General features: G+C 71.9%; 48 protein-coding genes and 1 pseudogene (2 of these 49 only partly in view). 23 read left to right on the forward strand and 26 right to left on the reverse strand.

The annotated features are described in order from the left end of the window. The 4 genes from afsR to IF11_RS0110580 form a co-directional block, all read left to right on the forward strand. On the forward strand, window positions 1-409 hold the final stretch of the coding sequence (afsR, locus tag IF11_RS0110565; RefSeq protein WP_030351251.1) for an SARP-family global regulator AfsR. The gene continues 2543 nt to the left of window position 1, outside the view; the window shows 409 of its 2952 coding nt (coding positions 2544-2952); its start codon lies beyond the left edge, outside the window; it ends in the stop codon at window positions 407-409. Between the two features lie 265 nt (window positions 410-674). Then, window positions 675-827: a hypothetical protein gene (locus IF11_RS41250; RefSeq protein WP_165840619.1), complete on the forward strand. Its 153-nt coding sequence runs from the start codon at window positions 675-677 to the stop codon at window positions 825-827. A gap of 139 nt (window positions 828-966) precedes the next feature. Continuing rightward, entirely contained in the window at window positions 967-1131 is a 165-nt protein-coding gene (locus tag IF11_RS40805) for a hypothetical protein (RefSeq protein WP_157848428.1), read from the forward strand. Window positions 1132-1864: 733 nt separating this feature from the next. Next, window positions 1865-2656 (forward strand): hypothetical protein, encoded by a 792-nt coding sequence (locus tag IF11_RS0110580; protein WP_030351253.1) that lies wholly within the window; start codon window positions 1865-1867, stop codon window positions 2654-2656. A gap of 17 nt (window positions 2657-2673) precedes the next feature. Here IF11_RS0110580 and afsK read toward each other — a convergent pair whose 3' ends face one another. Next, window positions 2674-5154, reverse strand: a complete 2481-nt coding sequence (gene afsK, locus IF11_RS0110585; RefSeq protein ID WP_030351254.1) for a protein serine/threonine kinase AfsK — start codon at window positions 5152-5154, stop codon at window positions 2674-2676. Window positions 5155-5276: 122 nt separating this feature from the next. Then, entirely contained in the window at window positions 5277-6200 is a 924-nt protein-coding gene (gene kbpA, locus IF11_RS0110590; RefSeq protein ID WP_063759152.1) for an AfsK-binding protein KbpA, read from the reverse strand. A 271-nt stretch (window positions 6201-6471) separates the two neighbouring features. On the opposite strand from kbpA, the gene IF11_RS0110595 reads away from it, so the two are divergent. Further along, window positions 6472-7119, forward strand: coding sequence for a TetR family transcriptional regulator (locus IF11_RS0110595; protein WP_030351256.1), 648 nt, complete (start codon window positions 6472-6474; stop codon window positions 7117-7119). Window positions 7120-7230: 111 nt separating this feature from the next. On the opposite strand, the gene IF11_RS0110600 is transcribed toward IF11_RS0110595, so the two are convergent. Next, entirely contained in the window at window positions 7231-7806 is a 576-nt protein-coding gene (locus IF11_RS0110600) for a TetR/AcrR family transcriptional regulator (RefSeq protein WP_030351257.1), read from the reverse strand. Between the two features lie 116 nt (window positions 7807-7922). Here IF11_RS0110600 and IF11_RS0110605 point away from each other — a divergent pair, with 116 nt between their 5' ends. Together IF11_RS0110605 and IF11_RS0110610 are read left to right on the forward strand one after the other, a co-directional pair. After that, window positions 7923-8597 (forward strand): pyridoxine/pyridoxamine 5'-phosphate oxidase, encoded by a 675-nt coding sequence (locus tag IF11_RS0110605; protein ID WP_030351258.1) that lies wholly within the window; start codon window positions 7923-7925, stop codon window positions 8595-8597. Window positions 8598-8715: 118 nt separating this feature from the next. Continuing rightward, window positions 8716-9897, forward strand: a complete 1182-nt coding sequence (locus tag IF11_RS0110610) for a flavin-containing monooxygenase (RefSeq protein WP_030351259.1) — start codon at window positions 8716-8718, stop codon at window positions 9895-9897. Window positions 9898-9910: 13 nt separating this feature from the next. On the opposite strand, the gene IF11_RS0110615 is transcribed toward IF11_RS0110610, so the two are convergent. Together IF11_RS0110615 and IF11_RS0110620 are read right to left on the reverse strand one after the other, a co-directional pair. After that, window positions 9911-11266 carry an MFS transporter gene (locus IF11_RS0110615; RefSeq protein ID WP_037727433.1) on the reverse strand — a complete coding sequence of 452 codons (1356 nt, stop codon included), beginning with the start codon at window positions 11264-11266 and terminating at the stop codon, window positions 9911-9913. 78 nt (window positions 11267-11344) lie between these two features. Then, complete coding sequence (locus tag IF11_RS0110620) at window positions 11345-12688, reverse strand: MFS transporter (protein WP_425315189.1); 1344 nt, start codon at window positions 12686-12688, stop codon at window positions 11345-11347. 87 nt (window positions 12689-12775) lie between these two features. On the opposite strand from IF11_RS0110620, the gene IF11_RS0110625 reads away from it, so the two are divergent. Then, on the forward strand, window positions 12776-13768 hold the full coding sequence (locus IF11_RS0110625; RefSeq protein ID WP_030351262.1) for a GlxA family transcriptional regulator: 993 nt from the start codon (window positions 12776-12778) through the stop codon (window positions 13766-13768). A gap of 278 nt (window positions 13769-14046) precedes the next feature. On the opposite strand, the gene IF11_RS0110630 is transcribed toward IF11_RS0110625, so the two are convergent. The 3 genes from IF11_RS0110630 to IF11_RS0110640 form a co-directional block, all read right to left on the reverse strand. Then, on the reverse strand, window positions 14047-14520 hold the full coding sequence (locus tag IF11_RS0110630) for an ATP-binding protein (RefSeq protein WP_051745762.1): 474 nt from the start codon (window positions 14518-14520) through the stop codon (window positions 14047-14049). A gap of 538 nt (window positions 14521-15058) precedes the next feature. Beyond that, complete coding sequence (locus IF11_RS0110635; RefSeq protein WP_030351264.1) at window positions 15059-15571, reverse strand: EF-hand domain-containing protein; 513 nt, start codon at window positions 15569-15571, stop codon at window positions 15059-15061. A 55-nt stretch (window positions 15572-15626) separates the two neighbouring features. After that, entirely contained in the window at window positions 15627-16001 is a 375-nt protein-coding gene (locus tag IF11_RS0110640) for an STAS domain-containing protein (RefSeq protein WP_030351265.1), read from the reverse strand. A 328-nt stretch (window positions 16002-16329) separates the two neighbouring features. Here IF11_RS0110640 and IF11_RS0110645 point away from each other — a divergent pair, with 328 nt between their 5' ends. Together IF11_RS0110645 and IF11_RS0110650 are read left to right on the forward strand one after the other, a co-directional pair. Continuing rightward, window positions 16330-16911 carry an RNA polymerase sigma factor gene (locus IF11_RS0110645; RefSeq protein WP_030351266.1) on the forward strand — a complete coding sequence of 194 codons (582 nt, stop codon included), beginning with the start codon at window positions 16330-16332 and terminating at the stop codon, window positions 16909-16911. Continuing rightward, window positions 16908-18239 (forward strand): maleylpyruvate isomerase N-terminal domain-containing protein, encoded by a 1332-nt coding sequence (locus IF11_RS0110650; protein ID WP_030351267.1) that lies wholly within the window; start codon window positions 16908-16910, stop codon window positions 18237-18239. The genes IF11_RS0110645 and IF11_RS0110650 overlap by 4 nt, the downstream gene beginning before the upstream one ends. A 33-nt stretch (window positions 18240-18272) precedes the next feature. On the opposite strand, the gene purU is transcribed toward IF11_RS0110650, so the two are convergent. Both purU and IF11_RS0110660 read right to left on the reverse strand, forming a co-directional pair. Next, a complete protein-coding gene (gene purU, locus IF11_RS0110655) occupies window positions 18273-19157 on the reverse strand; it encodes a formyltetrahydrofolate deformylase (protein ID WP_030351268.1) in 885 nt (294 codons plus the stop codon). Window positions 19158-19262: 105 nt separating this feature from the next. Next, window positions 19263-19709 (reverse strand): SCO4402 family protein, encoded by a 447-nt coding sequence (locus IF11_RS0110660; RefSeq protein WP_030351269.1) that lies wholly within the window; start codon window positions 19707-19709, stop codon window positions 19263-19265. A gap of 174 nt (window positions 19710-19883) precedes the next feature. Between IF11_RS0110660 and IF11_RS0110665 the strand changes: the two genes are divergently transcribed. After that, on the forward strand, window positions 19884-21164 hold the full coding sequence (locus IF11_RS0110665; protein ID WP_030351270.1) for an ABC transporter substrate-binding protein: 1281 nt from the start codon (window positions 19884-19886) through the stop codon (window positions 21162-21164). Window positions 21165-21207: 43 nt separating this feature from the next. Here the strand turns inward: IF11_RS0110665 and IF11_RS0110670 are convergent, their stop codons facing one another. Both IF11_RS0110670 and IF11_RS0110675 read right to left on the reverse strand, forming a co-directional pair. Continuing rightward, complete coding sequence (locus tag IF11_RS0110670) at window positions 21208-22830, reverse strand: hypothetical protein (protein WP_030351271.1); 1623 nt, start codon at window positions 22828-22830, stop codon at window positions 21208-21210. Between the two features lie 294 nt (window positions 22831-23124). Continuing rightward, window positions 23125-24507, reverse strand: coding sequence for an NsdA family TPR-like regulatory protein (locus IF11_RS0110675; protein WP_030351272.1), 1383 nt, complete (start codon window positions 24505-24507; stop codon window positions 23125-23127). Window positions 24508-24815: 308 nt separating this feature from the next. On the opposite strand from IF11_RS0110675, the gene IF11_RS0110680 reads away from it, so the two are divergent. The 3 genes from IF11_RS0110680 to IF11_RS0110690 all read left to right on the forward strand — a co-directional run bounded on the left by IF11_RS0110680 (window position 24816) and on the right by IF11_RS0110690 (window position 28135). Further along, window positions 24816-25502, forward strand: coding sequence for a bifunctional DNA primase/polymerase (locus tag IF11_RS0110680; protein WP_030351273.1), 687 nt, complete (start codon window positions 24816-24818; stop codon window positions 25500-25502). Between the two features lie 108 nt (window positions 25503-25610). Next, a complete protein-coding gene (locus IF11_RS0110685; RefSeq protein ID WP_030351274.1) occupies window positions 25611-26456 on the forward strand; it encodes an ABC transporter ATP-binding protein in 846 nt (281 codons plus the stop codon). 2 nt (window positions 26457-26458) lie between these two features. Then, complete coding sequence (locus IF11_RS0110690) at window positions 26459-28135, forward strand: transporter (RefSeq protein WP_240627804.1); 1677 nt, start codon at window positions 26459-26461, stop codon at window positions 28133-28135. A 124-nt stretch (window positions 28136-28259) separates the two neighbouring features. Here the strand turns inward: IF11_RS0110690 and IF11_RS0110695 are convergent, their stop codons facing one another. Then, window positions 28260-29120, reverse strand: a complete 861-nt coding sequence (locus tag IF11_RS0110695; RefSeq protein WP_030351276.1) for an alpha/beta fold hydrolase — start codon at window positions 29118-29120, stop codon at window positions 28260-28262. 750 nt (window positions 29121-29870) lie between these two features. Beyond that, window positions 29871-30563 carry an iron-dependent transcriptional repressor DtxR gene (locus IF11_RS0110700; RefSeq protein WP_030351277.1) on the reverse strand — a complete coding sequence of 231 codons (693 nt, stop codon included), beginning with the start codon at window positions 30561-30563 and terminating at the stop codon, window positions 29871-29873. A gap of 335 nt (window positions 30564-30898) precedes the next feature. On the opposite strand from IF11_RS0110700, the gene IF11_RS0110705 reads away from it, so the two are divergent. The 3 genes from IF11_RS0110705 (at window position 30899) to IF11_RS0110720 (ending at window position 34489) form a co-directional block, all read left to right on the forward strand. After that, window positions 30899-31654 (forward strand): SIS domain-containing protein, encoded by a 756-nt coding sequence (locus IF11_RS0110705; RefSeq protein WP_030351278.1) that lies wholly within the window; start codon window positions 30899-30901, stop codon window positions 31652-31654. Between the two features lie 650 nt (window positions 31655-32304). Next, complete coding sequence (locus IF11_RS0110715) at window positions 32305-32889, forward strand: carbonic anhydrase (RefSeq protein ID WP_030351279.1); 585 nt, start codon at window positions 32305-32307, stop codon at window positions 32887-32889. A 70-nt stretch (window positions 32890-32959) separates the two neighbouring features. Next, window positions 32960-34489: a SulP family inorganic anion transporter gene (locus tag IF11_RS0110720; RefSeq protein WP_051745765.1), complete on the forward strand. Its 1530-nt coding sequence runs from the start codon at window positions 32960-32962 to the stop codon at window positions 34487-34489. A gap of 107 nt (window positions 34490-34596) precedes the next feature. Here IF11_RS0110720 and IF11_RS0110725 read toward each other — a convergent pair whose 3' ends face one another. Then, window positions 34597-36084, reverse strand: a complete 1488-nt coding sequence (locus tag IF11_RS0110725; protein WP_030351281.1) for a PAS domain-containing protein — start codon at window positions 36082-36084, stop codon at window positions 34597-34599. 512 nt (window positions 36085-36596) lie between these two features. Continuing rightward, window positions 36597-37220: a pyridoxamine 5'-phosphate oxidase gene (gene pdxH / locus IF11_RS0110730; protein ID WP_030351282.1), complete on the reverse strand. Its 624-nt coding sequence runs from the start codon at window positions 37218-37220 to the stop codon at window positions 36597-36599. 342 nt (window positions 37221-37562) lie between these two features. Between pdxH and IF11_RS0110735 the strand changes: the two genes are divergently transcribed. Further along, the gene (locus IF11_RS0110735; protein ID WP_030351283.1) at window positions 37563-38687 is read left to right on the forward strand and encodes a citrate synthase 2; all 1125 of its coding nucleotides are present in this window, start codon (window positions 37563-37565) and stop codon (window positions 38685-38687) included. Between the two features lie 61 nt (window positions 38688-38748). Here the strand turns inward: IF11_RS0110735 and IF11_RS0110740 are convergent, their stop codons facing one another. The 9 genes from IF11_RS0110740 to IF11_RS0110780 form a co-directional block, all read right to left on the reverse strand. Beyond that, window positions 38749-39384 (reverse strand): TetR/AcrR family transcriptional regulator, encoded by a 636-nt coding sequence (locus IF11_RS0110740; protein ID WP_051745789.1) that lies wholly within the window; start codon window positions 39382-39384, stop codon window positions 38749-38751. Between the two features lie 14 nt (window positions 39385-39398). Next, a complete protein-coding gene (locus IF11_RS0110745; RefSeq protein ID WP_240627802.1) occupies window positions 39399-40163 on the reverse strand; it encodes an enoyl-CoA hydratase family protein in 765 nt (254 codons plus the stop codon). Continuing rightward, window positions 40160-41770 (reverse strand): 4-coumarate--CoA ligase family protein, encoded by a 1611-nt coding sequence (locus IF11_RS0110750; RefSeq protein ID WP_037727439.1) that lies wholly within the window; start codon window positions 41768-41770, stop codon window positions 40160-40162. The genes IF11_RS0110745 and IF11_RS0110750 overlap by 4 nt, the downstream gene beginning before the upstream one ends. Window positions 41771-41876: 106 nt before the next feature. Next, window positions 41877-43016 (reverse strand): acyl-CoA dehydrogenase family protein, encoded by a 1140-nt coding sequence (locus IF11_RS0110755; RefSeq protein ID WP_030351287.1) that lies wholly within the window; start codon window positions 43014-43016, stop codon window positions 41877-41879. Further along, a complete protein-coding gene (locus IF11_RS0110760; protein WP_030351288.1) occupies window positions 43016-45004 on the reverse strand; it encodes an acetyl/propionyl/methylcrotonyl-CoA carboxylase subunit alpha in 1989 nt (662 codons plus the stop codon). Before IF11_RS0110760 ends, IF11_RS0110755 begins: the two co-directional genes overlap by 1 nt. 7 nt (window positions 45005-45011) lie before the next feature. Beyond that, complete coding sequence (locus IF11_RS0110765) at window positions 45012-46610, reverse strand: acyl-CoA carboxylase subunit beta (protein ID WP_030351289.1); 1599 nt, start codon at window positions 46608-46610, stop codon at window positions 45012-45014. After that, window positions 46607-48394, reverse strand: a complete 1788-nt coding sequence (locus tag IF11_RS0110770) for an acyclic terpene utilization AtuA family protein (RefSeq protein WP_051745767.1) — start codon at window positions 48392-48394, stop codon at window positions 46607-46609. The genes IF11_RS0110765 and IF11_RS0110770 overlap by 4 nt, the downstream gene beginning before the upstream one ends. After that, entirely contained in the window at window positions 48394-49188 is a 795-nt protein-coding gene (locus tag IF11_RS0110775; protein ID WP_030351291.1) for a TIGR03084 family metal-binding protein, read from the reverse strand. The genes IF11_RS0110770 and IF11_RS0110775 overlap by 1 nt, the downstream gene beginning before the upstream one ends. A 111-nt stretch (window positions 49189-49299) precedes the next feature. After that, window positions 49300-50355, reverse strand: coding sequence for an EamA family transporter (locus IF11_RS0110780; RefSeq protein ID WP_078490603.1), 1056 nt, complete (start codon window positions 50353-50355; stop codon window positions 49300-49302). Between the two features lie 149 nt (window positions 50356-50504). Here IF11_RS0110780 and IF11_RS0110785 point away from each other — a divergent pair, with 149 nt between their 5' ends. Both IF11_RS0110785 and IF11_RS36530 read left to right on the forward strand, forming a co-directional pair. Next, window positions 50505-51362: a LysR family transcriptional regulator gene (locus IF11_RS0110785; protein ID WP_030351293.1), complete on the forward strand. Its 858-nt coding sequence runs from the start codon at window positions 50505-50507 to the stop codon at window positions 51360-51362. 222 nt (window positions 51363-51584) lie between these two features. Next, entirely contained in the window at window positions 51585-52538 is a 954-nt protein-coding gene (locus tag IF11_RS36530) for an alpha/beta fold hydrolase (protein ID WP_240627727.1), read from the forward strand. Window positions 52539-52633: 95 nt separating this feature from the next. On the opposite strand, the gene IF11_RS0110795 is transcribed toward IF11_RS36530, so the two are convergent. Beyond that, complete coding sequence (locus tag IF11_RS0110795; protein ID WP_078490604.1) at window positions 52634-55606, reverse strand: FAD-binding and (Fe-S)-binding domain-containing protein; 2973 nt, start codon at window positions 55604-55606, stop codon at window positions 52634-52636. A gap of 150 nt (window positions 55607-55756) precedes the next feature. Between IF11_RS0110795 and IF11_RS43160 the strand changes: the two are divergent. The 3 genes and pseudogenes from IF11_RS43160 to serC all read left to right on the forward strand — a co-directional run. Beyond that, window positions 55757-55843 (forward strand): annotated as a pseudogene (locus IF11_RS43160) (DUF742 domain-containing protein); the annotation flags it as partial. Beyond that, window positions 55827-56507 carry a GTP-binding protein gene (locus tag IF11_RS0110800; RefSeq protein ID WP_030351296.1) on the forward strand — a complete coding sequence of 227 codons (681 nt, stop codon included), beginning with the start codon at window positions 55827-55829 and terminating at the stop codon, window positions 56505-56507. The pseudogene IF11_RS43160 and the gene IF11_RS0110800, both read left to right, overlap by 17 nt. A 159-nt stretch (window positions 56508-56666) precedes the next feature. After that, window positions 56667-57671: the 5' portion of a phosphoserine transaminase gene (gene serC / locus IF11_RS0110805; protein WP_030351297.1), read on the forward strand. The gene runs 114 nt beyond the window's last position; only the first 1005 of its 1119 coding nucleotides appear in the window; its start codon is at window positions 56667-56669; its stop codon lies beyond the right edge, outside the window.

The following is a 57671-nucleotide window of genomic DNA, read 5'->3' on the forward strand; positions in this document are numbered from 1 at the left end:
CCTGCGCGGCGCGAACGGCCGCTACGCGCTGGGGCTCGCGCTCACCCAGGCCGGGCAGCTCGGCGACGCCGCCCAGCGGCTCCACGAGGCGCTGGGCGTCTTCCGGGACAGCAGGCAGCGGCTGTGGGAGGGCATGACGCTCTGCCGGCTGGCCGAGACCGATCTGGAGGGGCACAAGCCGGCACAGGCCGCGTCCAACGCCGAGATGGCACTGACGGTCCTGCGCGGTATCGGCGGGGAGTGGCGGCGCGGCAACGTGCTCACGGTCCTGGGCCGGGCGCTGCACGGCATCGGGCAGACCGGCCGCGCCCAGGTCTGCTGGCGCGAGGCGCTGTCCCTCTACGAGGACCTCGGTTCGCCCGAGGCGGCGGACGTACGCGCGCTGCTGTCACCGGCCGCCGCGGCGTGATCCCGGGCCTGATTCCCGGCGCGACCCCCGACGTGATCCCCGGCGTGATCCCCGGCCCCAGTGGGACGTTCATCGTTCGTTTATCGCCACCCGCCACTCTGGTTCACGTCGGGTCGTCGTATCGGGGGGCAGACGGAACGACACGGACCGGCGCACCACGGTGAACGGTCCCCGAGGTGTCCGTCCGACGGTTTCCGGGGGAGCTGTCGGACGGACATCTCCCAGCCCATAAGGCACATGTTGGAAAACAGGGGAGATATCGATCATGGGTGACAAGCAGAAGGACGAGACGGTACTCAAGCCGAAGGACATCCACGCGACGTCCACCGGCGGCGAGAACACCGTCAAGGACATCCATGCCACAGGCGGCGAGGCCACCACTCAGGGCGACATCCACGCCACTGGTGAACCTGCCTGAATCAGACCTCTTCGACGGGGGTGACGACCGCGGCGGCGCGGAGGGGGGGCCGTCGCGGTCGTGGCATGTCCGGATATCACCACTGCGAGCGCGGCCGACGCGCCTACGCTTCAAGAATCCCTGCCGTAAAGGATTTGAGATGACACTCGTCAAGCGCATTCTGGTCACCACGGCTCTGGCAGCCGCGGCGGCCGCGGGTTCGGCGGCGCCGGCCCTCGCGGCCGGCGGCCACATAACGGCCGCCCCTCAGGACCATGGCGACACTCCCGTCGTCGTCACCCCTCAGGACGTGCACGCGACCTGAGGCGGACCACGCACGAAGAGGCGGGGCGGGGGGCGGGGGCCCCCCCCCCCCCCCCCCCCCCCCCCCCCCCCCCCTGCCGTCCAGCTCGACCTGCGTGTCGCCGAAGTCGACGACCGAGCCCGACGCGTCCTCGAACGTCACGTCGACCTCGTACGTGTCCGTCAGACCGGGTGCGGCCGAGACCTGCACGGTCGCGTAGGTGACGGCCTTCCGCTTGCCCTTCGCCCTGCTGACGCAGGTGACGATCCGCGCCTCGGCGCCGGCCGTCGCCGTGGGCGTCGGGTCGTCGTACGAGCTGCCGGACGAGCCGTAGTCGTCGTCGGAGTCGTAGTCCGAGTTCGAGTGCGAGCCCGAGTACGAACCGTTGCTCTTCTTCGAGTTGGAGCAGCCGCCACCCCCGCCGCTGCCGCCGCTCGACCCCCTGCTCTTGCCGCTCTTGCCGCCCGTGGAGGACGAGAACCCCGTCAGGGCCAGCACCACCACGACCAGTACCGCCGCGATTTTCAGACGTCGACGCATCACGCTTGAGTCACTCCCCCGTTGTACTCATTCACCCGATGGCCCACGGGTTGACCTGCCCATGAACCTGTCAATCGCGCGCGACACCCTAGCAGTTGGGCCGTCGGCGCCCCCGTCGGCGTGGCGGGCACCGGACGGTCGCGTGGCGAGGGCCGGATACGCGGCGTAGCGTCGCCAGCGGAGCACGATCACGCACCGCGAAGGAGGGCCGGCGATGGTCCGCAACATCCTCGGCTCGCTGCTCGCTCTCATCGGAGCGGCCGCCGCCGTCCTCAGCCCCTTCCGTCCCTGGTACGACGGCCGGGAGGGGAGCGACTACCCCGTCACCGACCTGTTCAACGGGATCTCCGGCAACGGCTCGGCCGTCGTCGTCTCGGTCGCGCTGCCCTTCCTCTTCGCCGCCGTGGTCATGCTGTTCGGCGTGGTGCTGCGCTCGCGGGCGCTCGTGGGGCTGGCCGGTCTCGCCGTGCTCGGCTTCACGGTCCTGTGGATGGTGCGCCAGGGCCAGTCGGCGGACGGTCTCGGCGTCAGCGCCAACGGCACGGGCCTGGGCACCGGCATCGCGTACGCCGCCGGCGGCGGGATCGTCCTGCTGTTGGCCGCGCTGGTGATGAGCGGCCGCCGGCACCGCGCCCGGCGGCGGAGCCCGGAGCCGCAGTACGACTACGAGGCCCCGTACCAGCAGCAGCACCCGCCGCCGTATCAGCCCCCGTACGAGCAGCAGTACCAGCCGCAGTACGGGCCGCCGCAATACGAGTCACAGCAGTACGAGCAGCCCCAGTACCAGCCGCCGTACGAGCCGCGGCACCGCCACGACCCGTACGGATACCAGCCGTACGCATACGAGCCCCAGCCGCCGCCGTCCTCACCCCCGGAGGAGTGGTCCCGGCACGACGGCGACACCCAGTCGCTCCCCCGGGTCACCGACGAGCCGTGGAGCCCGAGCTCCACCCCGCCGCAGGGACCGCCGCCCGAAGAACCGCCCGCCGCGCCCCGGCCGCGCTGACCACCGACGGACGGGCGCTATCTCGACCCGCGCCCCGTCGCCGTCCCCTTCACCGCGTCCAGCGCGTACACACACCGGTCCTTGCTGCACGCGTACACCACGCCCCGCCGCGCCACGGGCGAGCCCGTGATCTCACCGCCGGTCGCCAGCTTCCAGCGCAGCTGGCCGCCGCTCGCGTCCAGGGTGTAGAGGACATGGTCGGCCGAGCCGAAGTGCAGCCGGCCGTCGGCGACGACCGGCGCGCCGATGACCTCGCCGCCCGCCGCGAAGCGCCACTTGGGCGTGCCCGTCACCGCGTCCAGCGTGTAGAGCGCGCTGCCGCTGCCGACATGGATATTGCCGTCCGCCACCAGCACCGGTTCGATCGACTGCCGGGACTCCGTCGCGATGCGCCAGCGGTCCTTGCCGGTGGTGGCGTCCAGCGCGTACACCGTGCCCAGATAGTCCGCGAGGTAGACACCGCCGCCGGTCACGGCCGGGCCCGGCGCGAAGGCCGGCGGGGAGAGGAAGACCGCGGGCGCCTCGAAGTGCCAGCGCACATGGCCGCCGGCCAGATCGATGGAGAGCACGCGCGTACCGGCCGAGACATACAACTGGCCGTCTGCGGCGGGCCGTACCCGCACCGGCACGCCCCCGCAGGAGGCGGCGTCCCCGATGGGGTACGACCACAGCTCGGCGCCCGTGCGCGCGTCCAGCGCCAGCAGCCGGGCGTCCTTCCACACGTAGACCGTGCCGTCATGGATCGCGGGCCCGGCCTCCGGGGTCTCGAAGTCCGTCTGGGCCCCGGCGGTCTCCCACAGCTTGTCGCCGTTCGACGCCTCCCACGCCTGGACGCCGCCGCCGCGCGTGCCGGTGACGACCGTGCCCCGGTCGACCTTCAGGGAGTACACCCAGGCGTCCGTCTGTAGCCGCCAGCGCTCTGTGCCGTCCGCACCGTCGAGCGCGTACAGCGTCGGCCCGTCCGAGGCGTGGATCCGGCCGCCTGCGACGGCCATCGCCCAGGCCACGTCCCTGGTCTTGAACTGACGGCGTCCGCTGGCCACATCGAGCGCGTGCACCTCGAAGGAGGTGACGTAGAGCAGATCGCCGTCGACGACCGGCGTGCCCCAGACGTCGTTGGACATCCGGAACCGCCAGGGCCGCCAGTGGCCGGGCGCGCCGTCGGGGGGCTGGGCCGGCGAGGGTACCGGCGGAGCGGCCGGGCCGGGCGCCGGGCCGGTGGGCGCCTCCGCGCCGTTCAGCCCGGCGGGCGGGCGGATCCAGCCGGTGGCGGGCCCCGCGTCGGCGGCGCCGACGCGCGTGTCCGCGACCCTCGGGCCGGGGCCGATCGGCACCGGCGATCCCGGCAGCCTGAGCGGGCCGTCCGGGGGCGCGGAGCGGGGCGCGTGCGGCAGAGCGGGCGGTGACATCGCGGCCGACGCCTCGGACCGGCCGGCGTGCTGGTTCTCGTTCCCGCCGGCGCCCTGCCGCGCCCCGCCCGGCCGCCACGCGGCGTCCCAGTCGGGGGCCGCCTGCGCGGGCACCGGCGGCTCGTGCGCGGGCCGCGGCGGTACGGCAGCGGCCACGGCGGGTCCGGCGTGCCGTACGGCGGGCGCGGGCCCCCGGCCACCGGCCCGGCGGCGCTCGATCATCGCGGTGGCGAGATCAGGCAGCCACGCCGACGCCGTACCGCTGTCGTCACTGCCCGAGGCGAAGAGATGCGGGGCCAGCTGGGCCTGGAGGTCGGCGGGCGAGGGCCGCTGCGAGGCGTCCATCTTCATGCACGCCTCGATGAGCGGTCTCAGCTCCTCCGGCAGCCCCTCCAGGTCCGGGCCCTCGCGCAGCAGCATGAAGACCGTCTCGACGGGGTTGCCGCCATGGAAGGGCGCGTGTCCGGTGGCGGCGAAGACGAGGGTCGAGCCGAGCGAGAAGATATCGCTGGCGCCCGTCACACTGCGCGAGTCGCGGGCCTGCTCGGGCGACATGTAGGCGGGCGTGCCCACGGCGACATTGGTCATGGTCAGCCGGGTGTTGGAGACCCCGGAGGCGATACCGAAGTCGATGACCCGCGGCCCGTCCTCCACCACCAGCACATTCGACGGCTTCATGTCGCGATGGACGAGGTTGGCCCCATGGATCGACTGGAGCGCCTCTGCGATCCCCGCCGCCAGCCAGCGCACCGCCTGGGCCGGCATCGGACCGCACTCATTCACTATTTCTTCCAGCGAGGGGGCCGGCACGTACGCCGTCGCCAGCCAGGGCACGGCGGCCCGGGGATCGGCGTCCACGACGGCAGCGGTGTAGAACCCGCTGACGGCGCGGGCGGCCTCCACCTCTCTCGTGAAGCGGACCCGGAACAACTGGTCCTCGGCAAGCTCGGTACGTACCGTCTTGATCGCCACCCGGCGGCCGGACGCCGAGCGCGCGAGATAGACCAGCCCCATGCCGCCGGCTCCGAGCCGACCGAGCACCTCGAAAGGGCCGATGCGCCTCGGGTCGTGCTGCGTCAGCTGCTCCACTTGCGTGCCACCTCCCCGTACGGGCCACAAAGGTACGGCCCCGTGCCCCCTGATTCTTCCTGTCGGAGGCGGCGGTTGCGAACCCGGGGGCGGATCGGGGTGTCTCATCCCGATCCGGACACTCATGTGCTCTCCTGCTCGGCTTCCCGCTCCGGCGCGGGCTCCGCCGCCGCTGCCGCCCCCTCCGCGGCCCCCGATTCCGCCCCGGATTCCGCCCCTGTCGCCGATTCCTCCCCTGCCGCCGGCCCCGGCGCGCGCTCCGGCTCACGCTTCGGCTCGGCCAGGACGGCGAAGTACGCGCCCTGGTTGTCCAGCAGCCCCGCCATCCGTCCGTAGTCGATATCGAACGGCGGTGCGGTGACCCGGCCGCCGAGCCGGACGACCGTCTCCGCCGTCTCGTCGCAGTCGTCGACCGAGAAGTAGCTGAGGAAATGGCCGGGCAGCTCCGCCGGGAACGCGTCCGTGATGACGCTGCGCCCGCCGATCGCGCTGCCCGGGCCCGGCTCGGAACCGGCCGGGGACCACAGCCGGAAGTCGACGTCGTCACCCGGGAGGTCCCTGCCCCGGAAGCCGAAGACCGTCTCGTAGAAGGGGTCGACGCGCTCCTTGTCCCTCGTATAGACCTCTGTCCAGCAGAAGGATCCCGGCAGGCCCGTCTTCTCGAAGCCCAGGTCCTCGCCCGCCTGCCAGAGCCCGAAGACCGCGCCGGCCGGATCCGCGGCCAGCGCCATCACACCGAACCGTCCGACGGCCAGCGGCTCCCGCACCATCTGGCCGCCCGCCTCCCTGATCCGCACGCTGAGCGCGTCGGCGTCCGGGGTGGCGAAATAGATGGTCCATACGGTCGGCATCCGGCCGTCCCGCTTGGCGACGAGGCCCGCGACGCGCTTCCCGCCGCTGAACGCCACGGTGTAGTGCCCGTCCTCCATGCCCCTGGCCCGGCCGAAGGTCCAGCCGAACAGCTCTCCGTAGAAACGCTTGCCCGCTTCCAGATCGGGAAGTGACACATCCACCCAGCACGGCGTGCCTTCCGCGAATGCGTCCATGTCCCGGACTCCTTCCGTAGGGATAAATAGAACAATTGCTGAATTATCCCAGCGTGAACCCGCCGCCACCCCGAGTTATCCACCGAAGTTGTCCACAGGCTGTTGATAACACTATTCAAGCCCGCACCTGCGCCGTCCGCCTCCCGGATCTCCCCGCGAGCCGCTCCCGAATCACCCCGCGAGCCATGAGCCGACCCCTGTGCGCGATGGCCGGTTCCCCATTTGCACTCGGCCAAATCGCGCTCGGATCACCCCTCGGTAAGCTGACTGCATGACAGGACAAGTGCGCACCGTCGACGGCCGCGTGGCTGGTCGACGCGGGCAGGCGACGCGGCAGAAGCTGCTCGACTGCCTCGGCGAGATGCTCAGCTCCTCGCCGTACCGGGACGTCAAAGTCATCGACGTCGCCCGCAAGGCGGGCACGTCACCCGCGACCTTCTACCAGTATTTTCCGGACGTCGAGGGCGCTGTCCTTGAGATCGCCGAGGAAATGGCCAAGGAGGGCGCCGGGTTGACCGCGCTGGTCTCCGGCCGCTCCTGGGCCGGCAAGGCCGGCTGGCAGACGTCCGAGGAACTCGTCGACGGCTTCCTCGACTTCTGGCGCAAACACGACGCCATCCTCCGGGTGGTCGATCTGGGCGCGGCGGAGGGCGACAAGCGGTTCAACAAGATCCGTCTGAAGATCCTGAACTCCGTGACCGGTTCCCTCACGGAGTCCGTGAAGGAGCTTCAGTCCAAGGGCAGGATCGACAAGGACATCAGCCCGGCGGCGCTGGCCGGCTCGCTGGTCGTGCTGCTCGCCTCGGTGGCCTCGCATCAGAAGGGCTTCCAGAGCTGGGGCGTGAAGCAGGCCGAACTGCGGCCTACGCTGGCCCAGTTGGTCCATCTGGGCGTCACCGGCAAGAAGCCCACGAAGTAACCCGCTCCATCTGAAGCAACCCCGCCGAAGCGGGCCGGCGCATGGGCCGGCGGCCACGGTACGTACGTACCGCGCGCCCCTCCTGTACCGCGCGCCCCTCCCCCCGTTCTGTCACGCCGGCGGCAGCAGCCGTTCCACCAGCGCTCCGATCAGCGCACCCGCCTCCTCCGCCGGGAACACCCCCGGAAGCGTCAGCTGCTCCACCACCAGCCAGTTGGTGGCCAGATAGATCATCTTGACCGCATCGGCGTCGCCGGGCAGACCGGCGTCCAGATGGTGCCGGACATTGGCCTCGACATCCGTGCGCACACGCTCGGTCAGCACCGCGCGCAGCGCGGGCCGGCGGGTGGCCTCCAGCCGCAGTTCGAGCAGGGCGAGATAGCCCGTACGGAACGCGGCGACGCGCCCCACCACCTCACGGACCAGCTCCACGACCCGCTCACGGGTGGCCGGTCCCGCCGCCATGGCCGCCATCGTCGCGTCGTCCGGACGCATCCGCTCGTAGATCCGGCCGCCGGCCTGGGTGAGCAGATCATCGCGACTGGCGAAGTAGTTGGACGCGGTGCCGTTGGGTACGCGCGCCTCGGTGTCCACGGCCCGGAAGGTCAGCCCGCGCGCGCCTTCACGGGCGAGCACCTCGATGGCCGCGTCCACGAGCGCCGCGCGCCGCGCCAGGTTCTGCCGCATGAAGCGTCGCCACCCTCTCTGTCGAACCACTCCGACTCTCGAACCACTCCGACTCTCGAACCACTCCGGGTCGAACCACTCCAAGTGTAGTGATACGGACGAGGTTGAATGGCCGCATGGACGACGACGACCGGCGGCAAGAGACCTTCCGCGCCCTGCTGCGCGCCCAGCCCGTCTGGGACACCGAACTGCCCGCGTTCGATCCGGCGGACGCCCCCGACGAGCCGCTGCCGCTGTTCCACCGCTGGTTCGCCGAGGCGGTGGCCGCCGGCCAGCCGGAGCCGCACACGATGACGCTCGCGACCGCCGACGAGCAGGGCAGGCCCGACGTACGGACCCTGATGCTGCATGACGCGGACGCGCGGGGCTGGCACTTCGCCTCGCACGCGACCAGCCGCAAGGGCCGTCAACTCGCCGCGCGCCCCGAGGCCGCGCTCGGCTTCTACTGGGCGGCGCAGGGACGCGCCGTACGCCTGCGGGGTGAGGTCCGTACGGCCGGCGCCGAGGAGAGCGGCGCGGATCTGCGGGTCCGTTCCACGGGAGCGCTGGCCTCCGCGCTGGTCGGGCGGCAGAGCGAAGTCCTCCGGTCGGCCGAGGAGTTGGCGGAGGCGAGCGCGGCGGCGTGGGAGCGCGCGCGGCGGGAGCCGGACACCGAGGCGCCGTCCTGGACCGCGTACACGCTCGTACCTGACGAGGTGGAGTTCTTCCAGGGCGACGCGGGCAGACAGCATGTGCGGCTGCGCTACCGGCGCGAAGGGAGCCTGTGGGTACAGGAGTTGCTCTGGCCGTGAGAGCCGTCGGCCTCCGTCGCCTCGGCGGCCGACGAATCGACGGATGTGATCGATTCGCAACCCATTTCCTATCTTGACCGAGACCCAACAAGTGAGGTTCCGGTTACGCTCAGCTCTCATGCCCGACGATTCCGACCCCGCCAACACCCTTCCCGTGTACGTCATCGGCGCCGGCCCCGGTGGGCTCGCCGTCGCCGCCGCGCTGCGGGAACAGGGCGTACGGGCCGTCGTACTGGAGAAGTCCGATGCGGTCGGGGCCTCCTGGCGCCGCCACTACGAGCGGCTGCGGCTGCACACCACCCGCCGGATGTCGGCCCTGCCGGGTCTGCGGATCCCGCGTTCCTCCGGGCGCTGGGTGCCGCGCGCGCAGCTGGTGCGCTATCTGGAGAAGTACGCGGAGCACCACGGCCTGGACATCGTCACCCGCGTCGAGGTCACCCGGGTCGAGCGCTCCCCCGACGGGACCGGCTGGCTGCTGCGGGCGACCGGCGGCCGGGAGCTGACCGGCCGGGCCGTCGTCGTGGCCACCGGCTACAACCACACGCCGAGGCTGCCGTCCTGGCCGGGCCTCGCGTCGTACGGCGGCGAGCTGCTGCACGCGGGCGAGTACCGTAACGCCGGGCCGTACGCGGGCAAGGACGTCCTGGTCGTCGGCGCGGGCAACACGGGCGCGGAGATCGCCGTGGACCTCGTCGAGGGCGGCGCGGCGCGGGTGCGCCTCGCGGTCCGTACCGTCCCGCACATCGTGCGCCGCTCCACGCTGGGCTGGCCGGCGCAGGCGAACGCCGTGCTGGTCCGCCGGCTGCCGGTCCGTCTGGTCGACCGGGCGGCCGGGGCGCTGGCCCGTTTATCGGTGCCCGACCTGTCGGCGAAGGGCCTGCCGCGCCCGGAGACGGGCCTCTACTCACGGGTCCGCGAGGGCGCGATCCCGGTGCAGGACGTGGGTCTGATCAAGGCGGTACGCGAGGGCCGGGTCGAACCGGTGGCGGCGGTCGAGTCCTTCGAGGCGGACAAGGTCGTGCTGGCGGACGGCTCCCGGATCACCCCCGAGGTCGTCATCGCGGCGACCGGCTACCGCCGGGCCCTGGAAGACCTGCTGGGACATCTGGACGTACTGGACGAGCGGGGGCGGCCGGTGACCCACGGCGGCCGTACCCCGGAGCAGGCCCGGGGCCTCTACTTCACGGGCTTCACCAACCCGATCAGCGGCAATCTCCGCGAGATGGCGATCGACGCGCGCAAGATAGCGAAGGCCCTGTCGCGCCGGTCCCGCCAGGGCCTGTCGCGTCGGTCCCGCTAGGGCCTGCCTCACGCTAAACCGCCACCGCCATCGGCCGACGCCTGATCACCAGCGCCATCAGCGCCGCTACCGCGCACAGCGCCCCCGACGCGTACCAGACCACGTCGTACGAGCCGAAGACATCCCGCGCCAGACCGCCCGCGAAGGCGACCGCCGCCGCGCCGACCTGGTGGGAGGCGAGGACCCAGCCGAAGACGATCGCGCTGTCCTCCCCGTAGTGCTCGCGGCACAGGGCGATCGTCGGCGGGACGGTGGCGACCCAGTCCAGGCCGTAGAAGACGATGAAGAAGAGCATCGGCGGATGGACGGAAGGCGCCAGCAGCATGGGCAGGAAGAGCAGCGAGACCCCGCGCAGCGCGTAGTAGACCGCCAGCAGCCTGCGCGCCTCGAAGCGGTCGGTGAACCAGCCGGAGGCTATCGTGCCGACGACATCGAAGACACCGATCACCGCGAGCAGCGAGGCGGCGGCCGTGATCGGCATGCCATGGTCATGCGCGGCCGGTACGAAGTGGGTCTTGACCAGGCCGTTCGTCGAGGCGCCACAGATCGCGAAGGTCCCGGCGAGCAGCCAGAACGGTCCGGTACGCGCCGCCGACAGCAGCACCGAGACCGCGCGCCGCGCGGCGCCCGTCACCGGCGCGGGCTTGGGTACGAACGTCTCCGCGCCATACGCGGGCAGGCCCACATCCGCCGGATGGTCCCGCAGCAGCAGCCAGACGAACGGGACCACCGCGAGCGCGGCCAGCGCGACCGTGACGGCGGCCGGGCGCCAGCCGTGGTGCTCCACCAGCCAGGAGAGCAGCGGCAGGAAGACCAGTTGCCCCGAGGCGCCCGCCGCGGTGAGGATGCCGGTGACCAGACCGCGTCGCGCCACGAACCAGCGGTTGGTCACCGTCGCGGCGAAGGCCAGCGCCATCGAACCGCTGCCGAGACCGACCAGCACGCCCCAGTACAGGACCAGTTGCCAGGCCGCGGTCATCCATACGGTCAGTACGGAACCGACCGAGATGATGGTGAGCGCGACGGCGACGACCCGGCGGATGCCGAAGCGGTCCATCAGCGCCGCGGCGAACGGCGCGGTCAGTCCGTACAGCGCGAGATTGACCGAGACGGCGAAGCCGATCGTGCCGCGCGACCAGTCGAACTCCGTGTGCAGCGGCTCGATCAGCAGACCGGGCAGCGAGGCGAACGCCGCCGCGCCGATGATCGTCACGAAGGTGACGACGGCGACGAACCACGCCCGGTGAATGCGCCCCGGCGCGCGGGGCGCGGGCGGCACGGGGGGCGTGGGCGGCGCAGGGGGCTCGTGTGGCGCGGAGGGGTCGGGCTGCGCGGAGAGGTCGGTTGTCTGGGGCACGTCAGACAGCATCAAGGGGCGTCACGCTACTGACGAGTGGCCCGACGGCCAGCATTCGCCAGGATCGGGCCACCGCCCCGTACCGCCCGCTCACCCCACGCGCTTCAGGCCCCGGATCGCCGGTACGGCCAGCAGCATGGCGCACACCCCCACATTGATCACCGCCCCGGCCACCAGCACTTCCCTTACGCCCACCGACTCCGCGACCGGCCCGGCCAGCGCCCGCCCCACCGCCAGCATGATCAGCGAGCCCGCCACGTCGTACGCGTGCAGCCGGTTGAGCGCCTCGGCGGGGATCTGCGTCTGGACCGTCGTCGACCACATGACCAGCCAGAACGCCAGCGACACACCCCCGGTGAAGAAGCCCGCGGCCAGCAGCGGCACCGGCACGTCGTACGCCAGGACCAGTACGTTCGCGATCACCCCGAACAGCGCGAGCGTGCCCGCGAACAGCGGTCTGACCGGCCGCAGGCGCATCGCCAGCAGCCCGCCCACCACGTTGCCCGCACCGGCGACCGTCATCATCAGACCGAACATCGCCGAGGAGTGCCGCTCGGTGACGACGACCGCCTCCAGCGGTGTGATCGGGCCGAGCACCGTGATGCCGTACACCGACCAGACGGCGATGACCCCCCACAGCCAGGACCGGGCCCGGAACTCGCGCCATCCGCCCATCAGTTCGGCCAGCATCGACTCACCGGTCACCACCGGCGCGACCGACTCCATCCGGATCAGGAAGAGACAGAGCCCGCTGATCCCGAAGGTGGCGGCGTTGACCCCGAAGATCAGTCCGGGCCCGCCGAAGCCGGCCAGCGCGCCCGCGATCGCGGGGCCCGCCATCGCGGTCAGCGCCTCCGCGACCCGCAGCACCGCGTTGCCCCGCTGCACATCGGGCGCGAGCCGCGGAAGCATGCTCGCCACCCCCGGCTGGAAGATCGCGGCGCCCAGGCCGTTGAGCGCGCTGAGCGCGTACACGAGCCAGAGCGCGGGCGCGCCGACGGCGAAGGCGACGGCCAGCACCGCCGTGCCCACCATCCGTATGCCGTCCGCCAGCACCATCATCCGGCGCGGGGTGAACCGGTCGGCCAGCACTCCGCCGACGAGCACGAACCCCGCGAAGCACAGCATCCAGGCGCCGAGCGCGAAGCTGACGGACGACGCGCCGTACCCGGCGTCCAGCAGACCGGCGGCGAGGGCGACCGGCACCATGCCGTCCCCGAAGCGCGCGACGGTACGGGCGAGGAAGAAGAGCCGGAAGTTACGGTTCCAGAGGGTACGGGCGGCCCCTTCCGGAGCCGCCTCGGCCGGGGCTGTCCCGTCCAGGGCTTCGTACGGGGCTTCGTACGGGGCTTCGTACGGGGCTTCGTACGGGGGTGCGGTCGGTTCGGGGCCCGGTTCGGGAATGCGCGGAGCCGCCGTGCGCTTTTCTGTCACAGACGCGACTGATATCAAGTAATGGTCTGGACCACCAGAGCCCATCCGGGGAACGGACCGCGAAGACCGAGGAGAGGAGAGCACGCCATGCCGGACCATCGCCCGCACCGGGTCGTCGTCCTCGCCCTCGACGGGCTGATCCCCTTCGAACTGGGCATCCCGCAGCGGATCTTCGGCCGCGCCCGCGACTCCTCGCGCGCGCCGCTGTACGAGATCGTGACCTGCTCGGTCCGGGAACCGGGGCCGGTACGGACCGACGCCGACTTCTCGATCCTCGTCGAGAACGGCCCCGAGACGCTCGCCACCGCCGACACCGTGGTCGTCCCGGCGTCCCACGAACTCGGTCCGGTCTTCGACGAGGGCAGGCTCACCGACGAGCTCCGCGCCGCCTTCGACCTGCTGCGGCCGGGCACCCGCATGGTCTCGATCTGCACCGGCAGTTACGTGCTGGCCGCCGCCGGATTCCTGGACGACCGCCCCGCCACCACCCACTGGTCCTCCGCCGCCCACTTCCAGCGGATGTTCCCGCGGGTCAAGGTGGACGCGGATGTCCTGTTCATCGACGACGGCGACGTACTGACCTCCGCCGGGGTCGCCGCCGGGATCGATCTGTGCCTGCATATCGTCCGGCGCGACCACGGCACGGCGGTCGCCAACGAGGTCGCCCGGCGTACGGTCGTCCCCCCGTACCGGGACGGCGGCCAGGCGCAGTACATCCGGCGCCCGGTCCCCGAACCGCAGCTGGCGACCACCGCGACCGCCCGTGACTGGGCCCTCGCGCGCCTCCACGAGCCGATCCAGCTGCGTGACATGGCGGAGCAGGAGTCGATGTCCGTACGGACGTTCACCCGCCGCTTCCGCGAGGAGGCCGGGATCAGCCCCGGGCAGTGGCTGGTGCTGCAACGGATCGAACGGGCCAGACAGCTGCTGGAGTCGACGGATCTGTCGGTCGATCAGGTGGCGCGGGACGCGGGGTTCGGCACGGCGCAGTCGATGCGCCAGCATCTCCAGTCGGCGCTGGGCGTCCCGCCGACGGTCTACCGGCGCACGTTCCGCGCGGGATCCGGACCGGGCCGGTAGCAGGTGTCCACGCGGCGGCCGGCTGAGGGGCGCTCAGGAGCCGGATGGCGGGCGCGCACGCGCCGCGGCGCCGTCCGCCATCCGGCTCACCCCGGCGTACGGGCCCCGAGAACCGGCGCCGGGCCACGAACCGCACTCGCCGAGGACGCGACCCGCGCCCCTGGACCCCGGCCGGACAGGATCTCGGCGCGCCCTCGGCGTCCCCTCGCGGCGGATGGCTCATCCCGGCGTGATCACGCCGGGGTGCCCCGTCAACGGCGATTCGGGGGATCGACGCGTCACGCGGGCCGCGGTACAGCGCAGGGGGGCTCATACGTGGCAGGGGCATATGCTTCCGCCGCCACCCCCGGCGCGCTTCTGTCGACCTCGCACCAGATGCGCTTGCCCGCGCCCTCCGGCTGCCAGCCCCACCGGTCGGCGAGGCCGTCGACCAGTTCCAGACCGCGGCCGTTGGTGTCCTCGCCGTCCGCGTGGCGCGGGCGCGGCGGGCAGGCGCTCGTATCGGCGACCTCCACCCGTACCGTGCCGGCCTCGGCCGCGCCCGAGCCGAAGAGCATCCGCAGCACGGCCGGACAGCCGGTGTGCACCACGGCGTTGGTGACCAGCTCCGAGATGAGCAGGATCAGCGTCTCGGCGACCGGCTCATCGTCCTTTATTCCGGAACCGGCCAGCCTGGAACGGGCCCATCTGCGGGCCCGCCCCACCTCCGCGGGATCCGGCCCGACCTCCAACTGAACCTGAAGCACCTGCACCGCTCACACCATCCGAACCGGCGGACACATCGCCTCGCGCCTCGACAAGGGCCTCAACAGAGTCACAAGAGTCTCAAGAGTCACGGAACGTGATTTCCTTGCGAGACAGCATGGTTGACGTACAGTCACCGCAACAAGCGCTTCGGGCATATTCCAGCGCGAAGGAGTACGCGTGGTGCATACTGTGCGACGCCCGCCGCGGGAAGTCGAACACGGGCGCACACGGCGCCTCACTACCGCGCGAGCGGCGCACATTCGCGATCCCGGAGCCGCCGTACCGGCAGCACCGCGACCGTCGCGCCTCACAACGTCTCGCACCCCACGGAGCGTACCGGAGGCCGTACACGACTCCGGCCTGTGACGGCCCGCCACCAGGACACAACCCGGTATCGGCCCCGGGCACCGCGCTCCGGCCACGGACGGTGACGCAACAGAGCGCTGAGGCCAGAGCTTTCCCCTTCCAGCGGAAGGGAGTTGCCACAGCCGGACGGGACGGACTTACCGGCCCGGGGCCGGCGCACCGGCCCCGGGACGCACATCAGGGCTCCGGTGTCACGTAGTACGCCGCGAAGCCGGACAGGATCTCACCTTCATGGATCCTGCCGTCGTGGTCCACGTCCAGCTCCGCCGCCACCCGCGCCGCCGCCTCCGGCTCGACCCCGAGCACCCGCAGCGCGCGCTCGGCCGACGCGGGGGTCACACCGCCGCCGTCCTCGTCGGCGACGGCGATCGCGGCACGCAGGAACGGGCGGGCGATCTCCGCGAACCGCTCCGGGTTGTCCCGCAGCCGCTTCACCGCGCCGGTGACGAACTCCTGCCTGCTGACCCGCTGGTCGCCGTCCACATCCGCGATCCCGGCCATGCCCTGCCAGAACGCCTCGGCCCCGCTGTAGAGCGCCTGTCCCTTGTCGGAGCGTGCCGTCGTACCGAACTCCGCGAGCAGCGCCGCCGCCGCTCCGCTGAAGTCGTCGCGGTCGATGTACCCGCTGCCGTCCTGGTCGAAGGCTGCGAACCGGGAGGCGATCTTGGCCTCGTACTCTGCGCTGTCCATGCCCGGAGCGTACGACGGCCGGGGGCCGCGATGTGTCCCGTTGCGCGGAGAGTGGCTATGCCGAAAGCGGCTGGACGGCGTCATCGACGGCCGCGGGCACGTCCGGGTAGACCTCGAAGAGACGGCGTACGCCCAGGGCCGCCAGAACCCTGTTGACGTGCGAACCCGCCTCGGCGCCACGGGCCGGGAGGATGACGTGGAGCCTGCCCCGGCAGGAGTGGAGCAGCCTGCGCGAGGCGATCAGTACGCCGACCCCGCTGGAGTCGCAGAAGAACACCTGAGAGAGATCGAGCACCAGCGCGTGGCGCCCGGCGGCGACCGCGTCATGGACCCGCTGACGGACCTCCGGCGAGGTCATGAGATCCAGCTCGCCGGTGATGTGCAGCACGGTCCACGGGCCCTGCTCGGACTCCTCCATCGTGAGCGTCACGCGCCTGGACCTTTCCTCGGGTTCCTGGGCTGATCCGGAAGAGGCTGATCCGGAAGTTGTCCTTCCTCATCCCCGCCACTGCCCCGCCGCGCCCCCGCGAAACGTGGTGAAACCTCACGCCGCCGCCCGCGGCGGGCCCGCAGGAGCGCCTCGGGGGCGCACTTGGGCAAAGGGGAGTGCGTTGTCGGTGGCGCCGACTACATTCGAAGGAACGGTGGCCAATGGTGGCCGTCGGCGCGCTTCGACATGATGGTGGACAGGGGCACGGGACCGGACAGAGGCACAGGCAGGCGCACAGAGGAGCAGGGCGAACAGGGCTGGGGGTCGCATGGCGAAGGACACACCGCCCCGCTGGGACCGCAGGATGCACCAGCGGCTGTCGCGGGGCGAGGCGGCGGCTCTCGGTGAGCTGTACGACCGGTACGCGTCGCTGGTGCACGGCCTGGCCCACCGGGTGCTGGACGACGACGACGCGGCGGACCGCGTCACCCGTGAGGTCTTCGGTCATGTCTGGGAGAAGCCGGACACGTACGACCCCAAACAGGGCTCCATACGTTCCTGGGTGGCGAAAGTCACACAGCGGCTGGCCGTGCAGCGGCTCCGGCGTACGGAAGCGGAGGCGTACGAGGCGCGCGGCGAGGGTTCGGCGGAGGAGCTGGAGCAGAAGATAAGCCGGGTCTCGGTGGCCGCGCGGGCGGACTACATAGTCAGGTCGATGCCGACGCCCCTGTGGGACGCGCTGGAGCTGGCGTACTTCCAGCGCAGGGACTACCGCCAGACCGCGGCGGACCTCGGTGTCACGGAGGACGAGGCGCGGCGCCGGCTGCGGCTCGGGCTGCAACTGCTCTCCACGGCCAACGCCCAAGCAGGGAGCGGCTCGTCACCGCCGGACAACGGACGTTCCTTGTGACCGGCCCTCTGGACGGCGGCGCCCATGACGGCCGCGATCCGGACGAGCGGGCGGCGTTCCTCCGTATCCCGGCCCCGAGGACGGCGCCGGACGACATGACGGAAGAGGAGAGACCGCCGACACCGGAGCAGCGGCAGGCGCCGCGGGCGCCGGAGCCGCGGGCGCCGGAGCCGCGGGCGCCGGAGCCGCGGCAGGCGCCAGAGGCCCGTGAGGCGGCGCCCGTCGCCGAGCCGCTGTCGCACAAGGTGCTCATGTCGCTGCTCGGAGCCTGGGCGCTGAGCGCCTGCTCCGCCGAGGAGACCGCGCTCGTCGAGGCGCATCTCACCGAGTGCGCCCCCTGCGCGGACGAGGCGCTCCGGCTGCGCGACGCCGTAGGACTGCTGCACGCCGACGGGAACCTGGACCTCGACCCGCTGCTGCGCTCCCGCGTGCTGGAGAACGCTCTCGGCCGCCGCCCCGCCCGTGTCCCGGTGCCCGGCTGGGCCGCCCCGTACGACGCCGAGACCGCGCGGCTCGACGCGCTCCTGCGGGACATCGGCGACGCCGAGTGGCACGCGCCCGTACGGCTCAAGTGGTACGAGGACGAGGGAGCCGTCTCCCGCCGGACAACCGTCGCCGGGGTGATCGGCCATCTGATGACCGTCGACGGCCTCGTCGCGACCTCCCTCGGGCTCGACGACCCGATCGGCTCCGACGCCTCCGCCCACCCGACCGAGCGTACGGAGAACTTCTGGCGGGCCGCGAAGCCCCCGCCGACCCGCACCGTCCACGAGCCCTGGCGCGAGCAGAGCCACACCCTCATCAGGACGGTGTCCTTCGCGGGCCGCGGGGTCGCCGAACTCTCCGTGTCGTACGGGTTCTTCGCCCTGCCCCTGCGCGACGCGCTGCTCGACCGCGCCTTCGAGTGCTGGGTGCACGGCGCGGACATCGCGGAGGCGGTGGACTACCCGTACAAGCCGCCCACCAGCGGCCATCTGCACGAGATGATCGATCTGGCGACGCGGCTGCTGCCCGCCGCCCTCGCCATCCGCCGCCGGAGCGGTCTCGCGACACCGGCCCGGGAGCTGGTGACGGCGGGCTCGCCCGGCAGGTCGCTGCATCTGGAGATCGAGGGCGCGGGCGGCGGCGACTGGTTCATCGCGCTGGACTCGCCGGCGGCGGTCGGCTCCCGCGAGCGGGCCGTGGCGCACGTCGCGCTGGACGGCGTCGAGTTCTGCCAGCTGGTGGCCGGACGGGTGTCGCCGGAGGACGCGGCGGCGGGCCAGGACGGTGACCGTGAGGCGATCAGGGACGTGCTGTTCGCGGCGGCCACGATGAGCCGTCTCTGAGCCGTCTCCGAAAACCGCTCCGGCCGGGACCGGTCAGCCGAAGACGACGGTGCGGTGCCCATTGAGCAGGATCCGGTGCTCCGCGTGCCACTTCACCGCGCGCGCCAGCGCCTGGCACTCCACGTCCCGGCCGATCGCGACCAGTTGAGCGGGCGTCACCTGATGGCCGACCCGCTCGACCTCCTGCTCGATGATCGGGCCCTCGTCGAGATCGGCCGTCACATAGTGCGCCGTCGCGCCGATCAGCTTCACGCCCCGCGCGTGCGCCTGGTGGTACGGCTTGGCGCCCTTGAAGCTCGGCAGGAAGGAGTGGTGGATATTGATGATCCGGCCGTTCAGCTGCTTGCACAGATCGTCCGAGATGACCTGCATATAGCGGGCGAGCACCACCAGCTCCACCCGCTCCGCGCGGACCAGCTCCAGCAGTTCGGCCTCGGCCGCCGCCTTGGTGTCCCTGGTCACCGGGATGTGGTGGAACGGGATGTCGTACGAGGCGGCCAGATCGGCGAAGTCCGTATGGTTCGAGACGACCGCGACGATGTCCACCGGCAGGGCGCCGATGCCGGCCCGGAAGAGCAGATCGTTCAGGCAGTGGCCGAACTTGCTGACCATGAGGATGATCCGCATCCGCTCGTCCGCGCGGTGGATCGCCCACTCCATCCGGAACGAGTCACCGATGGCGGCGAAGCTCGCCCGCAGCTTCTCCACGGTCACCGGGGCGTCCGCCGAGAAGTGCACCCGCATGAAGAAGAGACCCGTGTCGTGGTCCCCGAACTGCTGACTGTCCTCGATGTTGCAGCCGGTCATGAAGAGATAGCTCGACACGGCGTGCACGATGCCCTGCTTGTCCGGGCAGGACAGCGTGAGCACGTACTGATCGGACGGCGGGGCGGCGGGTGGCGGCGTGGCGGTGGTCATGACCCCAGAGGATCCCACATCTGTCCCGCGCGCCCCGGAATCGGCCAGTACGTGGACATTGCGCCGAGTGACGCCGAGTGACGCCCTGGGTGCACCGTGGTGCCGTCAGGCGGACCGCGTCATGATCCGCAGCACGTCCAGCGAGGTCGGCACCACATCCGGGTCGTCCCCGTCGCTCGTCGCCAGCCGTACGTGCGCCTCGCGGGCGGCCCGTACCGCTTCCGGCCAGCCATGGTGCTCCAGATAGGCGGAGACGGGCGCGTCCGCCCCAACCTGGTGCATGATGCGCAGCACCCGGAGCACGGCGAGATCGACGAGGGCGGCCTCGCCCGAGTCGCGGAAGATCGTGCCGACGTATTTCTCGGCGGACCAGTTGTCCAGCCAGGTGTCCTCGACGAGACGGTAGACGGCGTCGGTGACGTCGCCGTACCCCTCCAGGCCGGCCAGCCAGTACTCCTGGTGGAAGACGGGATCGGAAAGCATGTGCAGCGCCGAGCGCACATTGCTGCGCCAGCGCCACCACGGCATGTCATTGAGCGGCATGCCGCCCATGGTGGGGGAGCGACGGGCACGACGGGAAGAGTTCTCGGAACCTTGCTGCACAGTCCACGACTTTACGTTCCGCGCGGGGGCGTACGGCCGGGCCCCCGCAATTCACCTCCAGGTCACCGAACGTTGGTCTCCGCTCACTCAGGCGTTACTCGGAGGGCGGAAGTGTGCATGAGTATGACCGGTTGGCGACGCTCCTCCTCCCCCCGCCCCTTCCAGTCCGGCGCGGTCCGCGCCCTCTGTATGACGGCGGCCGGGGCCTCGCTTCTGTCACTTCTGACCGGCTGCGGCGTTCTCCCTGGCGGCTCGGGGGGCTCCAGGGAGCCCGTCACGGTCATGACCTGGGCGCCGGTCGGTACCAATGCCACGAATCTGCCCGGGATGCCCGCCATGGCGAAGGCGTACGCCCGCTGGGTCAACGCGTCCGGCGGCATCGACGGCCACGAGCTGCGGGTCCTGACCTGCAACGAGCGCAACGACACCGCGGGCGCCGCCGAGTGCGCGCGCCGGGCGGTGCAGGAGAAGGCCGTCGCGGTCGTCGGCTCGTACAGCCAGCACGGCCGCGAGTTCATGGCACCGCTGGAGGCCGCGTCGATCCCGTACCTCGGCGGATATGGCGTCACGGAGGAGGAGTTCACGAGCTTCCTCTCGTACCCCGTCAACGGCGGCCAGGCCGCGCTCCTCGCGGGCAACGGCCTTCAGCTGGCCCGTAATTGCGACAAGACCGCGCTGGTACGGCCCGACACGATCACCGGCGACGACCTGCCCGAGCTCCTCAACTCCGGCCTGACCAAGGGCAAACGCGGCCCGGCCACCGATATCCGCGCGGCGGAGGACGCCACCGACTACACCGGCGCGTCCGGCCGCGCCCGCGAGAGTGCCCAGGACGGCGGCTGCGTCACCGCGGTGCTCGGCGACCGCACGGAGACGTTCTTCGACTCCTACCGCCGCCTCCCCGAGGACGGCCGCGACATCCGCGTCTCCTCGGTCCTCGGCAGCGTCGGCCAGCCGCTCATCAACCGCACGGGCGGCAAGAACGGCCCCTTCGAGGGCGCGTACCTCACCGGCTGGTACCCGGTGGCGAGCGACCCGGCGTGGAAGCCGATGCGCGACGTGATCGACACATACGCCTTCGGCGACAACGACATCGACCCGGCCGACCCGGGCGCCCAGACCACCTGGATCGCGTACACCGCCCTCAAGGCGGTCATCGAGTCCGTCGACAGCGACACCATCACCCCGGGCAGAATCGCGGACACCCTGGACCGCGGCGTACGGGTCGACACGGGCGGCCTGACCCCACCCCTGCGCTGGCGCTACGAGGACATGCTGGGCACACCGGGCTTCCCGCGGATCGTGAACGGGAACGTGACGTTCCAAGTGGTGCGCGACGGAAGGCTGGTGGCGGACAAGAAGGGCTTCGTCAACGTGGCCGAAACCCTGAGCGGCGCGCACTAGTACTGCAACGGTGCTGTTGCAGTACTAGGTCCTGTCTTCAGGGCTACAGCTGGGTGGGGGCCCGTTCCGTCAGGCCGTATTTCGTGGCGATGCTGTTCCACAGGCCCGACGCCTTGTGCTTCGCCGCCGTGGCCTCGCCGCTCGCCTGGTTTCCCTTGGCCGCTTGGGAGGTTGTGCGCGCATGGCCGTCCTTGCAGCCCTTCTTGCCCTTCGTCTGCTTGGCCCACTGCGCGTAGTGGTCGTCCGCCGAGGCCGAGGCCTGCCAGGCGTCGGTGAGGGAGGACGTCAGTTCGGTGTGGTTGGGGAGTTTGTCGAGCGTCAGCGCTTCCAGCTGGGTCACCAGGCCCCGTCGCTGCTCGGCCGCCCCGTGGAGGTCGGTGGCCGCCTGGTCGAGGTTGTCGCAGGACTTGATGTCCTCGACCGCGCTGATGACCGTCGAGCGGCTGCTGTTGCTGTCCGCGAGGAGCTTGTCGAGCGCCTCGGCCTGTTGCTTCACCGGGTCCGGGGCGGCCTGGATGGAGGGTTCGGTGCTGGGTGAGCTCTCCGACGCCACCGTCTTGCTGTCGTCCTGAGGCGAGTCGCCGCCGCCGCTCATCAGGGCGCCCGCGCCCAGGCCGAGGACGGCGCAGCCGACGACGACAGCCGCGATCAACGGCGCGCGGGACGACTTGCGGCGCGCCGAGCCGCGCCCGCCGCCCGTCGGGCCCTGCTGCGCCGGCGGCTGCTGGTACGCGGCGGGCTGCTGGCCGTACGCCCCGCGCTGCTGCTGGGGCTGCTGTGGCGGCTGCGGCCCCCGGCCCGCGTCGAACTGGGGCATCTGCTGCGTCGACTCCGCGCCCTGTCCCCCGCCCGGCCCGTCGGTACGGAAGAGGTTGTCGAACTCCGCGGGCGGCTGGCGGTCGCCGGGGGCGCCGGGCCGGATGCCGTACGGGGCTCCGGGGGGCGCGGCCGGGACGTTCTGCGCGGGGACGGGCGCGATGTACTGCGTGGCGTCCGCGTCCGGGCCCTGCGGGGGCGGCGCGGTGGACGGCAGGTACTGCGTGGCCTCCGCGGCGCTCTCCGGCGGCAGCATGCCGGGGCCAGGCGGGATCGGTGCGATGAACTGCGTGGCGTCCGAGTCCCCCATCGCGGGCACCGGCGGCAGATACTGCGTCGCGTCCGCGCTGCCGGGCGCGGGCGCCTCCGCCGGCAGCGGCAGAGGCTGCGACAGCGACTGCGCCTGCACCGGAGGCAGGGGCTGTGGCAGGGGCTGTGGCTGCGACGGGGGCTGCGCCTGCGGAAGCCGCTGCCCCTGCGGATACTGCTGGTACGGCGCGTACGGCTGCCCCTCGGCCGGCTGCCCGTGGACCGGTTGCCCCTGCGCCGGCGGCAGCGGAGCGCCGTACGACTGGCCGCCCTGCTGCGGCTCGTACGACTGCCCGTAGGTCTGCCCGTACGACGGCGGGGCCGACGGCGCGCCGCCCCCGTACCCGGGCTGGTCCTGGCGGCCGTCCTGCGGGCCCCAGGGCTGTCCCCACGGCTGCCCGCCGGTCGGCACGGCCCGGTCCTGGTCCGCGGCCGTGCCGGGAATCCAGGGCCCGCTGCCGTCGCTGGGCAGCACCACGCCTTCGTGCGCGGGGCGAGCGGCGGGGTGCTGCGGCTCATCCCCTTGTCCGCTGTGCGTCACCGGGACTCCTACGTGTGGAACGTGTGGACCTACCGAATCGTCGGTTCACGCTACCGGGTGAATCGCGGCCACTGCCACGCGCGTCGGCCCTGTAACAACTCGTCCCCTCCAGACGCTGATAACGGGTCCGAATTCACCCACCCCGCCCCGGACTTGATCATCCCCACGGCGCCCACACCGTGCCATCACCGCGCCATCACGCACAGGGCTCCGCCAGGTCCTGTCCGGTCGGCCCTCGTGGACCACGAAGACCGACCGGGCAGGACCTGGGAGCTAGGGCCTGTCCGGGCGCCTTCACGCCGCCTGGATCTCCAGCCTCGCCCCGAACTCCCGCACCGCGGGCTCGTTGGCGTACGGCTCCAGCCGCTGCTGGAGATCGTCGAGATACTCCGCGCCCCGGCTGGAGCGCAGCGTACCCAGCAGTTCCACCGCGCGCGTGCCCGTCCGGCACGCCTCCTCGACCTCCCGCTGCTGGACCTGGGACGTGGCCAGCAGGACGAGCCCGATCGCCCGCCGCCTGGCCCGGGACTCGGGATGGCCCGCCAGTGAGTCCTCGGCATGCCGGGCCGCCGCCTCCGGCCGGCCCAGATCGCGGTAGCAGTGCGCCAACTCGTCGGCGAGATAGGCGTGATCGAAATGCCTGATCCAGTCCGGATCGTCGCCCGAGGCGTCGCCCGACTGCTCCAGCGCGGTGACCGCCCGGCCGACGGCCGCCTCGCAGGTACGGGCGTCGCCCAGCAGCGCGTGCCCCCGGGCCTCGGCCGCGTGGAACATGGCCTGCGCCCTCGGCGCCACCTGCCCGCGCGCCCCTTCCTGAGCCGCCCGCGCCAACTGCGCGATCTCACGCGGATTCCCGAGCTGCGCCGCCAGATGACTCATGGACGCGGCCAGCACATAGCCGCCGTAACCGCGGTCCCCGGACGCCTGGGCCAGCCGCAGCGCCTGGATGTAGTAGCGCTGGGCGAGCCCCGGCTGACCGGTGTCGATCGCCATATAGCCGGCCAGCTCGGTCAGTCGGGAGACCGCCGCGAAGAGCCGCCGGCCGACCGACTCCCGGTACGAACCGGAGAGCAGGCCCGACACCACGCTGTTCAGATAGTGGACGACGACGGGACGGACATGGCCGCTGCCGAAGCGGTGGTCGAGATCGATGAGGGCCGCGGTCATGGCCCGTACCGCCTCGACATCCGAATCCCCCACCCGCGCACCGGTGTTGCGTGCGACGGCCGGGTCCGCGCCCGTGATCAGCCAGTCCCTGCTGGGCTCGACGAGCGCCGAGGACGCGACCGCCGAGCCGGAGAGGAAGTCACGGCGGCCCACATCGCTGCGCCACAGCTCACAGGCCTGTTCGATCGCGCCCATGACGGTGGGCGAGAACTGCAGGCCGACGCCCGAGGCCAGATTCTTGCCGTTCGCCATCCCGATCTCGTCGATCGTGACCGTACGGCCCAGCTTCCGGCCCAGCGCCTCGGCGATGACGCCCGGGGCCCGGCCACGCGGCTGCTGTCCGCGTAACCAGCGCGCCACCGAGGTCTTGTCGTAGCGCAAGTCCAACCCGCGCTCCGCGCCCACCATGTTGACGCGTCGGGCGAGCCCGGCGTTGGAACACCCCGCCTCCTGGATGAGCGCCTGGAGCCGTTCGTTCGGCTGGCGTGCGACGAGTGGTCTGGCTGCCAATGGATACCCCCTGTGGCCGCAGTGATCAGCTCACTGAACACTGCCCGTCACATATGCAAAGAATGCACATGTTCGGTGATAACGGAATAATTCGAGGATTTTCAGAAAGCTTCGGTAAACACGGCAGGGCTTCCCTGCGTGCCGCCCGCGTTGCCCATATGTTGTCGGACCCCCGAGGGTGGCTACCCCCTTACCGCCCCACCCCTTCCCGCGCGCCCCCACCCATGCATCCATGCGCCCCATTTGCAGGGCGGATGTTCCCCGGCGTGGCAACGGGCACCCCGTAACCCGTGGTGGCGGCGGTAGTTGTGCTGTTCGTGGAAGAGACCATCGGAGTGACGGACACGGCGCACATCCCTCAACAGCGGGGCGACCAGTTGCTGGACAGCGCGGTGCGGTACGCGGAAGAGCGGCACTGGGACGTGTTCCCCGGTACCTGGCTGGAGGCGGCGGACGGCCGGGAGACATGCTCGTGCGAGCGGACCGACTGCCCGGTGCCCGGGGCGCACGCGACCGGTCCCGACTGGGCGGCCCGGGCGACGGGCAGCGCGGTCGCGGCGCGCAGACTCTGGTCGAAACAGCCCAGGGCGTCGGTCCTGCTGCCGACGGGACGCACCTTCGACGCGCTCGACGTACCGGAATCGGCCGGCTTCCTGGCGCTGGCCCGGATGGAGCGGATGGAGCTGACGCTCGGGCCGGTGACCCGTACCCCGGACCGGCGGATGCTGTTCTTCGTCCTGCCCGGCGCGGCGCTCAAGGTGGACGACCTCGTACGCGGGCTGGGCTGGACGCCCGAGGCGATCGACCTGGTCACGCGGGGCGAGGGGGAGTACGTGGCGGCCCCGCCGACGCGGATCGGCGGCAGTGGCGCGGTGCAGTGGGCGCGCCGGCCCACGCACGCCAACCGCTGGCTGCCGGACGTCGAAGATCTGATGAGCCCCCTGGCGTACGCGTGCGGGCGGGAGGCCGCCGAGGAGCGGGCCCGCCGCGCCTAGGGCCTGTCCGGGCCCGTACGTGCTTAGACCTTGTCCAGGCCCCGTACATAAGGTGGTCCCCGTAGCTGTACGGGGACATCTGTACGAGACGTCGAAAGGCGGTGCGCGATGCCGGACCAGGCACGGGACCAGGCACGGGATCAGACACCGGCCGAGCGGGGCGAGGGGGCCGACGGGGCGCGGCCGATACCGCCCGCCGTTCAGGTCGAAGGGCTGTGGAAGCGCTTCGGCGAACACATCGCCGTCGCGGGCATCGACCTCGAACTGCCCGCCGGCCAGTTCATCGGCCTGGTCGGACCGAACGGCGCGGGCAAGACCACGACCCTGTCCATGGTCACCGGCCTCCTCCGGCCCGACCAGGGGCGGGTACGGGTCGCCGGGCACGACGTCTGGCGCGACCCCGTCGAGGTCAAGGCGCGGATCGGCGTCCTGCCGGAGGGGCTGCGGCTCTTCGAGCGGCTCTCCGGGCGGGAACTCCTCGGCTACACGGGGCGGCTGCGGGGGCTGCCGGGCGCCGAGGTCGACAAGCGGGCCACCCAGCTTCTCGACGTACTGGACCTGGCGGGCGCACAGCACAAACTCGTTGTCGACTACTCGACAGGTATGCGAAAGAAAATCGGCCTCGCGGCAGCGCTGCTCCACAACCCCCAGGTCCTCTTCCTGGACGAGCCGTTCGAGGGCGTCGACCCGGTCTCCGCGCAGACGATCCGCGGCGTCCTGGAGCGCTATACGGACTCGGGCGCGACCGTCGTCTTCTCCAGCCATGTCATGGAGCTGGTCGAGTCGCTGTGCGACTGGGTCGCCGTGATGGTGGCGGGCCGTATCCGCGCGCAGGGCACCCTCGAAGAGGTACGGGGTGACGCGCCTTCCCTCCAGAACGCCTTCCTGGAGCTGGTGGGCGCACAGGGACGCGGCGCCGGGGAGTCGCTGGACTGGCTGGGCGGCGCGCGATGAACATGGCCGAGAACAACCCCGCGCCGATAGCGTCCGACCGGCTTGCGTCCGACCCGCTCACGTCCGTCTCGTCGGCGTCCGTCTCGCCCGCGTCGGTCTCGCTCACGCCCGTCTTCGTACGGCTGAAGCTCTCCCTCCTGCGCAACGGGCTGCGGCAGTCGTCGGGCCGGGCGGTCGCGTACATCGCGTCGGCGGTCATCGCGCTGCTCCTCGCGGCTGCGCAGTTCCTCGGTCTGTTCCTGCTGCGCGGAAGCGACCACGCGGGCACGCTGGTCGTGCTGCTGACCGCCCTGCTGGCGCTGGGCTGGGCCGTGATGCCGCTCTTCTTCCCCGGCGGCGACGAGACGCTCGACCCGACCCGGCTGGTGATGCTGCCGCTGCGCCCGCGACCGCTGGTCGGGGCGCTGCTCGCGGCCTCGCTGGTGGGGATCGGCCCGCTGTTCACGCTCTGTCTGGCGGTCGGCTCGTCGGCGGCGACGGCACACGGCGCGGCGGCCGTCGCCGTCTCGGTCCTGGCCGTACCGCTGGTCCTGCTCGTGTGCGTGGCGCTGGCCCGCGCCGTCGCGACGGCCAATATCCGGCTGCTGACCTCCCGCAAGGGCCGTGATCTGGCCGTCCTGAGCGGTCTGGTGATCGCGGTGGGCATCCAGGTCGTCAACTTCGGCGTCCGGCGGCTGGGGGAGGCGGGCGGGCTCGCCGCGCTCGACCCGGCGGCACGGGTCGTACGGTGGCTCCCGCCGGCGTCCGCGATGGGCGCGGTGGAGTCGGTCAGCGAGGGCGCGTACGGGCGGGCCGTGGCCCAGCTGCTGCTGACGGTGGCCGCGCTGGCGGCCCTGCTGTACGCGTGGCAGCGGTCGCTGGTGAAGCTGATGACCGCCCCGGACGGCTCGACGCTCGCGACGGCCGAACCGGCCCGCAAGGAGTCGGTGTGGCAGCCGGGGCGGCTGCTGCCCGAGGGGCGTACGGGCACGGTGATGCTGCGCAGTCTGCGGTACGTGTGGCGCGACCCGAAGACCAAGGCGGCCTGGGTGACCTCGCTGGCCATCGGTCTGATCGTGCCGCTGTTCAACGCGCTCCAGGGCACGGGCACGATCTACTTCGCGTGCTTCGCGGCCGGCATGCTCGGCATCCAGATGTACAACCAGTTCGGCCAGGACACGTCGGCCTTCTGGATGGTGGCGCTGACGATCTCCTCGACGCGGGACGCCTATCTCGAACTGCGCGCGCGTGCGCTGGCGCTGCTGGTGATCACCCTGCCCTACTCGGCGCTGGTGACCGTGGCCACGGCGGCGCTGCTGGGCGACTGGCAGGCCCTGCCCGAGGCGCTCGGGCTGTCCTTCGCGCTGCTCGGCGCGATGCTGGCGACGGGCGCGGTCGCCTCGGCGCGCTTCCCGTACTCGATACCGCAGGACAGCGGATACAAGAACGTCGCCCCCGGCCAGGCCGGTCTCGCCTGGATCTCGATCTTCGGCGGCATGCTCGGCGGGGCGCTGCTGTGCGCGCCGGTGCTCGCGCTGACGATCTGGATCCATGTCTCCGGCGCGGACGAATGGGCGTGGCTGCTGCTCCCGGCCGGTGCGGCGTACGGGGCCCTGGCGGCGGCGGGCGGCCTCCGTGTGGCGGCCCCGCGGACGGCGGAGCGCCTGCCGGAGATCCTCATGGCGGTCAGCAAGGGCTGACGCGCCTGAGGGCCGGCCCGGCCGGCCTTCGTGATCGTCGCGTCGGGGCGTCCCGTCGCGTCGAAGCATCGCGCTCAAAGCATCCCGTCGCGTCGAAGCGCCGCGCTCAAAGCATCCCGACGCGTCAAGGCGTCAGCACACCGTCCAGGAACGGTTCGATCGCCGCCCGCCAGGCTTCCGGCTGGTCGTAATGGGCGAGATGGCCCGCGTCCACCTCCGCGTACTGGCCGCGCGGCAGCACCCGCACCATTTCCTGCGCCTCCGCGCGGCCCAGCTCCCCGTCCAGACCGCGGATCACCAGGGTGGGGCACTGGACCTGCGCCAGCTCCTCCCAGTGCGCGTCATGGACCCAGGTCGCCCGGGACGTCAGCATCTGGCGGCGCGAGAAGACCGGGCGCCAGCCGTCCGCGCTCTCCGCCATCACCTCGGCGAAGAACTCGCCCCGCGCCGGCGTGGGACGCTCCACCCAGGGGTCGTCCTCGCCGAACCACTTCCGTACGTCGGCGAGCGTCGCGAACGGGACGGGCCAGGCGCGGAACCAGTCCGCCCACTCCCGCTGGGACGCCGCCCCCAGCGCCGAGGCCCGCATGTCACAGATGACCAGGGCCCGGACCAGATCGGGGCGCTTGGCGGCCAGTTGCCACGCGGTGAGCGCGCCCATCGAGTGGCCGATGAGCGTGACGGGCGCCAGCCCGAGCTGTTCGATCGCGGCCTCGGCATCGGCCACGTACGCCTCGCGCGTGAACGGCCCCTCGGGCGGCTTGTCGCTGCGGCCGTGGCCGCGCTGGTCGAGCGCGATCGCGCGGTGCCGCTCCGAGAGCCAGCGCGCCGTGGCGGCCCAGTGCGAGGCGCGGCCCATGAGGCCGTGCAGCAATAAGACGCCGGAGGCCCTCTGCGTCTCCTCGCGTCGCTTGGGCGGGTCGGCAAACTCCCAGGCAGCGAGACGTACACCGTCCGCTCCGGTCACATCGATGCGCTGCACCATGCGTCCCGGCACCCCCTTCGGTCCTGAGTGGTCGAGTCGGATTCCGCTCTGGCCCCGTTCCGATGCGTCCAGCCGCGCCAGACTATCGAACTCCCATTCGAAAATACGATTCCCCCGCGCAACACCGCTCGTTCGAGTGACCGCGCTCCAGGATTGCCGGACGCGGCCCGGGGGAGATCTCCTCCGGGAGGCGGGCCGCTCGGGGATGACGGTCCGAGGGGAATGACCCTGGGAGCTCGGGGCTCCGGGTCAGCGCAGGGGAGGACAGGCTCCGGTGCCGAAAGGCGCCGGAGCCGCCCCTTCCGGACAGGCCGCCCGGCCCGCACAGATGGCTCGTTTCACACAGGCGTCGTCGCGACGACCGCGACGGCCTCCCCCGCAGGGCATACGCGCCGTACCGCAGACGCCACACACAGTGCACACCCCCGCACAGGCGCATCACCCTGCCCCCTCCCCGGCCTCGGACCGACCCGGGGGCGCACCCCCCGGCCGGCCCTTCAGGTCATATGCCTCTGCCACAGACTGGCACGCGAACGCCCAGCCGTCGCCCCCTCCGGCCGGAAAGCGCATACCCTCCGGCCACGGAGCGCCCCCCTGAGTCACTCCCCTGTCCGGAAGTCTCAGCACACCCCGTACACACGCCCATGCGCACACCCGCACGCGCACCCGCGCGCCGTCCGGACCCCCTCGCCAAAGCCCCGCCCGCCCCCATGGGCGGACGGCGCTCCTTCGACGACGGGACCCGGCGCCTCAGCGCTTCGCGACGAAGACGTGCGACGCCACCTCGGACTGAAGCTCCGCCGCCTCGCCACTGCTCCCGACCAATACCCCACCGGGAGACTCCGTCACACTCACCACGGACCCGGGCTGCACGCCCGCGCGCCGCAGCGTGTACATCAGCTGGGCATCGGTCTGGATGGGCTCACCGATCCGCCGCACCACGACCGTCTTGCCCTCGGCGCCCGGATCCAGCTCCGCGAGGCTCACCATCCCCACATCCAGGAACGGGTCCGCCTCGGCCTTCTCGCCCAGCTCCTCCAGGCCCGGGATCGGGTTGCCGTACGGCGACTCCGTCGGATGGCGCAGCAGTTCGAGCACGCGCCGCTCCACCGCCTCGCTCATCACATGCTCCCAGCGGCACGCCTCCGCGTGCACCTGCTCCCACTCCAGGCCGATCACATCGACCAGGAGACACTCGGCGAGCCTGTGCTTGCGCATGACGCGCGTCGCCAGTCGGCGCCCTTCTTCCGTCAGCTCCAGATGCCGGTCACCCGCGACCTGCACCAGTCCGTCTCGCTCCATACGGGCCACGGTCTGGCTGACCGTCGGCCCGCTCTGGTCGAGCCGCTCCGCGATCCGGGCGCGCATCGGGACCACACCTTCCTCTTCCAGCTCAAGGATGGTGCGGAGGTACATCTCCGTCGTGTCGATCAGTCCGGACATACATGCCCCTCGATAAATCGTGCGCTGGCCCTGACTCAATTCTGACCCATACCACCGACAACCGTGCCGTGCCGTGGAGAGCGAAAGGGGCGGGACCCGGATGCGGCGGGACGGGCATGTCGGGTCGCCGTATTGACAGAGCAATGGTCCAGACCTCAACGTGATCCGCGGCACAGACATTCCCCGTGCCCGCCCCGCCCCTGGTTCCAGCCCTGATCGAACCTGGTTTCCGCGCTGATCGCCCCTTGATCCAACCGCTGGAACCACCCGCTGGACCACCCGCTGAACCACCCCATGTTCCGCCCTTGAACCCCCACCCTGGAAGGGCCTCCTCGATGAGCGAGAGCAAGCTGGCCGGTCAGTTCTTCGATGCGGCGATCGGTCTGCTCCAGCGGGTACGCGACGAGGAGTCCGCCCACGTCGCCGCCGCCGGAACCGCCGTCGCCGACACCGTCGCCGCCGGGGGCCGGCTCTTCGCCTTCGGCGCCGGGCACTCCTCGCTCGCCGCGCAGGACGTCGTCTACCGGGCCGGCGGCTTCGCCGTGATGAACCTGCTCACCGTGCCCGGCGTGGTCGGCGTCGATGTCATGCCGGCCACCCTCGGCTCCGCGCTGGAACGGGTCGACGGGCTGGCGGGCGCCGTGCTCGACTCCAGCCCCGCCCGCGCCGGGGACCTGCTGGTGATCATCTCCCTCTCCGGACGCAACGCCCTGCCCGTCGAGATGGCGATGAACGCGCGGGCGCTGGGGCTGAAGGTCATCGGCGTGACGTCCGTGGCGTACGCGACGGAGACCACGTCGCGGCATCTCACCGGGACCTATCTCAAGGACCACTGCGACATCGTGCTGGACAGCAAGATCGCGGTCGGTGACGCGGAACTGACGGCCGACGGCATCGAGGCCCCCTTCGCACCGGCCTCCACCGTCGTCACCAGCGCCCTGATGCAGGCGATGATGGCCGCGGCCGCGGAAGAGCTGGTCGAACGCGGAATCGAACCGCCGCTCCTGCGTTCGGGGAATGTCGACGGCGGGACCGAGTGGAATGGCCGCGTCATGACCGAGTACGGCGACCGCATCTTCTACCGGCACTAGAACGCGTCTGCGAATGACGGCGGACTGCGGCGGCTGCGGTAAAGCGACGCGGCCCGAAGAAAAAATGCGACGCACGTAACAACGGAAACCGAGAGTGACATCCGGGGCCTGCGGGACACGTTCCCGCAGGCCCCGGCCCGTTCCCGCCCCCCAGGAACCGCCACTTTGCGTCACCGAAGGAACACTTGGCGAAATTTTGATCTTTCACAAGGAAGTAATGTTCAGGCAAAGTAGGGGACGCTGCGGTGCGGCATCATCGGAGCTGACGGCGCGTCGGCACGTACCGCCGCGCCCGCACGGCACCACGGAAAGACCGAAAGACGGAAAGGGCGAGCTGTGAGAATCCGACTGGACCGCGAGTCCACCGTCAGACGCGGGACGACCGCTTCCTGACCCGGCCGCCCGGACCACCGCACGGCGCAGCCGCCACGCCGGCCTCCCTCAACTGCCGCGATCCGGCAGGGCGCGACGCCCGCACGGCTCCCCGTCAGGCCCGGGACACCCACTGACGCTCGGCCCTTTCCCTCAGGCCTTAACCCTCACGTTCAACCCTCATGCTCAACTCCCAGTTCGCGCACATCCGTTTCACCCCCCACTGACCCGACCACACCGCGCCCCGGCAAGCCCGGAGGTGCAGGAGGCAGGCCATCATGAAATCCCTCATCGACAACGCCCGTTCCTTCTCCGTGCAGGTGGCGGAACGCCCCGACGAGTTCCGAGATCTCGCGGCGGGGCAGACGCCGCAAGCGCTCTTCATCACCTGCTCGGACTCCCGTGTCATCCCCTCCCTCATCACCGGCGCCCGCCCCGGCGAGCTGTTCGAGCTGCGTACGGCGGGCAACATCGTCCCCCGGTACGACGCGGACCGGCCCAGCGGCGAGACCGCCACCATCGAGTACGCGCTGCGCGTGCTCGACGTCCGTGACCTCGTCGTCTGCGGTCACTCGCACTGCGGCGCCGTGGGCGCCATGGTCCGCGGCGAGGACCTGTCGGCCGTTCCCGCCGTGCGCGGCTGGCTCGGCCTCGGCGCCTCCGAGCTGCCGTCGGGGCACGGCCTCGCCCACGCCGTACAGCACCACGCGGCGGCCCAGCTCGACACCCTCCGCGGCTACCCCGCCGTACGGGAACGCCTCGCGGAGGGCCGTCTCTCCTTGCACGCCTGGTACTACGAAGTGGACACGGGCGCGATCAGCGTCCACCGGCCCGAGCTGGGCGGGGAGTTCAGACCGCTGTGACGGCGGCCTCGGTTTCGACCTCTCCCCACCTCCTGTCCGTTCGCGGACCGCACAGCTAGGACAACCCGTCATGCTCTCCCTCCCACTTCTGAAGGACCAGCGTGTCCTTCGACGCGAGATACTCGCGTCCCTCGTCGTCTTCCTCGTCGCCCTGCCCCTCTGTGTGGGGGTGGCGGTCGCCTCCGGCGTCCCCGCCGAACTCGGCCTGGTCACCGGCATCGTCGGCGGACTCGTCGTGGGCTTCCTGCCCGGCAGCTCGCTTCAGGTGAGCGGCCCCGCGGCCGGTCTCACGGTCCTCGTATACGAAGCCGTCAAGGAGTTCGGCGTCGGCACACTCGGCGCCATCGTCCTGGTGGCCGGATTGCTGCAACTGGCCCTCGGCGCCTTCGGGTTCGGCCGCTGGTTCCGGGCCATCTCGGTCGCCGTCGTCCAGGGGATGCTGGCCGGCATCGGCCTCGTCCTCGTCCTGGGCCAGGTGTACGCCATGGCCGACACCGCGCAGCCGTCCGGCGGCCTCGGCAAGATCGCCGGGCTGCCCGGACTGGCCGTCGGCATCATCACCGACGGTACGGCGCTGACCGCGTTCCTCATCGGGGCGGGGACCATCGCCGTACTGGTGCTCTGGCCCCGCCTCCCGGCCGGGGCCCGGATGATCCCGGGCCCGCTGGCCGCCGTGGCGCTGGCCACCGGCGCGGCCTTCCTGCTGGATCTGCCCGTCGCCAAGGTCGAGGTACAGGGTCTGCTGGAGTCCATACATCCGCCCGGGCTCGGCGAGTTCGGGCAGCTGGCCAGCGTGGCCGCCATCGGCACCGTGCTCGCGTTCACCCTGATCGCCTCGGCGGAGAGCCTGTTCAGCGCCGCGGCGGTGGACCGTATGCATGACGGTCCGCGCACGGACTACAACAAGGAACTCATGGCGCAGGGCGTGGGGAACACGGTCTGCGGGGCGCTCGGCGCGCTGCCGATGACGGCGGTCATCGTACGCAGCGCCGCCAATGTCCAGGCGGGCGCGCGGACTTCACTCTCCCGGATCCTGCACGGCCTGTGGCTGCTGCTGTTCGCCGCGCTGCTGCCGGCGGCGATCGGCATCATCCCGCTGGCGGCGCTGGCCGGCGTCCTGGTGCACGCGGGCTGCAAGCTCGTACCGGTCAGGGAACTGCGCCCGCTGTGGCGGGAGCACCGCGGCGAAGCGGTGATCCTCGCCATCACGGCGCTTGCGGTCCTGGTCACGAACCTCTTCGAGGGGGTGGTGCTCGGGCTGCTGCTCGCGGTGGTCAAGACCGCGTGGGAGATCTCCCACCTCCATGTCGATGTCCATGAACTCACCGGCGGCCGGATGGTGGTGTCGGTCACCGGCAACGCGACGTTCCTGCGGCTGCCGCGCATCATGGAGCAGTTGGAGGCGCTGCCGAAGGACCGTCCCATCGAGCTGGATCTTTCCGGTCTGCGCCATGTCGACCACGCGTGCCGCATCGCCCTGGAGAACTGGGCGCTGCGGCACAACGACGCGGAGACGGAACCGGTCAGGATGCTTCCCCCGGAAGCGGCGACCCTCCGGGAAGGCGGCCCGGCGTCGGGCCCCAGGGCGGGCGCGTCCTGACGGTGCGTCAGTGATGGGCGGCGCGTGGCGGCGGATGTACGACGCCGCGCGCCGTCCGTGCTGCCCGAGCCGTCCGTGGCGTCCGGCACCTGCCTTCCGCGCCGCCGTCAGTCGGACAGGACCGCGGAGAGATCCAGGGCCGCCGCCACGCGGATCGTCACATCCTCCGCGTACACCGCGTCCGGCCGTTCGAAGGCGGCCCGGCTTGCTCCCCGCAGGAACGTCACCACGCCCAGCGACCGGCCCCGGCTGCGCAGCACCGTACACAGGGCGTGCACCGAGTCCGGCGGCCACTGCCGCGAGGTCGCCCAGGCCGACGGGACGGCGACGGGCGCCTGCGGGGAACCGCCGGAGGCGGCGGAAGCGGCAGCGGCGGCAGAAGCGCCAGGGGCGCTCGCGCGGACCGAGCCGTTACGGTCCATCGCCTGAAGCGCCGGATGCCCGGTCATGTACCGCACCGGTATCCCACCCGTCTCCACAGGCATGCCCGGCCCCGACCCGCCACCGGACGGTGTCTCCGCCACCCGCACCAGCCGTACGGGAGCCGCCGACCCCTCCGGCCGCTCCCCCGCCACCAGATCGATCAGCGCGTGATCCGCGAAACCCGCCAGCGCGAAGTCCAGATAGACCGTCGCCGCCTCCATCGGGTCCTCGCACTCCGCCGCCGCGCGACCCGCCCGGTACAGCTGGCTGGACCGGAACCGCAGCCGGTCCGCCTCCTGCGCCGCCAGCTTCGACTCCGTCACATCCTGGAACATCCATCCCACGCCCAGCGGCACCGGCTCCTCCGCCAGCGGAGACGCCAGCCGCAGGAATCCGCTCCGCCAGCAGCGCCGCCGCTCCCCGTCCGCCGCGGAGACCGACACCCACAGCTCGGCGGGCGACTTCGGCGCCCCTTCCGCGAGGACATGGTGGAGCGCGGCCTCCAGCTCCTCGACGCCCTGCACGACCAGCTCGCCCAGCGGCCGGCCGAGCACCGAGCCGCGCCCGGAACCGAACGCGCGCGCCGCGTATCCATTGACGACGGTCGGCCGCAGATCGACATCGACGAGCACGACGCCCCAGGACGCGTCGTCGAAGAGCGCCTCGCTGAGCGCGATGGACCGCTCCAGATCGATCTGCTCATGGACCTCGCTGAAGGCGCTGTACACCCCGGCGGGCTTGCCGTCCGCCCCGCGCATCCCGGACGACTGGGTCCGAATCAGGACCCTGCCGCCGTCCTTGCGCAGCAGCGCAAACTCGTCCACCTGCCGCCCCGGCGTCTCCATCACGGCCATCAGCCGCGCCTGCACCTCGTCCGCGTCGGCGGTCCGCGCGGCCCATCCGGCGAAACCCCGCCGTCCGACGGCCTCCTCGGCGGACCAGCCGAGTATCCGCTCGGCCTCGCGGTTCCAGTGAGTGATCACGCCGTTCGCGTCGAAGGCGCACAGGGCCGCGTCCATACCGTCGAGCAACGCCGCGAGCAGATCGGACCCGCCCCCGTCCCGCTCCACCCCGCCCCCACCACCCGCCCCGGCACCGCTCTCCGACTCGGGATCGGGCTCCGGCTCGTCCGGCCCGCGCGGATCGGTGGTCTCACTCCGAGAAGCACTCATCCTGGCACCCCCTGCAGGGCGTCTCCGCCTGTGCTGACGCACGTCCGATCATTCAACTCGAACGTGACTCAGCACACACAAGGTTCCCCGAAATCGTCGCCTACGACAATTCTCTGCCACACACGAGCGGGCCGCACTAGGTAAAAGTCTAGGAACTGTGCGCACCCGGCGTGCATGGGCACGGTGACGCACGGGAACGGGCTCTGCGCGCCGTGTGCACCGGCCTCCGGGGGCCACGTCAGTATCTTCGAAATTCGCTTGAGAGTCGCCGGGACCCCTCCTAAGGTGTGACGCACACTGAAAGGAGGTGATTCGGAAGTGATTTCTTTCCGGACTCGTGAGGTGGCTGCGGGCTGACGGCCCGTTGTCGCACTCAGTGCGGAGCCGGTAACCGCCGGCCCAATCCAAAGCAGTCACCGCCCCGCGGGCTCGCCGGTACGTCCGGCCGGCTTCTCTTCGGAGGAACCCGAGCCCGCGGGGTACTGCTTTTCCCGCGGGCTTTCCCGTGGGATCTACGGGCAGAGCCGCTCCACCCGCCAGCCGGCGCCGTCGCGTACGTAGCGCAGCCGGTCGTGGAGCCTGTTCTCGTGGCCCTGCCAGAATTCGACGGTCTCCGGGGTGACGCGGTAGCCGCCCCACTGCGGGGGCACCGGTACGTGCTCGCCCTCCGGGTAGCGGGAGGCCAGTTCGTCGTAGCGGTGGAGCAGTTCCTCGCGGGAGGCGATGGGGCTGGACTGGTCGCTGGCCCAGGCGCCCAGCTGGGAGCCGTGGGGGCGGGTGCGGAAGTACGCGGCTGTCTCGTCGCGGCCGGTGCGCGCGGCGGTGCCCGTGATGGTGATCTGGCGGGCCAGGGGGTGCCAGGGGAAGAGCAGCGAGACGAAGGGGTTCGACTCGATCTCGTCGCTCTTGCGGGACGTGTAGTTCGTGAAGAAGACGAAGCCCCGGTCGTCGTATCCCTTCAGCAGCACCGTGCGCGAGGAGGGCCGGCCGTCGGGGGTGGCCGTCGCGACGACTATCGCGTTCGGCTCGTGGAGGTCGCCGGCCGCGGCCTCCTTGAACCAGCGGGCGAACTGGTCCATCGGGGCGGGTGCGAGGTCCTTCTCCAGGAGCGGCGTGGTGCGGTACTGCTCGCGCATGGCGGCGGGGTCCGTGGGATCGGCGGGATCTGCGGCGTCGGCGGGGTCGACGGAATCCGGGGTCTCGTAAGGCACGCGGCCATCCTGCCGCAGGCGCAGTTTCCCCGGCACCGGATGCCGCTAATCCCCCGGGGAGGAAGTCTGGCAGTGTGCCGGTTATCACGCTTCCCCGCATCGGAGGAACCCGCCAAAATCTTGGGGCGGGCCACTGTGGCCTTCGTACACCAGGGGCTATCGTTCCTGCCTCCCGGACGTTCCCGCCTCCCGGACGGCTGCCGCAGGGGGCATCCACCGGGGTGACCGGCCCGCAGAAGTCCGCCCCCACCTCAGAGGAGCCGCCTGATGTCCGCTTCCGACAACTCCTTGGACACCTCGTTCGTCCCCGGACTCGAAGGAGTCGTCGCGTTCGAGACGGAGATCGCCGAACCGGACAAGGAGGGCGGCTCGCTCCGCTACCGGGGCGTCGATATCGAGGACCTCGTCGGCCAGGTGTCCTTCGGCAATGTGTGGGGGCTGCTGGTCGACGGGGCGTTCGCGCCCGGTCTGCCGCCCGCCGAGCCGTTCCCGATCCCGGTCCACTCCGGGGACATCCGGGTCGACGTCCAGTCCGCGCTGGCGATGCTCGCGCCCGTGTGGGGCCTGAAACCGCTCCTCGACATCGATGAGCGGAGGGCCCGTGACGATCTGGCGCGTGCCGCGGTGATGGCGCTCTCGTACGTCGCCCAGTCGGCCCGCGGCCAGGGGCTGCCGATGGTGCCGCAGCGGGAGATCGACAAGGCGGAGTCCGTCGTCGAGCGCTTCATGATCCGCTGGCGCGGTGAGCCCGACCCGCGCCATGTGCGGGCCGTGGACGCCTACTGGACGTCGGCCGCCGAGCACGGAATGAACGCCTCCACGTTCACCGCCCGGGTCATCGCGTCCACCGGCGCCGATGTGGCGGCGGCCCTGTCGGGTGCGGTCGGCGCGATGTCGGGGCCGCTGCACGGCGGCGCGCCCTCGCGGGTCCTCGGCATGATCGAGGAGATCGAGCGCACGGGCGACGCGACGGCGTACGTCAAGCAGGCCCTGGACAAGGGCGAGCGGCTGATGGGCTTCGGGCACCGGGTCTACCGGGCCGAGGACCCGCGGGCTCGGGTGCTGCGGCGTACGGCGCGCGAGCTGGCCGCGCCGCGGTTCGAGGTGGCCGAGGCGCTGGAGAAGGCCGCGCTGGACGAGCTCCACGCACGCAGGCCCGACCGGGTGCTCGCGACGAACGTGGAGTTCTGGGCGGCGATCGTGCTGGACTTCGCGGAGGTCCCGGCGCACATGTTCACGTCGATGTTCACCTGTGCCCGTACGGCCGGCTGGTCGGCGCACATCCTGGAGCAGAAGCGCACGGGCCGGCTGGTGCGGCCTTCGGCACGCTATGTGGGGCCGGGGACGCGGAGCCCGCGCGAGATCGAGGGGTACGACGCGATCGCGCGCTGAGCGCCGGCCAAAGCGCCTGCCCCGTCGGGATACGAGACGTACGACGGGGCAGTCAGGTCCCTCATCCCAGCACGCCGTCCAGGATCCGCGCCCACTCCGCCACCACCCGCTCCCGCCGCCGCGCGTCGTCCGTCAGCAGCGTCGCCAGACCCAGGCCGCGCGCCATGTCCAGCAGCCCCTGCACGGTCTCGCGTACACCGGGCACGGACTCGTCGGCGCCCAGCAGTTCGACCGCGATCCGGTGGGACTCACGGCCGACCCGGGCCTCCAGTTCGGTGACGCGGGGCCGCAGTTGGTCCTCGTCGGAGGCCGCGACCCAGAGGTGCAGCGCCGCGCGGAACAGCGGGCCCGTATAGAGCGCGACGATGCCCTCGACCGCCGCGCGGCGGTGCGCGGGCCCGGCCGGGACCAGGGCGCGCAGCGCGGAGGACCGTTCCTCCGCCACGTACTCGACGGCCGCCGTGAACAGGTCCTCGCGGGTGGGGAAGTGGTGCTGCGCCGCCCCGCGCGAGACGCCCGCGCGCTCGGCGACGACGGCGACGGTGGAGCCCGCCCAGCCGTACTCGGCGAGGCAGGCCACGGCGGCCTCCAGCAGTCTGCGCCGGGTGGCGCGGCTGCGGTCCTGTTGGGGCGCGGTCCTGGCAGGCTTGGGCGCGGCCCCGGCGGGTTTGGGCGCGGTCCTGGCGGATTTGGACAGGGCCCGGACCGGCCCTATCGCACCCACGAGGCGTCCCGCCGTTCGAGAAACGCCGTGATGCCCTCCCGCGCCTCCGCCGTCACGAAGAGCGAGGCGGAGCGCTGGACGAGGTCCTCGGCGTACCGCTCGAATGCGTCCAGTACGCCGACCGTGAGCAGCTTCTTGGATTCGGCGAGCCCCTGCGGCGAGGCCCTGCGCAGTCCGTCGAGTACGGGCGCGAGCGCGGCGTCCACATCGTCGGCGGCCTCGGTGATCACCCCGGCGGTGGCGGCGCGCTCGGCGTCGAAGCGTTCGCCGGTGAGGTAGTAGCGGGCCGCCGCGCGCGGTTCGACGCGGGGCAGGAGCGGCAGCGAGATCACGGCCGGGGCGACTCCGATCCGTACCTCCGTGAAGGCGAAGTCGGACGTACGGTCGGCGACGGCGATGTCGCACGCGCCGAGCAGCCCGATGCCGCCGGCCCGGACATGGCCGGTGACACGCGCGACGACCGGCTTGGGCAGTTCGACGATCTGCCGCATCAGGGCGATGAAGGTGTACGGGTTGGCCGGTGCCTTCAGGTCGGCGCCCGCGCTGAAGGTGGTGCCGGTGTGCGTGAGCAGCACGGCCCGTACGGCGGGGTCCTTGGCGCAGGCCGTCAGGGCGTCGCCGAGCGCGTCGACGAGCCGCGCCGACAGGGCGTTGCGGTTCGCCGGTGAGTCCAGGGTCAGGGTGGTGATGCCCCGTTCGTGCGCCGTGGTGACCAGCGCGGGCCCGGACGCCGGTGGCTGCGTCTGCGTCACGTGTTGTTCCTCTCGCGGTCCCGCGCTTCGCGGTCTCTCACTTCGCGGTCCCTCAGTTCACGTCTGAGGATCTTTCCGGAGGCGGCGCGGGGTACGCCTCCGACGAATTCGACCCGGCGGACCTTCTTGTACGGGGCGACGTGTTCGGCGACGAACGCCATGACGTCCTCCTCCGTGAGCACGTCCGCACCCGACTGGCGAACAATGTATGCCTTGGGCACCTCATTGCCGTCCTCGTCCTGGACACCGATCACCGCCGCGTCGGCGATGCGCTCATGGGTGAGCAGCAGCGCCTCCAGATCGGCGGGGGCGACCTGGAAACCCTTGTACTTGATCAGTTCCTTGACCCGGTCGACGACGAAGAGCCAGCCGTCGGCGTCCACCCGGCCGACATCACCGGTGTGCACCCAGCCCGCGTCGTCGATCAGTTCGGCGGTGGCGTCGGGCCGGCCGAGATATCCCTTCATGACCTGCGGGCCGCGCATGAGGATCTCACCCTCGGCGCCCGGGTCGAGGTCCTTCTCCGGGTCGTCCAGGGCGACGACGCGCATCTCCGTACTGGGCAGAAGCTTGCCGACGGCGCCCGGCGGCGGATTCTCGGCGGTCAGCGGCACGACATGCGTGCCGGGTGACAGCTCCGTCATGCCGTACGCCTGGCGTACGTGCGGGAGCCCCAGCCGGGCCGAACAGGCGGCGGCGAGCCGGGCGTCCAGCGGGGCGGCCGCGCTCAGGATGTAGTCGAGCGAGGACAGGTCGTACCGCGCGACGGCCGGGTGCTTGGCCAGCGCGAGGACGATGGGCGGGGCGACGTACAGGCCGTTGATGCGGTGCTTCTCGATGGCCGCGAGGAACTGGTCGGGATCGAAGCGGGGCAGCACGACGACCGTCGCGCCGTGCCGCAGCGGCGCGTTCATCAGGGCGGTCAGCCCATAGATGTGAAAAAACGGCAGAACGGCGAGGATACGGTCGCCCGGTCCCATGGGCATGACCGGTTCGAGCTGCGCGAGATTGGTGGCGATCGAGCGGTGCGTCAGCATGACGCCCTTGGGTACGCCGGTGGTGCCGGAGGAGTACGGCAGGGCCGCGATGTCCTCGGCCGGGTCGATGGCGATCTCGGGTTCGGGGGCCGTCGACCGCGCCAGGTCCAGGATCGAGCGGTGTCCCTCCGCCCGGTCGCAGACGAAGATCTCCTCTATGCCGCCGACGAGTTCGGCCGATCGGCGGGCCGCGTCGAGCAGCGGCGAGACGGTGACGATCCATCGGGCGGAGCAGTCGCGCAGCTGGGTGGCGAGCTCCTCGGGCGTGGCGAGGGGATGGACGGTGGTGACGGAGGCGCCGGCGCGCGTGGCGGCGTAGAAGACGGCGGGGTACGCCACGGTGTTCGGGCTGTGCAGGGCGAGGACGTCCCCCTTGCATACCCCGGCGTCGGTGAGCGCGGCGGCGATCCGGCGGTGGTAGGCGTCGAGTTCGGTGTACGTCATGCTCGTGCCGGTCACGCCGTCGACGAGGGCGACGGTGTCGCCGTACTCGGCTGCGTGACCGAGCACGGCCTCGTGGATGGGCAGTTCGACGGCCGGGACATCCGCGTACTCGCTGTGGAACACCATGACGGCCCCTTCGACGCGGTGGACGTGTGGACGTAGGTGACGCGTGGACGTACGGGCTGGACGCGTGGACGTACGGGACGTTCTGGGAGAGACAGAATCCCCTGTTTCAGTAGGACTTGGGGAGACCCAGGGACTGATGGGATACGTAGTTCAGGATCATTTCCCGGCTGACGGGCGCGATCCGGGCCACCCGGGCGGCGGTGATGAGGGACGCCAGACCGTACTCACGGGTGAGCCCGTTGCCCCCGAGGGTGTGTACGGCCTGGTCGACGGCCCTGACACAGGCTTCCGCGGCGGCGTACTTGGCCATGTTGGCGGCCTCGCCCGCGCCGGTGTCGTCGCCCGCGTCGTAGAGGTGGGCGGCCTTCCGCATCATGAGGCGGGCGAGTTCGAGTTCGATATGGGCCTGGGCGAGCGGGTGGGCGATGGCCTGGTGGGCGCCGATGGGCTCCTGCCACACCTGGCGGGTCTTCGCGTACTCGACGGCCCGGTCCAGCGCGTAGCGGCCCATGCCGAGCGCGAAGGCGGCGGTCATCACGCGCTCGGGGTTGAGCCCGGCGAAGAGCTGGAGCAGTCCGGCGTCCTCGTCGCCGACGAGCGCGCCGGCGGGTAGCCGTACGTCGTCGAGGACCAGCTCGAACTGCTTCTCCACGGCCTGGAGTTCCATCTCGATCAGGGAGTGGTGGAAGCCTTCGGTGTCGCGCGGGACGATGAACAGGCACGGCTTGAGCCTGCCGGTCCGCGCGTCCTCGGTACGGCCGACGACGAGGGTCGCGTCGGCGATGTCGACGCCGGAGATGAAGACCTTGCGGCCGTTCAGCACCCAGTCGTCGCCGTCCCTGCGCGCCGTGGTCGTGATCCGGTGGGAGTTGGAGCCTGCGTCGGATTCGGTGATGCCGAAGGCCATGGTGAGGGTGCCGTCGGCGAGACCGGGCAGCCACTGGCGCTTCTGCTCGTCCGTGCCGAAGCGGGAGATGACGGTGCCGCAGATCGCGGGCGAGACGATCATCAGCAGCAGCGGGCAGCCGGCCCCTCCCAACTCCTCAAGTACGAGGGAGAGTTCGGCGATCCCGCCGCCTCCGCCGCCGTACTCCTCGGGGAGGTTCACACCGAGATAGCCGAGCTTGCCGGCTTCGCGCCAGAGGGTCTCGCGGTCGTATCCGCGTCCGTGGCGGCGGCCGAGGGCGGCGACGGCGGCGCGGAGTGCGGTGTGCTCTTCGCTCTCGATGATGCTGCTGTTGCTCATCATGACGATTCCTCCTGTGCGTCCTGTGCGTCCGGGTCTGTGACGACGGCGAGCAGGGCGCCGACCTCGACCTGGCGGCCGGGGACGGCGTGGAGTGCGGTGAGCGTGCCGGAGGCGGGAGCGGTGACGCGGTGCTCCATCTTCATGGCCTCCAGCCAGATGAGCGGCTGCCCGGCGGTGACCCGGGCGCCTTCGGCCAGCCCGGGGGCGAGCCGTACGACGGTTCCTGGCATCGGAGCGAGCAGCGATCCGGGCGGGGTGCGGTGACCGGTCTCGCGGAAGCGCGGCCGGGCGATCAGCCGGTGCGCTCCGGTGGCGCTGTCCACGTGGATCTCGTCGCCGTACGTACGGACCTCGAAGTTCCGTACGACACCGCCGATTTCGAGGCTGACGCGATGAGGTGCGGCGGCGATGACCCGCACCTCGTCGCCGTCGTCGGCCTCGTCGCCCTCGTCGGCGTCCACGACGAAGCCGTCCCGGGCGGCCCGGTAGCGCACCTCGTGATCGCCGTACGTCTTGCGCTGCGCCGGCGCACCCACATTGCGCCAGCCTCCGAGGCGAGCGGGGAGCGTATCGCCGGTGGTACGTGCCGCCGCGTCGGCGAGCGCGGCGGCGACGGCCGCGTGCCGCTCGCCGGGGACGGGGGTGGTGAGCGCGTCCAGGTGCCGTTCGTAGAACCCGGTGTCGAACCGCCCGTCGATGACGTCGGGGTGGCCGAGGGAGCGTACGAGCAGCTCCCGGTTGGTGCCGGGGCCGTGCACGCGGGCGCGCCGGAGCGCGTGCCGGAGCGCGCGCAGCGCCTCGGCGCGGGTGGGGGCCCAGACGATGACCTTCGCGAGCAGGGAGTCGTAGTGCACCCCGATGGTGTCGCCGTCGCGGTAACCGGTGTCGACGCGCAGGCGTGGCGCGGCGGCGGCCACCGGAACAAGCTCACGCCCCGGCACCTCCAGCGCGTGCAGCCGCCCCGTCTGCGGCGCCCACCCCGCCGCCGGATCCTCCGCGTAGAGCCGTGCCTCCACCGCGTGCCCCCGGGCGGCCGGCGGCTCGGCCGGAAGTGCAGCGCCCTCCGCGACGGCGAGTTGCAGGGCCACCAGATCGAGCCCGAACACCTCTTCCGTCACCGGGTGTTCGACCTGGAGGCGGGTGTTCATCTCCAGGAAGTACGGCCGTCCCTGGGGCGAGATCAGAAACTCGACCGTGCCCGCGCCCCGGTAGCCGACCGCGCGGGCCGCGGCCACGGCCGCCTCGCGCAGTACGGCACGCAGCGCGTCCGGGAGGCCGGGCGCCGGGGACTCCTCGATCACCTTCTGGTGTCTGCGCTGGAGGGAGCAGTCCCGGGTGCCCAGCGCCCACACCGTGCCGTGCGCGTCCGCCAGGATCTGCACCTCCACATGTCTCCCGCGCTCCACATACGGCTCGGCGAACACTTCCCCGTCCCCGAACGCGGACGTCGCCTCCGCCGACGCGGCCGTCAACTCCTCTTCCAAATAAGCGAGTTCGCGCACGATCCGCATCCCGCGGCCACCGCCGCCCGCCGCCGCCTTCAGCAGCAGCGGCAGGTCGGCCTCGGCAGCGGTGGCCGGATCCACCGGCGCGAGCAGTGGTACGCGCGCCGCCGCCATCAGCTCCTTCGCCCGGGTCTTGGACGCCATCGCCTCGATCGCGCCCGGCGGCGGCCCGACCCAGACAAGGCCCGCGTCCAGCACCGCCCGCGCGAACTCCGCGTTCTCGGAGAGGAAGCCGTACCCCGGGTGCACCGCGTCGGCGCCCGCCGCGAGCGCCGCCTTCACGATCAGGTCGCCGCGCAGATAAGTGTCGGCGGGCGCGGCCCCCGGCAGCCGTACGGCCGCGTCCGCCTCCCGTACGTGCAGCGCGCCCGCGTCGGCGTCCGAGTGGACCGCGACGGTGGCGATCCCCCGTGCGCGGCAGGTCCGGAACACCCGGCAGGCGATCTCACCCCGGTTGGCGACGAGCAAGGACTCGATCATCTGGACCTCACATCCGGAAGACGCCGAAGCCGCCCCGCACGCCCTCGACCGGGGCGGTGTGGACGGCGGACAGGCACAGGCCGAGGACGGTACGGGTGTCGCGCGGGTCGATGACCCCGTCGTCGTACAGCCGCCCGGACAGGAACACCGGCAGCGACTCCGACTCGATCTGCCGCTCCACCATCGCGCGCAGCGCGGCGTCCCCGTCCTCGTCGTACGGCTGCCCCTTCGCCGCCGCCGAGGCCCGCGCCACGATCGACAGGACCCCGGCGAGCTGCTGCGGGCCCATCACCGCGGACTTGGCGCTCGGCCAGGCGAAGAGGAAGCGCGGATCGTACGCGCGGCCGCACATGCCGTAGTGCCCGGCGCCGTACGAGGCGCCCATCAGCACGGACAGATGCGGGACGCGGGAGTTCGAGACCGCGTTGATCATCATCGCGCCGTGCTTGATGATGCCGCCCTGTTCGTACTCCCTGCCGACCATGTAGCCGGTGGTGTTGTGCAGGAAGACGAGGGGGATGTCGCGCTGATTGGCGAGCTGGATGAACTGCGCGGCCTTCTGCGACTCGGCGGAGAACAGCACGCCCTGCGCGTTGGCCAGCACCCCCACCGGGTAGCGGTGCAGCCGCGCCCAGCCGGTCACCAGGCTCGGCCCGTACAGCGGTTTGAACTCGTCGAAGTCCGAGCCGTCCACGATCCGGGCGATGACCTCGCGCGGGTCGAAGGGGATCTTCAGATCGCCGGGGACGATGCCGAGCAGTTCGTCCTCGTCGTACTTCGGCGGCTCGGCCGGGCCGGGATCGGGGTGCGCCTTGCGCCAGTTGAGCCGGGCGACGATCCGCCGCGCGCGCCGGATCGCGTCCTGTTCGTCCAGCGCGTAGTGGTCCGCGAGCCCGGACGTACGGGCGTGCATCTCGGCGCCGCCGAGCGACTCGTCGTCGCTCTCCTCGCCGGTGGCCATCTTCACCAGGGGCGGTCCGCCGAGGAAGACCTTCGACCGTTCCTTGATCATGACGGTGTGGTCGGACATCCCGGGTACGTACGCCCCGCCCGCCGTGGAGTTGCCGAAGACGACCGCGACGGTGGGGATACCGGCGGCGGAGAGCCGGGTGAGGTCGCGGAAGAGCGCGCCGCCGGGGATGAAGATCTCCTTCTGGGAGGGCAGATCGGCGCCGCCCGACTCGACCAGGCTGATGACGGGCAGCCGGTTGGCGAAGGCGATCTCGTTGGCGCGCAGGGCCTTCTTCAGCGTCCAGGGGTTGGAGGCGCCGCCGCGTACGGTCGGGTCATTGGCGGTGATCAGACACTCGACGCCCTCGACCACGCCGATGCCGGTGACCATCGACGCGCCGACGGGGTAGTCGCTGCCCCAGGCGGCGAGCGGGGACAGTTCGAGGAACGGGGTGTCGGGGTCGAGCAGCAGCTCGATCCGCTCGCGGGCGAGCAGCTTGCCGCGCGCGCGGTGGCGGGCGACATACTTCTCGCCGCCGCCTGCCAGGGCTTTGGCGTGTTCGGCGGCCAGTTCGTCGAGTTTGCCGAGCATGGCGGCGCGGTGGGCGCCGTAGTCGGGGGACGCGGTGTCGAGGGCCGAGGGGAGCACGGTCACAGCAGGACCTCCGGAATATCGGCGTGCCGGGCGCGGAGCCACTCACCGAGCGCCTTCGCCTGGGGATCGAACCGGGCCTGCGCGGCGACGCCTTCGCCCAGCAGCCCCTCGACGGTGAAATTGACGGCGCGCAGCCGGGGCAGGAGATGGCGGATCACGGTCAACTCCCGGCTTTCCGGGATCAGTTCGCGGAACCTGTCGGTCGTCAGCTCATGGGCGAGCCAGCGCCAGCCGTCCTCGCTCCTCGCCCAGACACCGACGTTGGCGTCGCCGCCCTTGTCGCCGCTGCGGGCGCCCACGACGAGCCCGAGGGGCACGCGACGGGTGGGCAGGCCGGCGGGCAGCGGTTCGGGCGGCGGGGGCGCCGGGACGGGCTCAAGTGCCGCGGTACGTAAGGGAGTCGGCACCGCCACGCGCCGCCCGTCGGGGAGCACGGCCGTGTGGGCGACCTCGGACGCGTCGACGTACGCCGCCTCGAAGACCCCGTACGGCACGCCCTTGCCCGGCGGGGCGGTCACATGGAACCCGGGGTAACTGCCGAGCGCCAGCTCGACCGCCGCCCCGCTGACCGCCCGGCCCACCACGTCCGGGTCGCTGTCGCGCACGACGAGGCGCAGCAGGGCGCTGGCGGTCTCCTCGGTGTCCGCGTCAGGACGGTCCGTACGGGCCAGCTCCCAGCGGACCTCGGCGGGACGCCGTCCGGCGAGCGCGTCCTCCACCTGGCCGCGCACCAGCCGGGCCTTGGCGTCGATGTCGAGGCCGGTGAGGACGAAGACGATCTCGTTGCGCAGGCCGCCGAGCCGGTTGAGGCCGACCTTGAGGGCCGGGGGCGGCGGCTCGCCCCGTACGCCGGAGATCCTGACGCGGTCGGGCCCGACCTGGTCCAGCCGTACGGTGTCGAGGCGCGCGGTGACATCGGGTCCGGCGTACCGGGCGCCGCCGGTCTCGTACAGCAGCTGCGCGGTGACCGTACCGATGTCGACCACACCGCCCGTGCCGTCGTGCTTGGTGATGACGGCCGAGCCGTCGGCGTGGATCTCGGCGAGCGGGAAGCCGGGGCGGCGTATGTCGTGCCGGGTGAAGAAGGAGTAGTTCCCGCCGGTCGCCTGCGTACCGCACTCCAGCACATGGCCGGCGACGACGGCGCCCGCGAGCGCGTCGAGATCACCGGGCCGGTCGGGGTCGTTGGGGCTGTCGGGGCGGTCGGGGCCGGTGAGGTCCCAGCCGAAGTGCGCGGCGGCGGGCCCGGTCACCAGCGCCGCGTCCGTCACGCGTCCGGTGACCACGACATCGGCTCCGGCGCGCAGGCAGGCGGCGATCCCGGCGCCGCCGAGGTAGGCGTTGGCCGTGAGGACGCCGTCGCCCCAGCCGCCGCGGCCGAGGAGATCGTCCCCCTCGACATGGGCGACCCGTACCGGCACGCCCACCCGCTCGGCCAGCGCGCGTACGGCGGCGGCGAGTCCGGCCGGGTTCAGTCCGCCCGCGTTGGTGACGATCCTGACGCCCCGCTCATGGGCGAGTCCGAGACCCTCCTCCAGTTGCCGCAGGAACGTCTTCGCATAGCCCGCGTCCGGGTTCTTCAGCCGGTCCCGGCCGAGAATGAGCATGGTCAGCTCGGCAAGATAGTCGCCGGTGAGGACATCGAGCGGACCGCCCGTGAGCATCTCGCGCAGCGCGTCGAAGCGGTCACCGTAGAAGCCGGAGGCGTTCCCGATCCGCAGCACTCCGGGCGACGACCCGGCGGGGGAGGGGGGCGGGGAACCGGCCGGGGAACCGGGCGCCATCAAGCCCCCTTGGGCGCGCGGCCGGGGCCCGCCGGTCCGGCGAAGGCCTGCGCGATGTCCAGCCACGCGTCGGCGTCGGGGCCCTCGGCCCGTACGGCGAGATCCGCGCGGTGCGCCCGCTGGGTCGCCAGCAGACAGAAGTCGAGCGCGGGCCCGGTCACCCGCTGCGCGGCGCCCTCGGGGCCGTACGTCCATAACTCCCCGCCGGGAGCGGCCAGCTCGACGCGGAACGGCTCTGCGGGCGGCTGCTTGCCCCGTACGAGATAGGCGTAGTCACGGGCCCGTACGCCGATCCACGCCACATGCCGCAGCCGCGCGGTCGGCTCGCGGCGTACGCCGAGCGCGTCCGCGATGTCCTGGCCGTGCGCCCAGGTCTCCATCAGCCGTGCGGTCGCCATGGAGGCGGCGCTCATCGGCGGCCCGTACCAGGGGAAGCGTGCGCCGGGCGGCGCCCCGCGCAGGGCCAGGTGCAGCCGCGCGCGGCCGTCGCGCCAGCGCGCGAGCAGTTCGGCGGGCGGGAGCGCGGCGCCGGCCGCAGCCCCCTCGTCGACGAAGGTGTCGGGGGCGGCGCGGGCCTTGTCGGATTCGGCGGCGAAGGCCCCCGGGTCGGTCACGGCGAGCAGCGCGGCGGAGTCGGTCCAGGTGAGATGAGCGATCTGGTGGGCGAGGGACCAGCCGGGTGACGGGGTCGCGAGAAGCCATCTTCCGGGCTCCAGCGGGGCGACCAGCCGGTCGAGTTCCTCGCTCTCGCTGTGCAGATCGCTGAGCAGTTCGCTGTGCGGATCGTCGAGCATTGCGGCAGAGCCGGAGTCGGACACGGATGCGCTCCCCTCGGGACACGGCGGTGTGCGTGCCCCGGAGCATGGCAGCGCCCGGAGAAACAATCAAGCGTGCTTGCTTTGCTGTTACAGGGTCTCTTCCGTGGCCGGCTCGCGGGTTGGTTTCCGGCTCGGCTTCGGGTTCGGCTTCGGGTTCGGCTTCGGGTTCCCGCGGCCGATCTGGGTACGTATCGCGCCCATGCTCGCCACGATGACCAGCGCGATCGCCAGCGCGTCGGTCGCGGAGAGCGCCTGGTGCAGGACGAGGAATCCGGCGGTCGCCGCGATGGCCGGTTCCAGACTCATCAGCACGGCGAAGGTGGGGGCGGGCAGCCGCCGCAGGGCGAGCAGTTCGAGGGTGTACGGGAGGACGGAGGACATCACCGCGACCGCGAGAGCGAGCCCGAGCGTGGACGGCACCAGCAGTTTCGAGCCGGACTCCACGATGCCCAGCGGGAGGGCGAGCAGCGCGCCGATCGCCATCGCCAGCGCCAGCCCGTCGGCCTGCGGGAAGCGCCGCCCGGTGCGGGCGCTGAAGACTATGTACGCGGCCCACATGGCACCCGCCCCGAGCGCATACGCCGTGCCCACAGGGTCGAGCCGGTCGAAGCCGCCGCCGCTGAGCAGCAGCACACCGCCGAGCGCCAGCCCCGCCCACAGGAGGTTGACCAGCCGCCGCGAGACAATCACGGAGAGCGCGAGCGGCCCGATGACCTCCAGGGTGACGGCCGCGCCCAGCGGGATACGGTCGGCCGCCTGGTAGAAGAGGCAGTTCATGGCGGCCAGGACGGCACCGAAGGCGATCACCGTGCCCCAGTCGGCGCGCGAGTGGCCGCGCAGGGCGGGCCGGCAGACCGCGAGCAGCACGATCGCGGCGAGCGCGAGCCGCAGCGAGACGACGCCGAGGGCACCGGTCCTGGGCATCAGCAGGACGGCGATGGCGGCACCGAACTGTACGGAGAGCCCGCCGGCCACGACCAGCGCGACGGGCCCGAGGGCAGCCCGCTTGGCGCCGGCGGATTGGCCGGGCCCGGTGGAGTCGCCGGGATGTGCGGCCTGGACGGACCCGGTGGCCTCCGGGAGCGAGACAACGGCGGCCGCATCGACGGCATCGACAGCGGCAGCGGTACGCGGCTCTTCCACCGGATTCCTCTCTCAGTTCACTTCAGTGCACGCGCGGTCCAACATACTGCACTTGCACGCTGCCTTTCAGGGCGTTTTCCAGGGCCACGCTACGGCCCCGGCATCCACCCCGTGAAATACCGATTGGGCTGCCGTTATGCTCCGGACGCATGAGCATTGAGCTGCGCCATCTCCGCTGCTTCCTCGCCATCGCCGAGGAGTCCAGTGTGACCAGGGCGGCGGCCCGGCTGCATCTCACCCAGCCCGCCGTCTCCCGCACCCTCGCCGCTCTGGAGAAACACCTCGGCATACGGCTCGCGGAGCGCTCCACCCACCATCTCGCCCTCACCGCCGAGGGGCGCGCCTTCCGCGACCGGGCCGCCTCGGCCGTCGCCGCGTTCGACGACGCCCTGGACTCCGAGCGGCTTCGCCGCCGGCCGCTCCGGCTCGGTCACCCGTGGTCGGCCTTCGGCCCGTACACCACGCCGCTGCTGCGCCGCTGGGAGCGGGAGCGTCCTGAGACCCCGCTCGAACTGCTGCGGATCGACGACCGTACGGCCGGACTGGCCAGGGGCGAGGTCGACGCGGCGCTGCTGCGCGGCCCGGTGGAGACACCCGGGCTGGTCATGGAGTTCCTCTTCACCGAGGCCCGGATCGCGGCGGTCCCGGCCGATGGACCGCTGGCCGCGCGTACGTCGCTGACGCTCGCCGATCTGGTGACGGAACCGCTGATCGTCAACCGGGTCTCGGGCACGACGAGTCCCGCGCTGTGGCCGCCGGGGGCGGGTCCGGCGACCACCGTCACGGTCACCAACACCGACGACTGGCTGACGACCATCGCCGCGGCGCGGGGCATCGGCGTCACGGGCACCTCGACGGCCGCCGTTCACCCCCACCCCGGGGTCGCCTACCGGCCCCTGCCCGATGCCCCGCCGCTCCAGGTCTTCCTGGTCCGGCGCGAAGGCGCCGGGCATCCGGCGATCCCCCATCTCGCGGCGCTGGCCCGCGAACTGGCGTCGGGAGCCTGACCGCCCGGCGTCGGGAGCCTGCCTGATCCGGCCCCGTTCACCCGCATGCCCGCCACCGCGCGCCCCCTCGACAGGGGGTGAACACACTGAAGTCGACTCGCCCTCACCGTCTCAGCAGAGGAGAGAGACATGGCCATGCCATCCACTCCCGGGCGGCGGATACGTTCGCGTCCCGGCCCGAGGAAAGGTTCACGTTCCGGCCCTCGGATACGTTCGCACCACGTGTGCGCCCTCGCCGCGATGTTCACCGCGACGGCGCTCGCCAACGCCATCCCCGCCGCCGACGCCGCCGCTGCCGCCCACCACTTCGCGAGCCGCGGCGTCACCGCCGCCAAACCGACGATCGTACTGGTGCACGGCGCCTTCGCCGACGCGTCGAGCTGGGGCGAGGTCGTCCCGAACCTGCAGAACGACGGCTACCGCGTCATGGCCCCCGCCAATCCGCTGCGGGGCCTGCACGGCGACGCGGCGTACATAGCCAGCTTCCTCAGAAGCATCAAGGGCCCCATCATTCTGGTCGCCCACTCCTACGCCGGCGCGGTGATCAGCGGCGCCGCGGTCGGCAATCCGCACGTCAAGGCGCTCGTCTACATCAACGCGCTGATGCCCGACAAGGGCGAGGTCCTCTCGGTCCTGTCGGCCAAATTCCCGGGCAGCGAACTCGGTACGGCCACCAACTCCGTACCGTTCACGCGGCCTGACGGATCCACCGGCACCGATCTCTACATCAAGCCCGAGCGGTTCCGGCCGGTGTTCGCCGCCTCCCTGCCGGAGGCCGTCACCGAGGTACTGGCGGCGACGCAACGCCCCATCGACGCCCAGGCGTTCGCCGACACGGCCGGCCCCGCCGCCTGGAAGACCATCCCCTCCTGGGCTCTCGTCTCCACCCAGGACAAGACCATCTCCCCCGAGCTGGAGCGCTTCGAGGCCAAGCGGGCCCGGTCCCATACCGTCGAGATCAATGCCCCGCACCTCGCCATGCTCGCCGATCCCAAGGCCGTCACCGACCTGATCCTCGACGCCGCCCGGTCCCGGGCGGCGGGCGGCGAGCCGGACGAGATCCTGGCCGCCACCGGCCCCAACCCGTCGGTCGTCGCCGGGATCGCCGGCACGGCCGTCGTCGCGGGGGCGAGCCTGGTCTCCGCGGCCCGCAGGCGCCGGCCCACCGCGAGCTGACGCGCGCGAGCGCGAGCACAGGAGCACAGGCACTGGAGCCGGCCGAGGGGCCCGGACGGTTCACGGCGCGAACGCCACCGTCACCCATCCTCCCGTCACCGCCCCTCGGCCGGCCTTGCCGTCGATTCCTCCTTCAGCGCCTCCGCGAGCACCTCCGCCAGGTGCCGCGCCCGGTGGCTGCCCAGCTGCTCCAGTTGCGTACGGCACGAGAAGCCGTCCGCCAGGATCTCCGTTCCCTTTCCGGCCGCCCGCACCGACGGCAGCAGCTGGTCCTCCGCGCACGCCACCGAGACGTCGTAATGGCCGCGTTCGAAGCCGAAGTTGCCGGCCAGCCCGCAGCAGCCGCCGCTCAGTTCACCGGTCAGGCCCGCGCGTTCACGCAGCCGACGGTCCGCGTCGTCGCCCAGGACCGCGTGCTGGTGGCAGTGCGTCTGGCCGGTGACCGGACGGTCCAGCCGGGGCGGCCGCCACTGCGGCGCGCACTCCTCCAGGGCCTGGGCGAAGGTCCGTACGGACGAGGCCAGCCGCGCCGCGCGCGGGTCGTCGCCGAGCAGCTCCGGCAGGTCCGTGGTGAGCGCGCCCGCGCAGCTCGGCTCCAGGACGACGACCGGCAGGCCCGCGTCCAGCAGCGGTTCCATCAGGTCCAGCGCCCGGCGCATGACCGTACGCGCCCGGTCGAGCTGGCCCGTCGAGACATACGTCAGTCCGCAGCAGACCCGGCCCCCCTGCGGCGGCGCCACGACCCCGATCCCGGCCGCCTCGAACACCCGTACCGCCGCCCGGCCCACCGACGGCGTCAGATACTCGGTGAAGGTGTCCGGCCACAGGACCGCGGAACGGCTGCGCGCGAAAACCTCCGTACGGGCCTTCAGATGCCGCCCCAGCCACCGTCCGAACCGCTCGGGCGCCAGCCGCGGAATCGTACGCTCCGGGGCGATGCCGCCCAGCCGCTTGGCGAGCGACGCCAGCGGGGGCACCCGCGCCGCCGCGTTCAGCACCCGCGCGAACGGGGCCGCCAGTCGCAGCCAGCGCGGCAGCAGGCCCATCGCGTAGTGCGCGGCGGGCCGCATCCGGCCCGCGTAGTGGTGGTGCAGGAACTCCGCCTTGTACGTGGCCATGTCCACGCCCACCGGGCAGTCGCTGCGGCAGCCCTTGCAGGACAGACAGAGGTCCAGCGCGTCCCGTACCTCCGTCGAGCGCCAGCCGTCCGTCACCACCTCGCCCGCGAGCATCTCGTGGAGCAGCCGGGCGCGCCCGCGCGTGGAGTGCTGTTCCTCGCCGGTCGCGCGGAACGACGGGCACATCACCCCCGGCCCGGAAGCCACCCCGGAGCCCGCCCCGGAACCCGCTGTCGCTCCCGGACCGGGTCCGCCCACCCGGCACTTGGCGACCCCCACGCACCTGCGCACGGCCGCCGAGAAGTCCCCGCCTCCCGGCCCGTCGTGCGGATACCCGAACGCGACCTCGACGCGCTCGCGCGGCAGCACCGCGAAGCGCAGGTTCTCGTCGAGCCGTGCCGGGCGGGCCAGCACGCCCGGGTTCATCCCGCCCGCCGGGTCCCACAGGTCCTTGAACCGGCCGAAGAGTCCGACCAGTTCGTCCCCGTACATCCTCGGCAGCAGCTCCGAGCGCGCCAGCCCGTCGCCGTGCTCACCGGAGAGGGAGCCGCCGTGCGCGACGACCAGCGACGCCACCTCCTCGGAGAAGCGCCGGAAGCGCCGTACCCCGTCCTCGGTCAGCAGGTCGAAGTCGATACGGACATGGATGCAGCCGTCGCCGAAGTGCCCGTACGGCGTGCCGCGCAGGCCGTGGTCCGCGAGCAGCGCGCGGAAGTCGCGCAGATACGCGCCGAGCCGGGCGGGCGGCACCGCGCAGTCCTCCCAGCCGGGCCACGCCTCCGTGTCGTCGGGCATCCGGGTCGCGGTCCCGGCGGCGTCCTCCCGTACGCGCCACAGCGCCCGCTGTCCGGCCGGGTCGGCCACGACCGTCCCGTCCAGCGCGTCGGCCGCGCGGAGGATCGTGGCGGCGGCGGCCCGTGCCTCGTCGGGCGTCGCGCCGCCGGTCTCCACGAACAGCCAGGCCCCGCCGCGCGGCAGTCCGTGCCCGCCGTCGCCCCGTACGCGCACGAGGTCCTCGGACATGCCCTCGACCGTCAGCGGACCGTACGGGAGCAGCCCGGCCGCGGCTTCGGCGGCGGCGCTCTCGTCGGGGTAGCCGAGGACGGCCAGGGCGCGGGCCGGGGGCGCCTCGACGAGCCGTACCGTCGCTTCGGTGGCGACCCCGAGCGTGCCCTCGCTGCCGCAGAAGGCGCGGGCCAGATCGGTGCCGGCCTCGGGCAGCAGCGCGTCCAGGGCGTATCCGGAGATCCGCCGGGGCAGCCCGGCGGGAAAGCCCGTGCGCAGCGGCGCGAGATGGCCCTCGATCAGCTCGCGCACCCCGGCGGGGGCGCCGTCCCAGCCCTTGCCGAGACGCAGCGCGGCGCCGCCGTAGGTGGTCACCGACAGCTCGTGGACATTGTCGGCGGTCGTGCCCCAGGCCACCGAGTGCGCTCCGCAGGAGTTGTTGCCGATCATCCCGCCGAGCGTGCACCGGCTGTGCGTGGACGGATCGGGGCCGAAGGTCAGCCCGTACGGCCGTACGGCCTCGCGCAGCGTGTCCAGGACGACGCCGGGCTGGACGACCGCCGTGCGCGCCGCCGGGTCCACCGACACGATCGACCGCAGATGGCGGGTGAGGTCGAGCACGACGCCCAGGCCCGTGGCGTTCCCGGCGATCGAGGTCCCGGCGCCGCGCGGCACCACCGGCACCCCGTACGTACGGCAGACCGCCAGCGCCGCCGCCACATCCGCCGCGTCACGCGGCGCGACGACTCCGACCGGTACCCGTCGGTAGTTGGACGCGTCCATGGTCGTCAGCGCTCTGGCCGCCGCGCCGAAGTCCACCTCACCGCGCACGGCCGCCGTCAGCGCCGCGGCCACTTCCGTGGCCGGTGCTCCGTCCGTCGCCGGTGCCGTCGCCTTTCGTGCGTTGCGTGTATCCCGCATATCCCGCGTATCGCGCTCAGCCATGAATCCAGCATGCCCCCGCCGCACTCACCGTCCCGGTTTTTCCTGGTTCGCCGCTCCCGGAACAGCGAAGAAAGGAAACAGGAATCTCCCAAACTGATCGTCAATTCTCATATAGTGGCGACCGTTTGAGCATTATCCAACAGCGCCCGCGCCCCTCATCCCCGGACGGCCCGGGCGGCCGACCGCCTTCCCGATCCCCACATCCTGGAGCAGGTGCGCGTTGGACTCCGTAACCTCCGAACGGACCACCGGCCCGTCAACGGTCCGGCCGGCCCTGGCCAGTACCGCCGACAACGGTCTGAAGATCGTCATCGTCGGCGGCTTCGGCGTCGGCAAGACGACCATGGTCCGTTCCGTCAGCGAGATCCGTCCCCTCAACACCGAGGAGACGATGACGCGCGCGGGCCAGGACATCAGCGAACTCGCCGGGCTCGACGGGCTCCAGAGGAAGAACACGACCACCGTCGCCTTCGACTTCGGCCGGATCTCCCTCGACGCGCGTTCGGTGCTCTATCTCTTCGGGGCCCCTGGGCAGGAACGTTTCTGGTATCTCTGGGACCGGCTCTTCTCCGGCACCCTCGGCGCGGTCGTACTCGTCGACACCCGCCGTCTCTCCGACTCCTGGTACGCGATCGACCGGCTGGAGCACCACGGCATTCCCTTCATCCTGGCCTGCAACGACTTCGGTGGGCCCGTCCACACCGAGGAGGAGATCCGCGCGGCGCTCGTGCTGGCCCCGGACGTGCCGCTGGTGGAATGCGACGCGCGGGACCGCTCGTCCAGCAAGTACGTGCTGATCACGCTGGTCGAGTACCTCCACGCCCTGTCCGAGAAAAGAGCGGCGTCCGAGAAGAGAGCGGCGGCCCCGGCCATGGACGTGAAGGCGGAGACCGCCCCGTAACGACCGGCGTACTCCCTAAGGGTGAAGCTCTGATCGTGAAGGCGGGACGCCGGCGACCCGAGCGGGCCCGCCGTGACCCCCGTCCCACGCCCCGGGCAGGTGTCTCACCCGACGGACACGGTTATCGGCCGTGCGACGGGAGGGACTACGCTCCGGCCCGTGGCCGATATCCAGATTCCCGCTGACATCAAGCCCGCCGACGGCCGTTTCGGCGCAGGCCCCTCCAAGGTGCGGACGGAGGCGGTGGACGCGCTGGCCGCCACCGGTACGTCGCTCCTCGGCACGTCCCACCGCCAGGCCCCGGTCAAGAACCTGGTCGGCGCGGTGCGCGAGGGCGTACGGAGCCTCTTCGAGCTCCCCGAGGGCTACGAGGTGATCCTGGGCAACGGCGGCTCCACCGCCTTCTGGGACATCGCGACGCACGGTCTGATCGAGAACAAGTCTCAGCACCTCTCCTTCGGTGAGTTCTCCTCCAAGTTCGCCAAGGCGGCCAAGCTCGCGCCGTGGCTGGCCGACCCGACCGTCATCTCCGCCGACCCCGGCTCGCACCCGGACCCGAAGGCCGAGGCGGGCGTCGACGTCTACGCGTTCACCCACAACGAGACCTCCACGGGTGTCGCGACCCCGATCAAGCGCGTCGCGGGCGCCGACGAGGGTTCGCTCGTCCTGGTCGACGCGACCTCCGGCGCGGGCGGCCTGCCGGTCGACATCGCCGAGACGGACGTCTACTACTTCGCCCCGCAGAAGTCCTTCGCCTCCGACGGCGGCCTGTGGATCGGCGTCTTCTCGCCGGCCGCGCTGGAGCGCGCCGCGCGCGTCCACGCCTCGGGACGCCACGTCCCCGAGTTCTTCTCGCTGCCGACGGCGATCGACAACTCGCTGAAGAACCAGACGTACAACACCCCCGCGCTGGCCACGCTCTTCCTCCTCAACGAGCAGCTGAAGTGGCTCAACTCCCAGGGCGGCCTGGACTGGTCGGTCCGCCGTACGGCCACCTCCTCGCGCACGCTCTACGGCTGGGCCGACGCGTCCAAGTACGCGACCCCGTTCGTGGTCGACCCGGCGAAGCGCTCGCAGGTCATCGGCACGATCGACTTCGCGGACGAGATCGACGCGGCGGCCGTCGCCAAGACGCTGCGCGCCAACGGCATCGTCGACACCGAG

It is taken from the genome of Streptomyces scopuliridis RB72, assembly GCF_000718095.1.
Lineage (GTDB): Bacteria > Actinomycetota > Actinomycetes > Streptomycetales > Streptomycetaceae > Streptomyces > Streptomyces scopuliridis.

Excerpts from the sequence above, each read along its gene's own strand:
- kbpA (WP_063759152.1), bottom strand. The coding sequence starts at position 6,200 with ATGGACGCATTCGCGGAAGGCACGCCGTGCTGGGTGGATGTGTCACTT.
- IF11_RS0110660 (WP_030351269.1), bottom strand. The coding sequence starts at position 19,709 with ATGGGCGGCATGCCGCTCAATGACATGCCGTGGTGGCGCTGGCGCAGC.
- IF11_RS0110725 (WP_030351281.1), bottom strand. The coding sequence starts at position 36,084 with ATGAGTGCTTCTCGGAGTGAGACCACCGATCCGCGCGGGCCGGACGAG.
- IF11_RS0110700 (WP_030351277.1), bottom strand. The coding sequence starts at position 30,563 with ATGTCCGGACTGATCGACACGACGGAGATGTACCTCCGCACCATCCTT.
- IF11_RS0110625 (WP_030351262.1), top strand. The coding sequence starts at position 12,776 with ATGCCGGACCATCGCCCGCACCGGGTCGTCGTCCTCGCCCTCGACGGG.
- IF11_RS0110615 (WP_037727433.1), bottom strand. The coding sequence starts at position 11,266 with ATGCTGTCTGACGTGCCCCAGACAACCGACCTCTCCGCGCAGCCCGAC.
- IF11_RS0110695 (WP_030351276.1), bottom strand. The coding sequence starts at position 29,120 with ATGGTGCAGCGCATCGATGTGACCGGAGCGGACGGTGTACGTCTCGCT.
- IF11_RS0110720 (WP_051745765.1), top strand. The coding sequence starts at position 32,960 with ATGCTCTCCCTCCCACTTCTGAAGGACCAGCGTGTCCTTCGACGCGAG.
- IF11_RS0110635 (WP_030351264.1), bottom strand. The coding sequence starts at position 15,571 with ATGGACAGCGCAGAGTACGAGGCCAAGATCGCCTCCCGGTTCGCAGCC.
- IF11_RS0110665 (WP_030351270.1), top strand. The coding sequence starts at position 19,884 with ATGACCGGTTGGCGACGCTCCTCCTCCCCCCGCCCCTTCCAGTCCGGC.
- purU (WP_030351268.1), bottom strand. The coding sequence starts at position 19,157 with ATGACCACCGCCACGCCGCCACCCGCCGCCCCGCCGTCCGATCAGTAC.
- IF11_RS0110610 (WP_030351259.1), top strand. The coding sequence starts at position 8,716 with ATGCCCGACGATTCCGACCCCGCCAACACCCTTCCCGTGTACGTCATC.
- IF11_RS0110735 (WP_030351283.1), top strand. The coding sequence starts at position 37,563 with ATGTCCGCTTCCGACAACTCCTTGGACACCTCGTTCGTCCCCGGACTC.
- pdxH (WP_030351282.1), bottom strand. The coding sequence starts at position 37,220 with ATGCGCGAGCAGTACCGCACCACGCCGCTCCTGGAGAAGGACCTCGCA.
- IF11_RS0110715 (WP_030351279.1), top strand. The coding sequence starts at position 32,305 with ATGAAATCCCTCATCGACAACGCCCGTTCCTTCTCCGTGCAGGTGGCG.
- IF11_RS0110705 (WP_030351278.1), top strand. The coding sequence starts at position 30,899 with ATGAGCGAGAGCAAGCTGGCCGGTCAGTTCTTCGATGCGGCGATCGGT.
- IF11_RS0110760 (WP_030351288.1), bottom strand. The coding sequence starts at position 45,004 with ATGATCGAGTCCTTGCTCGTCGCCAACCGGGGTGAGATCGCCTGCCGG.
- IF11_RS0110595 (WP_030351256.1), top strand. The coding sequence starts at position 6,472 with ATGACAGGACAAGTGCGCACCGTCGACGGCCGCGTGGCTGGTCGACGC.
- IF11_RS0110605 (WP_030351258.1), top strand. The coding sequence starts at position 7,923 with ATGGACGACGACGACCGGCGGCAAGAGACCTTCCGCGCCCTGCTGCGC.
- IF11_RS41250 (WP_165840619.1), top strand. The coding sequence starts at position 675 with ATGGGTGACAAGCAGAAGGACGAGACGGTACTCAAGCCGAAGGACATC.
- IF11_RS0110645 (WP_030351266.1), top strand. The coding sequence starts at position 16,330 with ATGGCGAAGGACACACCGCCCCGCTGGGACCGCAGGATGCACCAGCGG.
- IF11_RS0110785 (WP_030351293.1), top strand. The coding sequence starts at position 50,505 with ATGAGCATTGAGCTGCGCCATCTCCGCTGCTTCCTCGCCATCGCCGAG.
- IF11_RS0110795 (WP_078490604.1), bottom strand. The coding sequence starts at position 55,606 with ATGGCTGAGCGCGATACGCGGGATATGCGGGATACACGCAACGCACGA.
- IF11_RS0110755 (WP_030351287.1), bottom strand. The coding sequence starts at position 43,016 with ATGAGCAACAGCAGCATCATCGAGAGCGAAGAGCACACCGCACTCCGC.
- IF11_RS0110600 (WP_030351257.1), bottom strand. The coding sequence starts at position 7,806 with ATGCGGCAGAACCTGGCGCGGCGCGCGGCGCTCGTGGACGCGGCCATC.
- IF11_RS0110775 (WP_030351291.1), bottom strand. The coding sequence starts at position 49,188 with ATGCTCGACGATCCGCACAGCGAACTGCTCAGCGATCTGCACAGCGAG.
- IF11_RS0110580 (WP_030351253.1), top strand. The coding sequence starts at position 1,865 with ATGGTCCGCAACATCCTCGGCTCGCTGCTCGCTCTCATCGGAGCGGCC.
- IF11_RS0110750 (WP_037727439.1), bottom strand. The coding sequence starts at position 41,770 with ATGGTGTTCCACAGCGAGTACGCGGATGTCCCGGCCGTCGAACTGCCC.
- IF11_RS40805 (WP_157848428.1), top strand. The coding sequence starts at position 967 with ATGACACTCGTCAAGCGCATTCTGGTCACCACGGCTCTGGCAGCCGCG.
- IF11_RS0110690 (WP_240627804.1), top strand. The coding sequence starts at position 26,459 with ATGGCCGAGAACAACCCCGCGCCGATAGCGTCCGACCGGCTTGCGTCC.
- IF11_RS0110685 (WP_030351274.1), top strand. The coding sequence starts at position 25,611 with ATGCCGGACCAGGCACGGGACCAGGCACGGGATCAGACACCGGCCGAG.
- IF11_RS0110770 (WP_051745767.1), bottom strand. The coding sequence starts at position 48,394 with ATGGCGCCCGGTTCCCCGGCCGGTTCCCCGCCCCCCTCCCCCGCCGGG.